The 57,671-nt window shown below is 52.3% G+C and carries 39 protein-coding genes (2 of these 39 running past the window's edge); 13 read left to right on the top strand and 26 right to left on the bottom strand.

The features are described from left to right. The 6 genes from ACJJIK_RS02945 to ACJJIK_RS02920 form a co-directional block, all read right to left on the bottom strand. Positions 1-2,617 carry the 5' portion of a TonB-dependent receptor gene (locus ACJJIK_RS02945; protein WP_444944147.1) on the bottom strand. Its footprint begins 23 nt before the window's first position, so the window shows 2,617 of its 2,640 coding nt (coding positions 1-2,617); it begins with the start codon at positions 2,615-2,617; its stop codon lies off the left edge, out of view. A gap of 827 nt (positions 2,618-3,444) precedes the next feature. Then, positions 3,445-4,623 (bottom strand): 2-methylaconitate cis-trans isomerase PrpF, encoded by a 1,179-nt coding sequence (prpF, locus tag ACJJIK_RS02940; RefSeq protein ID WP_444944146.1) that lies wholly within the window; start codon positions 4,621-4,623, stop codon positions 3,445-3,447. Positions 4,624-4,626: 3 nt separating this feature from the next. Beyond that, the gene (acnD, locus tag ACJJIK_RS02935; RefSeq protein ID WP_444931253.1) at positions 4,627-7,224 is read right to left on the bottom strand and encodes a Fe/S-dependent 2-methylisocitrate dehydratase AcnD; all 2,598 of its coding nucleotides are present in this window, start codon (positions 7,222-7,224) and stop codon (positions 4,627-4,629) included. A gap of 126 nt (positions 7,225-7,350) precedes the next feature. Then, positions 7,351-8,478: a bifunctional 2-methylcitrate synthase/citrate synthase gene (prpC, locus tag ACJJIK_RS02930; RefSeq protein WP_444931254.1), complete on the bottom strand. Its 1,128-nt coding sequence runs from the start codon at positions 8,476-8,478 to the stop codon at positions 7,351-7,353. Positions 8,479-8,565: 87 nt separating this feature from the next. Then, positions 8,566-9,444 carry a methylisocitrate lyase gene (prpB, locus tag ACJJIK_RS02925; protein ID WP_444944145.1) on the bottom strand — a complete coding sequence of 293 codons (879 nt, stop codon included), beginning with the start codon at positions 9,442-9,444 and terminating at the stop codon, positions 8,566-8,568. Positions 9,445-9,447: 3 nt separating this feature from the next. Continuing rightward, complete coding sequence (locus ACJJIK_RS02920; RefSeq protein ID WP_444931256.1) at positions 9,448-10,128, bottom strand: GntR family transcriptional regulator; 681 nt, start codon at positions 10,126-10,128, stop codon at positions 9,448-9,450. A 316-nt stretch (positions 10,129-10,444) separates the two neighbouring features. Between ACJJIK_RS02920 and ACJJIK_RS02915 the strand changes: the two genes are divergently transcribed. After that, a complete protein-coding gene (locus tag ACJJIK_RS02915; RefSeq protein WP_444931257.1) occupies positions 10,445-10,969 on the top strand; it encodes a DUF2062 domain-containing protein in 525 nt (174 codons plus the stop codon). 198 nt (positions 10,970-11,167) lie between these two features. On the opposite strand, the gene ACJJIK_RS02910 is transcribed toward ACJJIK_RS02915, so the two are convergent. The 3 genes from ACJJIK_RS02910 to ACJJIK_RS02900 form a co-directional block, all read right to left on the bottom strand. After that, a complete protein-coding gene (locus ACJJIK_RS02910; protein ID WP_444944144.1) occupies positions 11,168-12,427 on the bottom strand; it encodes a lipoprotein-releasing ABC transporter permease subunit in 1,260 nt (419 codons plus the stop codon). Next, entirely contained in the window at positions 12,420-13,172 is a 753-nt protein-coding gene (gene lolD / locus ACJJIK_RS02905; RefSeq protein ID WP_444931259.1) for a lipoprotein-releasing ABC transporter ATP-binding protein LolD, read from the bottom strand. Before lolD ends, ACJJIK_RS02910 begins: the two co-directional genes overlap by 8 nt. 72 nt (positions 13,173-13,244) lie before the next feature. Next, positions 13,245-14,486, bottom strand: a complete 1,242-nt coding sequence (locus tag ACJJIK_RS02900) for a lipoprotein-releasing ABC transporter permease subunit (protein WP_444944143.1) — start codon at positions 14,484-14,486, stop codon at positions 13,245-13,247. A gap of 469 nt (positions 14,487-14,955) precedes the next feature. Here ACJJIK_RS02900 and ACJJIK_RS02895 point away from each other — a divergent pair, with 469 nt between their 5' ends. The 4 genes from ACJJIK_RS02895 (at position 14,956) to asnS (ending at position 18,592) form a co-directional block, all read left to right on the top strand. After that, positions 14,956-15,252: a hypothetical protein gene (locus tag ACJJIK_RS02895; protein ID WP_444931261.1), complete on the top strand. Its 297-nt coding sequence runs from the start codon at positions 14,956-14,958 to the stop codon at positions 15,250-15,252. Between the two features lie 138 nt (positions 15,253-15,390). Continuing rightward, positions 15,391-16,560 carry a sterol desaturase family protein gene (locus ACJJIK_RS02890; RefSeq protein WP_444944142.1) on the top strand — a complete coding sequence of 390 codons (1,170 nt, stop codon included), beginning with the start codon at positions 15,391-15,393 and terminating at the stop codon, positions 16,558-16,560. A 6-nt stretch (positions 16,561-16,566) separates the two neighbouring features. Then, positions 16,567-17,040 (top strand): L,D-transpeptidase family protein, encoded by a 474-nt coding sequence (locus tag ACJJIK_RS02885; protein ID WP_444931263.1) that lies wholly within the window; start codon positions 16,567-16,569, stop codon positions 17,038-17,040. Positions 17,041-17,185: 145 nt separating this feature from the next. After that, on the top strand, positions 17,186-18,592 hold the full coding sequence (asnS, locus tag ACJJIK_RS02880) for an asparagine--tRNA ligase (RefSeq protein ID WP_444944141.1): 1,407 nt from the start codon (positions 17,186-17,188) through the stop codon (positions 18,590-18,592). 75 nt (positions 18,593-18,667) lie between these two features. On the opposite strand, the gene ACJJIK_RS02875 is transcribed toward asnS, so the two are convergent. From ACJJIK_RS02875 to ACJJIK_RS02855, 5 genes are all read right to left on the bottom strand, one after another. Then, the gene (locus ACJJIK_RS02875) at positions 18,668-20,629 is read right to left on the bottom strand and encodes a GMC family oxidoreductase (RefSeq protein ID WP_444944140.1); all 1,962 of its coding nucleotides are present in this window, start codon (positions 20,627-20,629) and stop codon (positions 18,668-18,670) included. A gap of 887 nt (positions 20,630-21,516) precedes the next feature. Next, entirely contained in the window at positions 21,517-23,025 is a 1,509-nt protein-coding gene (locus tag ACJJIK_RS02870; protein WP_444931266.1) for a hypothetical protein, read from the bottom strand. 338 nt (positions 23,026-23,363) lie between these two features. Then, positions 23,364-23,930: a hypothetical protein gene (locus ACJJIK_RS02865; protein WP_444944139.1), complete on the bottom strand. Its 567-nt coding sequence runs from the start codon at positions 23,928-23,930 to the stop codon at positions 23,364-23,366. Between the two features lie 353 nt (positions 23,931-24,283). Further along, positions 24,284-26,458, bottom strand: a complete 2,175-nt coding sequence (locus ACJJIK_RS02860) for a malate synthase G (RefSeq protein ID WP_444944138.1) — start codon at positions 26,456-26,458, stop codon at positions 24,284-24,286. Positions 26,459-26,633: 175 nt separating this feature from the next. Then, positions 26,634-27,569, bottom strand: a complete 936-nt coding sequence (locus ACJJIK_RS02855) for a LysR family transcriptional regulator (RefSeq protein ID WP_444944137.1) — start codon at positions 27,567-27,569, stop codon at positions 26,634-26,636. A gap of 114 nt (positions 27,570-27,683) precedes the next feature. Between ACJJIK_RS02855 and ACJJIK_RS02850 the strand changes: the two genes are divergently transcribed. After that, positions 27,684-29,282: an isocitrate lyase gene (locus ACJJIK_RS02850; RefSeq protein WP_444941554.1), complete on the top strand. Its 1,599-nt coding sequence runs from the start codon at positions 27,684-27,686 to the stop codon at positions 29,280-29,282. A gap of 340 nt (positions 29,283-29,622) precedes the next feature. Here ACJJIK_RS02850 and ACJJIK_RS02845 read toward each other — a convergent pair whose 3' ends face one another. Both ACJJIK_RS02845 and ACJJIK_RS02840 read right to left on the bottom strand, forming a co-directional pair. Further along, positions 29,623-31,830: an acetyl-CoA hydrolase/transferase C-terminal domain-containing protein gene (locus ACJJIK_RS02845; RefSeq protein WP_444944136.1), complete on the bottom strand. Its 2,208-nt coding sequence runs from the start codon at positions 31,828-31,830 to the stop codon at positions 29,623-29,625. Positions 31,831-31,852: 22 nt separating this feature from the next. Further along, positions 31,853-34,087 (bottom strand): acyl-CoA dehydrogenase, encoded by a 2,235-nt coding sequence (locus ACJJIK_RS02840; RefSeq protein ID WP_444931272.1) that lies wholly within the window; start codon positions 34,085-34,087, stop codon positions 31,853-31,855. 338 nt (positions 34,088-34,425) lie between these two features. On the opposite strand from ACJJIK_RS02840, the gene ACJJIK_RS02835 reads away from it, so the two are divergent. After that, positions 34,426-35,868, top strand: a complete 1,443-nt coding sequence (locus ACJJIK_RS02835) for a di-heme oxidoredictase family protein (protein WP_444931273.1) — start codon at positions 34,426-34,428, stop codon at positions 35,866-35,868. 133 nt (positions 35,869-36,001) lie between these two features. On the opposite strand, the gene rraA is transcribed toward ACJJIK_RS02835, so the two are convergent. From rraA to ppsA, 3 genes are all read right to left on the bottom strand, one after another. After that, positions 36,002-36,481, bottom strand: a complete 480-nt coding sequence (rraA, locus tag ACJJIK_RS02830; protein WP_444931274.1) for a ribonuclease E activity regulator RraA — start codon at positions 36,479-36,481, stop codon at positions 36,002-36,004. Between the two features lie 134 nt (positions 36,482-36,615). After that, on the bottom strand, positions 36,616-37,179 hold the full coding sequence (locus ACJJIK_RS02825; RefSeq protein WP_444931275.1) for a L,D-transpeptidase: 564 nt from the start codon (positions 37,177-37,179) through the stop codon (positions 36,616-36,618). 436 nt (positions 37,180-37,615) lie between these two features. Continuing rightward, the gene (gene ppsA, locus ACJJIK_RS02820; protein WP_444931276.1) at positions 37,616-39,979 is read right to left on the bottom strand and encodes a phosphoenolpyruvate synthase; all 2,364 of its coding nucleotides are present in this window, start codon (positions 39,977-39,979) and stop codon (positions 37,616-37,618) included. Between the two features lie 190 nt (positions 39,980-40,169). On the opposite strand from ppsA, the gene ppsR reads away from it, so the two are divergent. From ppsR to ACJJIK_RS02805, 3 genes are all read left to right on the top strand, one after another. Further along, positions 40,170-40,997, top strand: a complete 828-nt coding sequence (gene ppsR, locus ACJJIK_RS02815; RefSeq protein ID WP_444931277.1) for a posphoenolpyruvate synthetase regulatory kinase/phosphorylase PpsR — start codon at positions 40,170-40,172, stop codon at positions 40,995-40,997. Between the two features lie 73 nt (positions 40,998-41,070). Further along, positions 41,071-42,429 (top strand): aminodeoxychorismate synthase component I, encoded by a 1,359-nt coding sequence (pabB, locus tag ACJJIK_RS02810; RefSeq protein WP_444931278.1) that lies wholly within the window; start codon positions 41,071-41,073, stop codon positions 42,427-42,429. Positions 42,430-42,578: 149 nt separating this feature from the next. Continuing rightward, a complete protein-coding gene (locus ACJJIK_RS02805) occupies positions 42,579-42,869 on the top strand; it encodes a hypothetical protein (protein WP_444931279.1) in 291 nt (96 codons plus the stop codon). 46 nt (positions 42,870-42,915) lie between these two features. On the opposite strand, the gene cysB is transcribed toward ACJJIK_RS02805, so the two are convergent. Together cysB and ACJJIK_RS02795 are read right to left on the bottom strand one after the other, a co-directional pair. Beyond that, on the bottom strand, positions 42,916-43,887 hold the full coding sequence (gene cysB, locus ACJJIK_RS02800) for an HTH-type transcriptional regulator CysB (protein WP_444931280.1): 972 nt from the start codon (positions 43,885-43,887) through the stop codon (positions 42,916-42,918). Between the two features lie 294 nt (positions 43,888-44,181). Beyond that, positions 44,182-45,084 (bottom strand): 5'-nucleotidase, encoded by a 903-nt coding sequence (locus ACJJIK_RS02795; RefSeq protein WP_444931281.1) that lies wholly within the window; start codon positions 45,082-45,084, stop codon positions 44,182-44,184. Positions 45,085-46,147: 1,063 nt separating this feature from the next. Between ACJJIK_RS02795 and ACJJIK_RS02790 the strand changes: the two genes are divergently transcribed. Then, positions 46,148-47,953 (top strand): M4 family metallopeptidase, encoded by a 1,806-nt coding sequence (locus tag ACJJIK_RS02790; RefSeq protein ID WP_444944135.1) that lies wholly within the window; start codon positions 46,148-46,150, stop codon positions 47,951-47,953. A gap of 56 nt (positions 47,954-48,009) precedes the next feature. Here ACJJIK_RS02790 and ACJJIK_RS02785 read toward each other — a convergent pair whose 3' ends face one another. Beyond that, positions 48,010-49,299: an NAD(P)/FAD-dependent oxidoreductase gene (locus tag ACJJIK_RS02785; RefSeq protein ID WP_444944134.1), complete on the bottom strand. Its 1,290-nt coding sequence runs from the start codon at positions 49,297-49,299 to the stop codon at positions 48,010-48,012. Positions 49,300-49,486: 187 nt separating this feature from the next. Here ACJJIK_RS02785 and ACJJIK_RS02780 point away from each other — a divergent pair, with 187 nt between their 5' ends. Together ACJJIK_RS02780 and ACJJIK_RS02775 are read left to right on the top strand one after the other, a co-directional pair. Then, a complete protein-coding gene (locus ACJJIK_RS02780; protein WP_444931284.1) occupies positions 49,487-50,821 on the top strand; it encodes a glutamine synthetase family protein in 1,335 nt (444 codons plus the stop codon). 420 nt (positions 50,822-51,241) lie between these two features. Beyond that, a complete protein-coding gene (locus tag ACJJIK_RS02775) occupies positions 51,242-53,377 on the top strand; it encodes a M4 family metallopeptidase (RefSeq protein ID WP_444944133.1) in 2,136 nt (711 codons plus the stop codon). A 530-nt stretch (positions 53,378-53,907) separates the two neighbouring features. Here the strand turns inward: ACJJIK_RS02775 and ACJJIK_RS02770 are convergent. The 4 genes from ACJJIK_RS02770 to ACJJIK_RS02755 form a co-directional block, all read right to left on the bottom strand. Next, positions 53,908-55,566 (bottom strand): alanine/glycine:cation symporter family protein, encoded by a 1,659-nt coding sequence (locus tag ACJJIK_RS02770; protein ID WP_444931286.1) that lies wholly within the window; start codon positions 55,564-55,566, stop codon positions 53,908-53,910. A gap of 108 nt (positions 55,567-55,674) precedes the next feature. Next, positions 55,675-56,700, bottom strand: a complete 1,026-nt coding sequence (locus tag ACJJIK_RS02765) for a D-cysteine desulfhydrase family protein (protein ID WP_444931287.1) — start codon at positions 56,698-56,700, stop codon at positions 55,675-55,677. Between the two features lie 393 nt (positions 56,701-57,093). Next, positions 57,094-57,426, bottom strand: a complete 333-nt coding sequence (gene yajC, locus ACJJIK_RS02760; protein WP_020415218.1) for a preprotein translocase subunit YajC — start codon at positions 57,424-57,426, stop codon at positions 57,094-57,096. Between the two features lie 111 nt (positions 57,427-57,537). After that, a protein-coding gene (locus ACJJIK_RS02755; protein ID WP_444931288.1) for a helix-turn-helix domain-containing protein crosses the window boundary here: on the bottom strand, positions 57,538-57,671 show its final stretch. Its footprint extends 313 nt past the window's final position; 134 of the gene's 447 nt are visible here — the last part of the coding sequence; its start codon lies beyond the right edge, outside the window — the gene reads right to left on this strand; it ends in the stop codon at positions 57,538-57,540.

Raw genomic sequence — 57,671 nt, 5'->3', positions numbered from 1 at the left:
CGCCGTAGCTCATTGGAGTGGAGAATGGGCCAGACACCAGGCCATCACTTCCATCTGCATAGTAGGGAACAACTTCGTCAGTCAAATTGTTACCATAGGCTTCAACATTCCACTGATCGTCCGGGCTGATGTACTTCACAGAAGCATTTACCATCCAAAAAGAATCACGGCTGTCGTCGTAAGCAGAGGTATCCCCTACTGGGAAGTCATGCTTATCGACATTCCAGTAGGTCAGGTAAGATTCATCTTCCCAGTGAATACCGATAAACGGAATGATTGCACCACCATGCGCCAGCTCAAAGGTGTGGTCATAATTGATGGTGAAGCTGAACTCAGGTGACGCAGGCAGCTCATTACCCTTCAAGTTACGGTATAGCTCGTCGTTACTATTGTCGTGAGCTGCACCCCAGTCATCAATTTCAAAGAGTGACTGGTTGTTGAAGTTCCAGCGGTTCACAAAGTCAGAAGTGATTTCCGTCTGCATCCAGGTGGCGAAACCGCTAATTCGACCATTCGGATAGGGAGCCCAGTCGAACTCAAACTCCATACCCATAATTTCTGCTCTAGCGGCATTCTTTGTTAGGTAAATTACATAAGGCTCTGTAGTAATTTCGCCGGTCAAGTTACCTTCATCGTCTCGCTCTTCAACGTAGTAAGTATACGCAGTGTCCGGTGCGGCCAGCTGCATATCTTTGTACCTAGAGAAAAAGAAAGTATTGGCCAGATTTAAACGGCCATCCAGGAAAGTTCCTTTAGCACCAAATTCCCAAGTAACAACCTTTTCTTCATCATAGTTGGTGTCAAAAGTGGCCACTACGATACGATTGCCATCCTCATCAAGGATATCTTGGGCGGTATCAGGGTCTTGTGCGAACTGGCTAATAACATCACCCAAACCACCAGATTTAAATCCAGTTGCGACGTAGGCATAGAGCATTACATCGTCAGTCAGGTCGTAATCAAGACCGATTCGGTAATCGCCGTTGTCCCAATCGTCACTGATATCATTGTACGTATCGATAGTGTAGATAGAGTCATTAGCAAAGTAGTCAGTGGACAACTCACCAAAGAGTGACTGGCTGTATGCGGGGAAACACCCATACTCACCCGTTTCATCCGTATCCTGTGACCAGTCACGAGTACAGCTTAGGTTATTACCGCCCTTATCGCTTTTCTCATCGTAGGTATAGCGGCCACCCAGTGTCAGGTGCAGAGTATCGGTGAGACTATAGGTTGCCTGGGCAAATGCCCCAAGTGCATCAACACTTCTCTCTGGCTGACGCCAGAAAACGGCATTATCCAGCGAAGCCAGGAAGTAACCATTTAAGTCCGTAGATTCATGGAAATAGAATAGGCCCGTAATCCATTGCAGAGGAGCATCATCGGTCGATTGGAGCTGTAACTCATGGGAGTATGAGATATTTTCGGCATCAGTGATGCTCATGCTCATATCCCAGGTATTTCGACCCGCATCAATATCGATCAGGTTACTGCGATTCTGTACTGCATAGCCGGTGTTGTACACAAACGCCATGCTATCGCTAAAGTCCCAGCGGAAATTAGAGCGGAATGAGGTCATGGTGAGATCAAGTTCACCAGGAACATTAACCGCTACAGTGTACTCATCGGCACCGGAACCGTAATAAGTTTCGCAATTTACGCCATCATCGCGCTCATCAGCCTTATCACAATCAATGGTATTAATACCACCGGCACTTTTGTCCTCATAATGCTCAGCTACGGCATACCAGGAAATGTCTTCAGTTGGTTCCCACAGGGCACCAATACGCACTGCTTGCTGGTCAACATTTCCGTAGAAGTCATCCGCATCAGCCCTTACCAGGGAAACATCCTCAGATGCCCACCAGTTGCCATCCTGAGTAAATGTGCGCGCTGCATCATCAGAAAGCGCGGTAGCCCCAAGAGTATCCGCGTCGATATAACGGTTATCATACTGGTTAGCGTCGTAGTAACCAGTCAGATAAGAGTCTCTCGTTTCATCCATAAAGGATGCGCGAAGAGCAAAGGTATCAGAAACCGGGATATTAATAACACCCTTTACCATTTCCTGATTCCAGCGGCCAAATTCAACGCCCACGGAACCTTCAAATTCGTTGATTACCGGTCTCTTTGAGATAACATTGATGGCGCCTACTGTAGAGTTACGGCCATAAAGAGTGCCTTGAGGTCCACGCATGGCTTCAACCCTTTCAGAGTCAAACATCATTGCCATAGCAGATTGGGGACGTGATGAGTAAATACCATCAAAGTGCAAGCCGACCGCCGGATCGCCAAGTTCGCTGGTATTGGTAGAACGCACGCCGCGCATGGAAATTACTGGGGAGGACTGGGAGGCGTCGTAGCCAATATCCACATTGGGGATAGTATTGCCCAGATCTTTTACATTTTTGATACCCTGGCGATCCAGCTCTTCCTGCGTAAACGCACTGATCGCTACCGGTGTATCCATCAAGTTAGTTTCACGCTTCGTTGCGGTAACTGTCACCTCTTCCAGCGCCCAATCGTCATCCTGCTGGCTATCTTCCTGAGCCCAAGCCGACCCTACCGCGACATTTGCCATTGCAATTGCAAAGGTAAGTGGTTTTCTAATTCTCATTGATGTCTCTCCAATCTGCTGCAAAAGGAAAGCCACATTTATTTTTTAATGCATGGCCATCCCATAGGGCCGTCGGCAGTACGGCGGCTAGGGTAAAATCTCAAAAAGAAGGGAGGTAAGAAACTCAGATACGATAGAGCGGATCGCGACTAGGACAAGCAGGACTAGTTCACTATTTATTACTGCCATGCTCGACTGGCAAGTCAGGTGGACATTGGAACCTTAGAATTTATGGGTTGAATTTTTATGAATATTAGGAATTTGTTTTAAAAAATCTCTACCTGTATCTCCGGCACACTCCCAACAGCAGAGCTTAAATATACGTCCTCTAAACTATAAAGACCATATTAAAAGCAATTTGAATGTGACCATTAAGACAACAGATACCTAACAAAAATAGGTAACACCTATTAGCCCTAAATAAAAGGCTTGTTTAAATCTCACAAATAAACCGCAAAAACATTTACCAACATTGTCCAACACCATCTATTAGCTATAAAAACAAAAAAAGAGAACAATATTCCTAAAATGAGATAAATATATGGGAAATATTCCACCCTTATCCCAAAACCAATCTATCAGTGGCACATATAAAAGATAGCGAAGCAACGGAGTGGAAAAATAAAAAGGGAGGCAAAAGACCCTAGCCCTTTGCAAGAGCTGCAACGCAGCAGCTGTGGCCTTCAAGGCCCGCCCTTCGGGGCTTGCAGAGCGATTCACACTCCGCATTGCGACTTCTCGAAAGGTCTAGACATTCCTGCGAAGCCGCGCCTTGATTGTGAACCGCTCTGTAAGCCAGAGGCATCACAGAGCTGTTCAGAGGCTCCCTAAAAGCTATCCCCCGGCACTCGCACCCGCCCTTCCATCAGGATTCGGGCACTACGGCTCATAATGGCCTTGGTGGCAGTCCACTGCCCTTTGACCTCTTTGGCTTCAGCACCCACACGCAAGGTGCCCGATGGGTGACCAAAACAAACGGAGTTGCGCTCACCCCCACCGGCGGCAAGGTTAACCAAAGTCCCGGGGATCGCTGCGGCGGTGCCAATGGCTACCGCTGCCGTACCCATCATGGCGTGATGCAACTTGCCCATAGATAAGGCCCGCACAAGGAGATCGACCTCGGAAGATGCCACTGCTTTGCCACTGGATGCAGTGTAATCCTGCGGTTTAGCGACAAAAGCAATCTTAGGGGTGTGATGGCGATTGGCAGCTTCTTCAATGCTAGAGACCAACCCCATCTTTACTGCACCGTGAACGCGAATGCTCTCAAACATCGCCAGTGCTTTGCTGTCACCGTTGATGGCCTCCTGCAATTCAGTACCGGTATAACCAATAGCTTCTGCATTGACGAAAATCGTCGGAATGCCAGCATTGATCATGGTGGCCTTGAGCACACCTACATCGGGCACTTCCAGATCATCGACCAGATTACCGGTAGGAAACATGGCACCCTCACCATCGGCGGGGTCCATAAATTCCACTTCCACTTCAGCCGCCGGAAAAGTCACTCCGTCCAGCTCAAAGCCACCGGTTTCCTGAACTTCGCCATTGGTCATAGGTACATGGGCAATAATGGTTTTGCCAATATTGGCCTGCCAGATGCGCACGGTGCAGATGCCATTTTCCGGCACTCTGGTGGGCTCTACAAAACCGCTATTGATCGCAAAGGCACCCACGGCGGCGGTGAGGTTGCCGCAGTTACCACTCCAATCAACAAACGGCTTATCGATGGAAACCTGACCAAACAGGTAGTTCACATCGTGATCGGCTTTATCGCTGGGCGACAAGATTACCGTTTTGCTAGTGCTTGAAGTAGCGCCACCCATACCATCGGTTTGCTTACCGTAGGGGTCTGGGCTGCCAATCACACGCAACAGCAGGTTGTCACGGGCCTGCCCCGGCACCTGGGCAACTTCGGGCAGATCTTGCAAGCGGAAGAAAACACCCTTGCTGGTTCCCCCGCGCATATAAGTCGCGGGGATTTTAACTTGAGGAGCAAACTTCATAACTCAGGCCGTCGCTTCTGCTTCGAGGAAGTCTTTGGCAAAGCGCTGCAAAACACCCCCAGCCTCGTAAATGGAAACTTCTTCTGCGGTATCCAGGCGGCAGGTAACCAGAGCCTCAATCGTCTCACCATTAGCGCGGTGGATAAGCAGGGTCAACGTGGCATGGGGAGTGCGCTCACCGATTACGTCAAAACTTTCGGTACCGTCGATACCCAAAGTTTCACGGGTAGTGCCCGACTTAAACTCCAACGGCAATACACCCATACCGATCAGGTTAGTGCGATGAATTCGCTCGAAGCCTTCGGCCACAATCGCTTCCACACCGGCAAGGCGTACACCTTTCGCAGCCCAGTCACGGGAGGAGCCCTGCCCGTAATCGGCACCTGCAATGATAATCAGAGGCTGCTTACGATCCATATAGGTCTCGATGGCTTCCCACATACGGGTAACCTGCCCTTCCGGCTCGACACGAGCCAGGGAGCCCTGGCGAATCTCGCCGTTATCATCGCGCACCATTTCGTTGAGTAGCTTCGGATTGGCGAAAGTTGCACGCTGGGCAGTGAGGTGGTCGCCGCGGTGGGTCGCGTAGGAGTTAAAGTCCTCCTCCGGCAATCCCATTTTCGCCAGGTATTCACCGGCAGCACTGCTGGCCAGAATGGCATTGGACGGAGACAAGTGGTCGGTAGTGATATTGTCACCCAGCACCGCCAGCGGGCGCATACCCTTCAAACTGCGCTCGCCTGCCAGGGCACCTTCCCAATAAGGTGGGCGGCGGATATAGGTGCTCATCGGGCGCCAGTGGTAGAGTGCGTGGCCCTGCTCTTCTGCGGCATCCCGCTCTTCAAACATGGGAATATACACATCGCGGAACTGCTGTGGCTTCACGCTCTGACGTACGATCGCATCGATCTCTTCATCGCTGGGCCAGATATCTTTCAGGGTAATCGGGTTGCCATCGGCATCGTATCCCAGCGCATCCTTTTCAATATCGAACCGGATGGTGCCGGCAATAGCGTAGGCAACGACCAGCGGCGGTGAAGCCAGGAAAGCCTGCTTGGCATAGGGGTGGATACGACCGTCGAAGTTGCGGTTGCCGGACAGGACCGCAGTAGCATACAGATCGCGATCGATCACTTCCTGCTGAATTTTCGGGTCCAGGGCACCGCTCATGCCGTTACAGGTGGTGCAGGCGAAAGCCACTACGCCGAAGCCCATCTGCTCCAGATCCGGTAGCAGGTCGGCCTCTTCCAAATACATTTTTACCGTTTTGGAGCCTGGAGCCAGGGAGGACTTGACCCAGGGCTTGCGGGTCAGGCCGAGCTTGTTCGCATTGCGGGCAATCAGACCTGCGGCAATCATATTGCGCGGGTTGCTGGTATTGGTGCAGCTGGTAATCGCGGCAATAATCACAGCACCATCGGGCATCTCACCGGCTTTCTCTTCCCAGGCCTTGGCGATACCGCGATTGGCCAGTTCCGAGGCCGGCAGCAGCGCGTGGGGGTTGGAGGGGCCCGCAAGGTTGCGGCCGACTGTATCCAGATCGAACTTCAGTACGCGCTCGTATTCGGCATCCTTCAAAGTATCGGACCAGAGGCCCGTTTCCCTGGCAAACTTCTCTACCAAAGCTACCTGCTCATCATCGCGGCCGGTGAGTTTGAGATAGTCGATGGTTTGCTCATCGATAGAGAACATGGCCGCAGTAGCGCCATACTCCGGAGTCATATTGGAAATAGTGGCGCGATCGCCCAGGGTCAGGTTGGAAGCCCCTTCACCGTAAAACTCCAGGTAGGCTCCAACCACGCGCTCGCGGCGCAGGAATTCAGTGAGGGCCAATACCAAGTCGGTACCGGTTATACCGGGCTGCAACTTTCCGCTGAGTTCCACCCCAACAATATGCGGCAGACGCATATAAGAGGCGCGGCCAAGCATCACGCTCTCAGCTTCCAGGCCGCCAACACCCACAGAAATCACACCCAGAGCATCTACCATCGGCGTGTGGCTGTCGGTACCGACACAGGTATCCGGGAAGGCCACGCCCTCGCGCACCTGCACCACCGGAGACATTTTCTCCAGATTGATCTGGTGCATGATGCCGTTCCCGGGGGGAATCACATCGACGTTTTCAAATGCGGTTTTGGTCCAGTTGATAAAGTGGAAGCGGTCTTCGTTACGACGCTCCTCTACCGCACGATTTTTTTCAAAAGCATCCTTCTCAAATCCGGGGTGCTCTACCGCGAGGGAGTGATCCACAATCAACTGGGTGGGAACCACTGGATTTACCTTGGCGGGATCACCGCCTTTATCGGCAATGGCATCGCGCAGACCGGCCAGGTCTACCAACGCAGTTTGACCGAGAATGTCGTGGCACACCACTCGGGCTGGAAACCAAGGGAAGTCCAACTCGCGCTTGCGCTCAATAATCTGTTTCAGGGAGTCGGTCAGTTTTGCCGGCTCGCAGCGACGCACCAGGTTTTCCGCCAGAATACGTGAGGTATACGGCAGTTTGGCATAGGCTCCGGGCTGGATCGCGTCAACAGCGGCTCGGGTATCGAAATAATCGAGGTCTGTTCCGGGCAGTGATTTGCGGTAATCAGTATTCATAGCAGGTAAATCAGTCGAATCTTTTTTTAAAATCGTGTCTCTTCTGAGGGTGGCTCCAGGCCACTCACCAAAGGCGACCTGGAGCCGGCACACTGGGTGTGCCTCATTTCAAAAGTGAAATGAAAATTAACCGCGCTCGGCGATTGGAGTTACTGTACGGGGCTCAACACCCACATACTCTGCACTCGGGCGAATAATGCGGTTGTCAGCGCGCTGCTCAAATACATGTGCAGCCCAGCCGGTAACGCGGGACATTACAAAAATTGGGGTGAATAACTTTGTCGGAATACCCATAAAGTGATACGCGGAAGCGTGGAAAAAGTCTGCATTACAGAACAATTTTTTCTCGCGCCACATAACTTCTTCACAGCGAACGGATACCGGGTACAGCACGGTATCACCCACATCCTCAGCCAACTTTTCAGACCAGCCTTTGATGATCTCATTGCGCGGATCGGACTCGCGGTAAACCGCATGGCCAAAGCCCATAATCTTCTCTTTGCGCTCCAGCATACCCAGCAGTTCTTTCTCTGCTTCGTCCGGATTAGAGAAACGCTCAATCAGCTCCATTGCCGCCTCGTTGGCACCACCATGCAGAGGACCACGCAGAGTGCCGATGGCACCGGTGATACAGCTGAACAGGTCGGACAAAGTGGAGGCACAAACACGCGCGCTAAAAGTCGATGCGTTAAATTCGTGCTCTGCGTACAGGATCAGGGAAACGTTCATAACCTGCTCGTGCAGCGCATTGGGCTTCTCATCGCGCAACATATGCAGGAAGTGACCGCCGATGCTGTCGTCATCAGTTTCAGTTTCGATGCGCACATTGTCGTGGGTGAAACGGTACCAATAACAGATGATGGAGGGGAATGCGGCCAACAGGCGGTTGGCTTTTTCCAGCTGCTGGGCGAAGGAGTCTTCACCTTCCAGGTTGCCCAACATGGAGCAGCCGGTGCGCATTACGTCCATCGGGTGAGCATCAGCCGGGATGCGCTCAAGCACTTCTTTTAATGCCTGCGGCAGGCCGCGCTTGGTTTTCAGTAGCGCTTTGTACTCTGTCAGCTCTTCCGCAGTGGGTAGTTCTCCATAGAAAATTAGGTAGGCAACTTCTTCAAACTCACAGTGTTGGGCCAGATCTTTAATATCGTAACCGCGATAGGTAAGGCCGGAACCGGATTTACCCACGGTGGAAAGTGCAGTTTTACCCGCTACCTGGCCGCGCAGACCAGCACCACCCAATGCTTTATCTACCATCTTCTTATCTCCCCTGTTTTATACACACCTAGTGTGTTCATCCAATTGAAAGCGCAGCGCCCAGCCTTGCCGCCGGGCGGATTATCCCTACTTATTGAAAAGTTCGTCCAGCTTCTGCTCAAACTCGTGATAATTCAGGTAATCGTACAGCTCCTCACGGGTCTGCATGGTATTGACAACCGCTTGTTGATCGCCATTTTGCAGGATGCTGGTATAAACATTTTCCGCAGCACGGTTCATCGAACGAAACGCCGACAGTGGATACAGTACGATATCTGCACCCGCTTCACCCAGTTCTTTAACGTTATACAGTTTAGTTTTACCAAACTCGGTGATATTCGCCAAAATCGGCACATTTAACGCGTCTTTAAATGCACGATAGTGCTCCAGTTCAGTAACCGCTTCCGCGAAAATACCGTCGGCGCCAGCCTCGATACAGGCCTGGGCGCGTTCAATAGCCGCATCGAGCCCTTCCTGTGCAAAAGCATCGGTACGAGCCATTACAAAGAAATCGTCATCGGTACGAGCATCTACAGCTGCTTTGATGCGGTCGACCATCTCCTGCTTGGAAACAATTTCTTTATTTGGGCGATGGCCGCAACGCTTCTGTGCAACCTGATCTTCGATATGCACCGCAGCAGCACCAGCGCGGATCATCTCCTTAATGGTGCGGGAGATATTGAAAGCACCGCCCCAACCCGTGTCGATATCCACCAATAGCGGCAGCTCACTGGCTGCGGTTATACGACGCACATCCTCCAGCACATTGTCGAGACTGGTCATTCCCAAATCTGGCAGGCCGTAGGAGGCGTTGGCAACACCGGCACCGGACAAGTAAATCGCCTTGTGACCAATACGCTCGGCCATAATGGCGGAGTAGGCGTTGATGGTACCAACCACTTGCAGCGGTTGATTCTCGGTGAGTGCCGCGCGGAAACGCGCGCCAGCGGAAGGCTTTTGGCTCATGCTCTACCTCAGTTTCTTTTCAATGTTTATTCTCGAGGCGCGGATATGCCGGCGCATCAACAGCTCCGCCAGCTCACCATCCCCGGCCTCAATGGCCTCAATGATATGGTTGTGCTCGCGGAGTGCCCGCTGGGCCCTGGGACTGGCCATGCCCAGCTGGTAGCGGTACATACGAACACGGTAATAAAGTCGGTTGCACAGGGTATCGATCAAAAGATCATTTTTTGATGCCTGCACGATACGGAAATGAAAGTCGAAATCCCCCTCCGGCTGGAAGTACGCTTTACCGGCCTGCAACTCTTCCTGCTGCTCATGGTGATAGAGCATTTGACGCAGCTCAATTAAGTCCTCTTCGCTGCGCTGCTCTGCGGCCAGGCGACAGGCCATCCCCTCCAGAGCTTCGCGAACTTCATAGAGTTCCAGCAAACCGCGCTCAGTCAACTCTACAACCCGGGCGCCAACATTCACTCTGCGCTCCAGTAGGCCCAGAGACTCCAAGCGCATCACAGCTTCGCGCAGGCTGCCGCGACTGGCATTAAAACGACGCGCCAGTTCCGGCTCACTAATTTTGCTACCGGAGGCAATTTGCCCCTCCACAATTTCCGCGCGCAAAGTTAGGAATAAGCGTTCGGCCAGGCTCTGGCGCTCTTCCGAAACTGAATCGCGAGTACCACCTACAGTCATGCAAACCCTGGATTGTCGACAATCTTTAAGGGATAAAACATTAAATCAGCGACAGTTTCTCGTCAACTGCGGGTATAGAGAGACAAATATTAAAGATTGTTGACAATAAGGCAAAATAGGTGACTTTAAACAGAGCGGTAGTCTTGCCATGCTTAAGTGGGCATAATAGCGCCCGCGCCAAATGAGACGTGTTCGACTGACGAATGTGAGCACTCTATGCTTGTTTGGGGCTTAGGGGAAATCCCGCAGAAAGAATATCCAGGCCTCGGAACAGCGCTTGTTTTAGGCTGCCACCACCCAGGTTACAGACAGAGTTATGCCGAAGAGTATTATCAGGCGATGGCTGCCAAGCCCCGAAGAAGTTAGAGCCAACAATGGCCTCAAATTTCTGGGGACTCTTCTCCACGACCCCAACCTTTTCCATTTGAACCGACACTCGGTCTCGGTCGCATTTGCAGCAGGTGTATTTACCAGCTTCCTACCCCTGCCAGGCCAGATGATTATTGCCGCGTTACTGGCCCTTTGGCTACGCTGCAATCTCCCCCTATCCATTATTCTGGTATGGATTAGCAATCCGATCACCATGCCCGCCATTTTCTTTAGCACCTACAAACTCGGTGCCTGGGTCCTCGGAGCGCCACCGGTAGACTTCAGTATAGAGCTGTCGTGGGAATGGCTGACGACTGAGGTCGGGAAAATCTGGTTGCCGCTATTTACCGGCTCACTGCTCGCCGGGGTATTCTTTGCAGCAGCTGCCTACTTCACTATGCGCGCCCTTTGGCGCTGGCATGTGGTGAAGAAATGGAAAATGCGCATCCAAAAGCGCTCAGCGGCCGGTTAACTCCCCCTACCGCATTTCAATGCGCGCTTCACAGGGCTACCCCCCAGATTACTTTAGTGCGCTGATGCATAACTCTAGATATTGCCCCGGGAGAAACAACCCCGGGCAAAGCTCCGGAGCCGCCTCAGCACACAGAAAATCCGCAGGTACGGTCAACACTGTCTAGAGCTGGAGTCTTGAGCAAATCCCGCCTGCCGACTATTCATTGCGCAAAGCAGCGGCCGGCTGCACCCGGCTGGCCTTCAAGGCGGGATAGAGGGTTGCCAGGAGGCTGAGTGCAAACCCTACAGATACCACCAGGACTACGTCCTGCCACATCAGCTGAGACGGCAAATAATCCACCGGGTAGACATCGGACTTCAAAAATTGAATCCCCAACAAGGTCTCCAGCCCAGCGACCAATTTAGTCACTGTTAGAGAGCCCAACACCCCCAAAACACCACCAATTAGGGCACCGACCAATCCCACCAGGGCCCCCTGACTCACAAAGGTCAGTAAGATCTGCCGAGTGCTGGCCCCCAAAGTGCGAAGAATGGCGATATCGCTGTGTTTATCGATAACCACCATCACCAGAGTGGAAACCACATTAAAGGCGGCAATTGCAATAATCAGGAACACCAGCAGCCCCACCAGATTGCGGGACATCTGGATAGCTTGGTAGAGATTTCCGTGAGTGCGACTCCAGTCGGTGCCGTAGAAATTCCCCCGAGGCAAGTCTTGCAAGAGGCGCCGCATAATCCAGTTGGCCTCAAGCATCTCATTGACCCGCAGCTGAACCCCTGCCCCGCCGCTGCCCCCAGCTAGAGCCTTGGCCTGCTGCCAGGATGCCAGGGCGAGGGATTGATCCAGCACTGTACCCGAGTGGAAAACCTGCGCCACTTTAAATCCGGCAACCCGGGCAGCCCTGCGTACACCGGTGGCACTGTCGTTATTGGGCACAATCAGAGAGAGGTAATCGCCAGCCTCAACCCCGAGTTTTTTCGCAAGACCTTTACCCAGAACCACACCCGGTTCAGAGGGGTTCATTAGGGCATCGAAGGATGCGGGTTTAACGAAGTCCCCAATATTGGAGACCGCGCTAATGGTCTCGGGATTGACTCCCTGCACCAGCAGTGGCGTCACCTCAGCCCCGCGCCTGGCCAACGCGTTGACCTGCCACACCTCCGCCGCAGAGAGAACCGCAGGGTCGGAAACCAGCTGTTGGCGCAACTGAGACCAATCCACATCCGGACTGCTATTGTAAATAGTGACATGGGGCATAATTCCCAGAATCCGCTCGCGCAATTCCCGGTCAAAACCATTCATCACCGACATCACCACAATCATCAGGGCGACACCGAGAATCAGGCCAATCATCGATAAACCAGAAATAAACGAGACCAGGGCGGCCGAGTCATCGTTTCGACGCTGGGCTCCGGCGTAACGCAATCCAATAAAGGCGGGAAGTGGCTTAAACATGATCACCCTGGTGCCAATCGGCGGTCAGCTGCCCATCGATCAAATGCAGGCAGCGATCCAAGGCCGCAGCGAGATCCGGGTCGTGAGTAACAATCACAAAACTGATGCCCATCTCCCGGTTCAATCGATCCATCAACTTGTGGATCTCCGCAGCCGTGGCCCGATCCAGGTTACCGGTGGGCTCATCCATCAACACACAGGCGGGCCTTGTCACCAGCGACCGGGCAATAGCCACACGCTGCCGCTCCCCTCCAGACAACTGTGATGGCTTGTGCCCCATGCGCTCACCCAGCCCTACCGCTCTGAGCATCTCCTCCGCCTCTTTGCGGGCATCGGCTACAGAGCGCTTGCCAATCAGCAGCGGCATTGCGACATTTTCCAGGGCGGAAAACTCATTGAGCAAGTGGTGAAACTGATAGACAAAACCGAGGCTACTGTTACGCAGCCAGCCGCGCTCATTGGCATTGAGGTCGGCGAGATTCTTTCCCGCCACCCAGACCTCACCGGAGCTGGGGGTATCGAGGCCACCGAGCAGATTGAGCAGCGTCGACTTGCCGGAACCAGATGCCCCGACAATGGCCAGTTTCTCGCCCCGCTTAACCTCCAGCTCGGCACCACTCAACACCTCCAGGTCCCTACCGCCCTGGCGATAATGCTTGCGCAATTGCCGACACACTAAAACGGCATCACCGGGAGCCGGTGCAGGCCGCGCTTTTTCAGTATCTATTTCCACTCGACTGTTCATCAAACTATTCGCTGTCTCTTAACGCCTATAAATCGCACCGACAAAACAGATCGGCGATGGATTTATACAAAATTATTCGTAACGCAAAGCTTCCGCAGGCTCGATCTGCGCCGCCCGCCAGGCGGGGAATATGGTTGCCAATAAGCTCATGCCTATTGCCGCTGACACCACCACTACGGCATCGCCAACGCGAAACTCAGAAGGCAGGTAGCTCACAAAGAAAACCCTAGGGTCAAAAAGTTGGGCCCCTACCGCCGATTCAATCCAGGTCACCATTTCTGTCAGATTCATCGCAATCAGAATACCCAGTACAGCACCGACAAAGGCGCCGATAATACCGATCGCGCTGCCCTGAATAACAAACACCGCCATAATCTGGCGCGACGTGAGCCCCAGGGTTCTCAATACAGCAATATCGGAACGCTTATCGGCAACCATCAGCACCAGCGCAGAGACGATATTAAAGGCCGCCACGGCCACAATAATCATCAGCATCAGTGTGACGACGGTTTTCTCCATTTTCACCGCCTGGAACAAGCTGCCCTGAGAGTCTCCCCAGTCCTCCCCCCGGAAGCCCTCCCCCAGCGCATTTGCATAGGCAGCAACACGCCCCAGAGCATTGTCCATATCGTCAAAGCGCAGCTGTAGCCCTTGGACCTTACCGCTCATCCGGGTGAGCCGCGCGGCATCTTCAATGTTAATCAGCGCCACATTCTGATCCACCTGCGCGCCTACCGAGAAGACACCGGCCACGGTAAAGCGCTTGGTGCGCGGGAAAATTCCTGCCGGGGTGACACTGACTTCTGGCAGGGTCAGGATCACCGAGTCCCCGGGAATCACATTGAGCTGATGGGCAAGGATTCGCCCCAGAACCACCCGATAGCTGCGCGGTTCCAGCAGATCCAGGCTGCCCATCACCATATGCTCGCCAACTGTCGACACCTTGCGCAGCGCTTGCGGATCTACGCCTTGGAACTGGGCGCCGTGACTGCTGCCATGGGCGCTCAACAGAGCGTAGCCATTGACGAAAGGACTGGTAGCCTCGACGTGGGGCTGGGCCTCCAGCTGCCGTGCGGGTGCCTGCCAGTCCACAAGGCCGCCCTCCCGCTCCACAAAACCGTGAGGTACAACACTCAATATTCGGGTTTTAAGCTCACGATCGAAGCCGTTCATCACAGAAGTAACAACAATCAGAGCAAGAACACCAAGGGCCATCCCCAGCAGAGAGAAGCCGTTGATAAAGGAAATAAATTGCTGCCTGCGGCGGGCCGCCACATAGCGCAAGCCAATATAAAGGGGAACAGGTTTTAACATAGGGTCGATTTAAACGGAAAAATGCCAGGAAATCCAAAGATTTAGGCAAGATTACCAAATGTTGCGGGTCTTGGGTGTCGCCCCGGGAACTCTAGAGCCTCCCCCGCCAAACGCCAGGCCTGTCGGGGCGCTCCCCTGCGGGGCCAGTCAGTGATTAGGACAACCCCGGATGGAAACCGGTCAGTAACTCATACAGAGGCGCTCGTAAGTCGAAGGCTGAAAAAGTCTCAATCCGCCTCCCCAGCCCGACACGGGTTCCCAGGTCGTCACCCCAATCCCCCTACCTTTCGCCAATACCAACCAGGCACAAGAACTCTAAAAACCCAAACGCTAAAAAGTGGCACTAAACAGCCTAAATAGGCACCATTTACTCTACTTATGACGTAAAAACGTGAAGAACAACAGGAGCTTTGACTGAAATTCTGTTTTAATGGGACGGCTAATGGAACACTAATTCGGGGGACAAAAAATGTTCAGCAGACTCCGCAGCGGATTGCACTATCTCGCTGGTTCAATGGTACTACTTCTCACCTTGGGCGCCCAGGCGACAACAATAGAAGTACCGGTAGGCACCCAGGGGGGGGAGCTCGCCATTGAAGAAGTCCGTGGGCTCAAAAAACACGACGTCACCTCGCGCCTGGGAGAACCTCTCAGTATCCAGGGGCCGATTGGCGAACCCGCCATCACCCGCTGGGAATACAACGACTTTTACGTCTTCTTTGAGCTGGACACCGTCCTGCACACCGTGAAAAAGCCCAGCGGCTGACTTATCGTTTTTCGGGCAGGGGCTCAGCAGAGCTCCCCCTCCCCACTGAATAACACACTCTGTTACAACCTCTCGATTTTTTCCCTACCTTCGGTAAAACTCGCAACCCCAATACTACAGCCGGGGTAAATAGATTCCATGTCAGAGTATCAGTATCAAGAACGGCAGGTCCCCCGTGACCGGCACAGCGAGTTCCGCTTAGGGGAAGGAAAAATCAGTGGCTACGCCTCTGTATTTCTGGGGGGCATGAGCCTTCTGGCCGTTCTTGCCTATTTATACCCCTCCTATCTGACCACCACAGAGTTACGGCAACTCTACGATGCGGAATACCTACAGAATATTCTCAAATACGGGATGTACTTCGCCCTGTTTTTTGGTGCGGTCACTTTTTACTTGAAGAAATTCCGTATGATGGGCTTTTCGGGCATGGCCCTCACCGGTACTGCCTTTCTCTTGGGGGGCTACACCATCCCTGTCGGACCGGTTGAGGCGAAACGCTTATCTTTAGGGGTTGACTGGATGATCTTGGCCTTCCTGGGTTCAGTTGCCCTATTTGTCACCCTGGAAAAGCTAATCCCCAAATACAAGAACCAAGTTATCCTGCGTAAAGAGTGGGGCCTGGACCTCTTCTATTTCTGCTTCAATCATTTGGCCATCTCAGCCATTTTGATCTTCGCCAATTATCATATCGGCCACTTTGACTGGGCGATCAGCGAGCGAGCCCAGGACTCCATAAGCAATATCCCAATTTTCATACAATTTGCCCTGATAATTGTCTGTGCAGATTTTGTTCTTTACTGGGAGCACCGCCTCTACCACGAGGTGCAATTCCTGTGGCCGATTCATGCGGTTCACCATTCCGTTGAGACTATGGACTGGCTGGCGGGATCACGGGGCCATTTCCTCCAGGTTTTTTCCGAGCGCGCCATGGTAATGGTGCCCTTGTACCTACTTGGAGTGGAAGAATCAGCCCTGAATCTCTATGTTGCCTTTGCCGCATTGCAGGCAGTATTAGTTCACTGCAATACCAAACTGCCGTTTGGCCCCCTGAAATATATCTTTGTCACCCCCCAGTTTCACCACTGGCATCACAGCTCAGAAAAGCCCGCTATTGACACCAATTATTCAGCACACACTTTACTGTTCGACTGGCTGTTTAGGACCCTACATTTTCCCAAAGGACACTGGCCTGCGGCCTACGGAACGACAAAAAAACTGCCACAAAGCTATTTGGGGCAAATGTTCTACCCAATAACTGCACTCCTGGACCAGCGTAAAACAACCTCCAGCCGCTCAGAGAATCCCTAAGCCCCTATGCGCTATCTCACTATTCTTCTGCTAACTTTCGCCAGCGCAGCTAATGCCAATATCACACTGGTGCAAGTCATCAAATCTGAAAATCTGATGCGCCTTCTGGACGGCAGTAAAATTGTAAGGAGCTATCACGTGGCACTGGGTGGGCAGCCCCAGGGGCACAAACAGCAGGAAGGCGATGAGAGAACCCCCGAGGGCCTATATACCCTGGACTACAAAAAAGAGGACTCATCCTACTACCGAGCCATGCATATCTCCTACCCCAACGCCGAAGATCGCAGCCGCGCCGAGGCGCGGGGCGTGTCACCGGGGGGCTTTATTATGGTTCACGGCCAGCGCAATCGACTCGGCTGGCTCGCACCACTGAGCCAGCGCTTTAACTGGACCGATGGATGTATTGCCTTGACCAATGATGAAATGGATGAGTTTATGTCGCTGGTACAAACCGGCACCCCCATCGAAATCCGCTGGTAGGGTAGCCGCATATATCTCCAAGGGACTGGATTTCCCCTCTACAACCAGTCAATATGCCCGCCGTAACTTCACCTTGGTGGAGTGGTCAACTTTTAGGCAAGCTGACAGAACACCACCTTCCGGACTAATGAGAAACCGATAGAAAATGACAGTAAAAGTCGAATCCGTAGATAGCCTATTGAAATCCACTGGTCGCGAGGGCGAAGAAGTCCGCGTTCAGGGCTGGATCAGAACCCGCCGCGACTCCAAAGCGGGCCTCTCTTTCCTGGCCGTACACGACGGCAGCTGCTTTGATCCGATCCAGGCCGTTGCAGAAAATCACCTGCACAATTACCAATCAGAAGTGCAGCGCCTAACTACCGGCTGCGCGGTAGAAATCCTCGGCACCATCAAGCCTTCCGAGGGCAAGGGACAGTCTATCGAACTGCTCGCTACCGAAGTTCAGGTGGTGGGCTGGGTGGAAGACCCGGATACTTACCCCATGTCCCCCAAGCGCCACACGATGGAGCACTTGCGTGAACACGCGCACCTGCGCCCGCGCACCAACGTCAGCGGCGCCGTAGCCCGCGTGCGCAACTGTATCGCCCAGGCAATCCACCGCTTTTACCACGAGAGCGGCTTCCTCTACGTACACACCCCGATCCTCACCGCTTCCGACTGTGAAGGCGCCGGTGAGATGTTCCGCGTAAGCACCCTGGATATGGAAAACTTACCGCGCACCGACAAAGGTGGCGTGGATTACAGCAAGGATTTCTTCGGCGAGGAGAGCTTTCTCACCGTATCCGGCCAGCTAAACGTAGAGAGCTACTGCCTGGCCATGTCCAAGGTATACACCTTTGGCCCCACTTTCCGCGCGGAAAACTCCAACACCACCCGCCACCTGGCGGAGTTCTGGATGGTTGAGCCGGAAGTCGCCTTTGCCGACCTGGCAGATATTGCCGATCTCTCCGAGCAAATGCTGAAGTACGTTTCCAAAGCGGTACTGGAAGAGCGCGCCGACGATATGGCCTTCTTCGCCCAGCGTATCGACAAGGAAGCTATCAGCCGCCTGGAGAATATTGTCGATAACGACTTCGCCCGCATCAACTACTCAGAAGCCATCGAAATCCTGGAGAGCTGCAAAGAGAAGTTCGAATTCCCCGTATCCTGGGGTATCGACCTGGCCTCTGAGCACGAGCGCTACCTGGCAGAGAAACACTTCGAGAAGCCGGTTATTGTGATGAACTACCCGAAGGACATCAAAGCCTTCTATATGCGTATGAACGACGACGGCAAAACCGTTGCTGCGATGGACGTTTTGGCACCGGGAATCGGCGAAATTATCGGCGGTGCCCAGCGCGAAGAGCGCCTGGAGAAGCTCGACGAGCGCATGGATGAGATGAATGTACCCAAGGAGCACCTAGACTGGTACCGCGACCTGCGCCGCTACGGCACAGTACCTCACGCGGGCTTCGGTCTCGGCTTCGATCGCATCGTGTCCTACGTGACCGGCATGGGCAACATCCGCGATGTTATCCCCTTCCCGCGCACACCGAAGAACATCTCGTTCTAATAAAAAAGCGCCGCACTGCGACAACAAAGCCCCGCCAACCACGCGGGGCTTTTTTTGAGTCAAAGCAAAACCGGCTCAAACACTTCCCCCGGTTGCCGCCGCAATAATGTCATCGCTCGCCTTTTCACTGATCATATAAACCGGCACCACAATAAAGAAGCCCGGAATTCGCGGAAAGACCGAGGCATCCACTACCCGCAAATTATGAGTGCCATGCACTCGAAACTTACTATCCACTACCGCCATAGGATCGCTGGCTGGACCCATTTTGTTAGAGCAGGAGGCGTGGTGCCCCCACGCCTGATTTTTCACAAAATCGCCAATCTGCGGGTCGGATTGAACCTCGCTACCCGGCAGAAGCTCCCTGGAGACCCTGCTGCTCACAATAGGGCCGGACATAATATCTCTGGATATTTTCACCCCCTCAATCACCGCCTGGAGATCTTCTCCCAAAGCATCATTGCCCTCGGCAAAATAATGAAAGTTGATCTCCGGTGTATCTCTCGGGTCGGCAGAGCGAAGGGTGACACGACCAGCCGTGTTGTTGGTATGGCCCTTAAGTACAACCCAGGAAAAGCGATCCTTGTAGTCTCTCAGCGCCTGCGAATACCCGGGGAAATAACCGTGAAAGTCGGTCGGCACCCCAAAAATAAATAGATCCGGGTCCTCCAGATCCGGCCTGGAGCGCTTGACCAGTGACAATACCGGTCCATTTCCACTGTAAGGGCCCTGGTTTAACCAGCCGTAACGATAGCGATTCAAGCAGGGGTCATCCCCCTCACCCCAAGTACAATCTTTCAGCAGCGAAAGGTCTTCGCTCATCTCACTGACGACACCGACCTCATAGCGATCCTGAAGGTTCTCTCCCACCCCGGGTAAATCGACCAGGGGTTCTATGCCGTGATCGCGAAGTTCATGTGCAGGGCCGATACCCGATAGCTTCAATAGCTGCGGACTGTTAAATGCTCCCCCAGACAGAATAACTTCCCGGCTTGCACGCACTTGCCGCAATACTCCAGGCGATCCATTTTCTTCGTAATAAGGATCGGCCTTGTATAAACTCGCCCCCTCTAGAAACTCGACACCAATAACGGTTTTCTCTTCAAACAGCACACGAGTAGCCAGTGAATTGGTGCGGATATGAAGTAAGTTTGGGTAAATAGCCTGAGCAGCAAGCAGGTGCTCGCGCACACTGGTGCGCTGGCTTCGGCTATCTGCGGCCATAGGGGCAACAAAAGGCCCCTCTTGGCCTGCAGCCACATCCCAGTGATTAATATCCAGGCGAAGATTGCCATTCACAATTTGCTCCAACGCCCCCTCGAGCCCGTACTTTGCCAGTGCCGCCTGCACGATCTTCAGGAGAGTTGGATCTTCCAGCAGTAAGGCGGGGTTACCGCGATTGGTTGGCAGCCACCCATCAAAACCATGGCGAGAGGGGTTGGAAAAGATTGGCCGAGGCACATACTCACAGCGCTCTAAACGCTCAAAGTATTGCCGCATATTGGCGCTATCCCAGGAAATATCTCCTGTGTCTCGGGCTATACGGTCAAAATCACTATTGTGAGGATAAACAGTGATCAGTGCATGGTGCGTGGTACAACCTCCGATCGTACTCGCCCGGGGGTAGAGAATCCCCTTGCCGGCAACATATTTATCATCCAGTTGTTGCTGATTAATGTCTGCATAGTGCTTGACATAAAAGTCCCAGCTCAATTTCCGATCTTCAGATGCAAAAGGGTGCCACGCTGGAATATTGTGAGTATCATCACTAGGGTCATTGGCACCGGCTTCCAGCACCAAAACAGAAAACCCAGCCTTCGCTAAATTAACCGCCAGCGGCCCACCTCCCGCTCCCGACCCAACAATTACATAGTCGTACAGATCGTAAAAGCCCCCCTCTAACATTGAGAGCGCGGAGACCAGCCCTGTTGAGGCCGCACTGGCAGCAATACCTAATTGAACTGCACGCTTAGTGAAACTTCTGCGACTAATTTTCCTGTCCGACGATTTCTTTTCAACCTTATCCTTCTCTTCCATAGTGCTTTATCCGTTTTTATAGGGCTCTCCTCGAAAAAGCATTATGCATACCAAATTTATCAACTCCCTCTCTCATAGATAAATTCAGTTAAAAACTGGAGCTAATTAGCAGCATAAGGAAGTATTACATGCCAATAAATGCAGAATAGAAGCCTCTCTCAGAGGACTGGAAGTTGAGCCATAATCTTAGAGATCAACAATGAATACACTGTGGAGAGGCCAATTGCCCCTCAAGCACCTAAAGACCGAGATGGCCATTGCCGGCACAGGAGTTCACCCCCACTGCCAATATAATCAAAAATATACGTCAGATTTCCACTGAGAGACTGAATACCAAGCACCCAGACGATACAGCAAGCCTTGGTGCCACAATAACCTCCATTTAAATCATTCACTTTAAACTTTAATCTTGGCCAGCAGACCAAGTATTGGAAGCCTCACCCTCTAACTAATGGCTCACCTCTCCGCAAGCTATAAACAGCTTGTCTGTATTACTGCGACATGGAGAGCCAAGAAGGCATCACTTCAAATTCAGGAGCAGTATTGATATCTAGATTCAGGTATTCACCATGTAGCTGCACTTTTTCATCCTTGATAACTTTAAACTGATGCGGCCAAATCATACCGGAATCGAGTTTTTTATAACTATCATTTTCCAGAAATAGAGAAATTTCCCATTGAAGTTTTATACAGATATGGAAAAATCTAGCGCTTAACTTTTATACCCGCCTTTATAACCAAAACTCTTTATGGAGCTGAAGCTCAAGATCCCGGGCGCTACCGCGTATAAAAAGAAAGGCGCAAGCAGTTTGAGTAAAAACAAGGCTTTTTTACCTACAGTGACCCCATACAAATCTATGGGGCCTTATACCTATCAGCGAATGAGGTTAGCGCCCCGATATGGAGGGTTTCAGGCGCACGACACCTCCGAAAGTCCCCGAGAGCATTTCCTTCCCCGCACCAATTTGAGTAGCCGAGTAAATACTATTATATTTCTCCAGATAGCCTAGGGGGATATGAAATGCACTTTCACCGGTATCCCAGTTTATGGCCTCTAATGCCCAAACCCCCTCGCGCTGCCCCCAGCAATACGCCAAATTGGAAGGCTCACTCATAGTGGGTATACCATTTGGGCAGCTTATTTCCGCATTTGCCCAGTTGCTATACAGACTTCTGCTACTAGAATCCCATTCAAATTGCTCTACACCATAGGGGGCGTATGCCGGCAAATTCGAAAACAGTACTTTTAGCCATGATGGTATCTCTAGCTCCTGACCAGAATCACCGCTGTAATCATTGTTAACGACAAATGCACGACTCCCTCGAACCAATACGGATTGCTCAGATATACTCCTTACTGCCTGCGGATTGCCAAAAGTGATCGGTACTTCTGCTGCTATCCTTCTGTCTTTGCCCTCAGAGAGCCCCTGCCAATCCGACGGTATTTGATCCCGCCACATAACAACAAGGTTCATCAATTCCTGACCATCAGTGAAGACAATCAACTTATCCCTCCCCGCATTCATCAGGGAGGGAGTAGAGCCAGAACCGGTGCCTAAACGACCGACCCAAGGCGTGTCTGGCCCAGATTCATAAGCGGCTTTCCAGCCCCCCTCTTTTTCACTGGAGCTTACGCTATCTCCATTCCATTGAAATCGATACATTTTCTTACTAGAGGCCACATAGATACCGCCATCCTCATCAATCGAAATTGAGTTGGAGACCTCCTCGCCTTCATCAACCTCAGCATAGTAGTACTCGTCTAATTCCCTGCTAACAATGACGACCAAACCCGTAGAAGTTACCAGACAGAGATACCCGTCATAGGTCATATTGAGCCCCACGATCACCTCTTCCTCATCCGACAAGAGCGCTGGGGGGATATCAAATTGCTTATAAAGAGCTATTCCTGAGCCGGGCTCTCCTTTAACGGTATCTTCATAAACCATTAAACTCGTATCATTGGGTACGTAGAACCTATAATCCTTATCGACGAGTACATAAGCACCAGAAATACCGCTTTTAAACTCCCCTTTTGACAGGGTGTCAATTTTATCAATCTGCTCACCATTTAGATCCATTTTAATAATGCTGCCAAATGTACTCCCCCAGACAACCCCCTCCCCGGTGGATTCATAGGCTGAGGAGTAAGCAAGAACAATGGACACCGGTAGTGTTTTATAAAGCTCTTTATTAACACTAGCTACATCGGCCGACTCAATACCAGGTAAGCTGGTAGAACCCTGACTGTAAGGATTTGCATGGCTCATGGGCCAGGGCGAATCGGCGAGAAAGGGGTTCTTGGGCGGATCACTACTCAATTCTGCACTTGCAGTACCAGAAAGAAAAATTAATACCATCAAAAACACAAAGTGCTTAACTTGAAAAAACACCATCGCAAAGCCTTCCTTTTCTTATAAAGATAGATTTATCTAAGTTCTCATAGACTGAAAAACAAAAACCCTAAATAACACATAAAAATTAGAGACCATCGTACTCCCAGAATCCATCGAGAATACAACCGGGCAGATACAGACAAAAAACTAACGAAACCATACGAAAACTACGCAAGTAATAATCTATATCAAGCATTTTTAGTGGCTGTAGGATTTCATTTTCAGGTTAAAATAGAGCACTGTTGATTTCAACGGAACACTTTATAGGTTTAGAGCTTAAATCGTATCTCCTTAACCTCAATTAAGATATCAGTACCTAAATCCCGCAGGCGTTCTTTCTACCATCGTTGCGTGTATATCCAATGATCATTACGGGGCTTTGAGCGGAGACGCAAGGTGTTATCATCCTTCCAGTAATAATCTTTAATTGATTCCAGATTCTCCAGGTTTGCTTCTTTCGAGGAATTAACCTCCCGAATAAACCTTCCGGAATAATCCCAGAACCCCATATGGCAGGGATCAAACAGCCCTTGTAGTGGCACATTACTTTTGAACCCGACATATTCTTTTGACTCGTAGAGATAGCAGCCTCTATATGTACTTTGCAGGTAATAGATAAAAAAAGGAGGAACAGTCCCCTCCTTATAAAAGGGACCGTTTGTCAGTTTATTATTAGCAATGAGTTCTTTTACATACTGCTCGCTGGACCGGTAGACCGCCACTGGCCTTCCCGCATAGTCAAATACACGCAGGGTTCCCCTGGGAATCTCACCTAGATTAATTTCCAAAGGTTCTTCAGTGACAGCAGATGGCCCCAAGCTTTCAACAAAGGAATACAGAGAAAATAGTAAGCCAATACAAACCAGCCCCCCAACACACCAAGCAAGAACTTTCCTTTTGTTCATAGCAACACTGTTAAAATGTACCAACTATATACTCCTTAAAAGTAACCATACCCTGTCCAGACAACGCACCTATTGACAAATATCAGGGGTGGTAAATTCTGCGGGGGAAAAATGACATGCTGAAAGATCGGAAAGGAAGAATATACTACGCTCAGGACCGCATAAAGCATGGGCGCCGATTATGAGCTGGCAGGAATAGATTCACAGCGAGTCTCTGCTGCACCTTTATTCACCGCTTAAGGCGAGGGGTAAATTAGTATCAGGCAGTAAACCACATGCCCTCAAGGGGCTTTAAGGCTTAGCCAATAACGAAAAAGGCCCCTTGCGGGGCCTTTCAAACTCAAGTTCAACTATCAAGCATTCAGAGCCTTAAACTCGCGTCTGCGGCGGTGCAAAACTGGCTCGGTGTACCCATTCGGCTGGGCGCAGCCTTCAAATACCAGCTCACAGGCGGCCTGGAAGGCGACGCTCTTATCGAAGTTCGGGGCCATATCGTTGTAGTTAGAGTCTCCGGCATTCTGACGGTCCACCACAGCAGCCATACGCTCCATGGTTTCACGCACTTGCTCTTCACTAACAATGCCGTGCTTGAGCCAGTTGGCAATATGCTGGGAGGAGATACGCAGAGTTGCGCGATCTTCCATCAGACCCACATCATTGATATCCGGCACCTTGGAGCAGCCCACGCCCTGCTCTACCCAGCGCACTACGTAGCCGAGGATACCTTGGGCGTTGTTGTCCAGCTCCAGCTGGATATCTTTTGCACTCCAGTTGGTCTCTGTAGCCACAGGCACCGTCAGAATATCTTCCAGCTTGGCGTGATGGCGATCTTGAATCTCTTCCTGGCGACGATTTACATCCACCTTGTGGTAGTGCAGTGCGTGAAGTGTTGCCGCAGTGGGGGATGGCACCCATGCCGTGTTGGCACCGGCCATTGGGTGCGCCAGCTTAGCCTGCATCATCGCGGCCATCTGGTCCGGAATCGGCCACATACCTTTACCAATTTGCGCTCTGCCTTTAAGACCGCTGTTCAGGCCAACATCCACATTCCACTCTTCGTAAGCGCCAATCCAGGTGGACTGCTTCATGTCGCCCTTGCGAATCATCGCACCTGCAAGCATTGAGGTGTGAATTTCGTCACCGGTGCGATCCAGGAAGCCAGTATTAATAAAGACTACGCGCTCTTTCGCTTCGGCAATACAGGCTTTCAGGTTTACCGTGGTGCGGCGCTCTTCATCCATAATGCCCATTTTTACCGTATTGCGGGGCAGATCCAGCGCATCTTCAATACGATTGAACAGGGTGTTGGCAAAAGCCACTTCTTCCGGGCCGTGCATCTTCGGTTTTACGATGTAGATGCTGCCTTCACGGGAGTTCTTGATCGGACTCTCGCCACGGAGATCGTGCAAAGCGATCAGGCTGGTGATCATGCCATCGAGAATCCCCTCGGGGATTTCCTTGCCATCACCAAACAGCACTGCATCGTTGGTCATCAGGTGGCCAACATTGCGCACAAACATCAAGCTGCGCCCCGACAGGGTGAGCTGGTTGCCATTCGGCGTAGTATATTCACGGTCTGCATTGAGCTTGCGCTCAAAAGTCTTACCACCTTTGTGGATAGCCTCCTTCAGATCACCCTTCATCAGGCCGAGCCAATTGCGGTAAACCACCACCTTGTCTTCGGCATCAACAGCCGCCACCGAGTCTTCACAGTCCATAATGGTGGTCAGTGCAGACTCCATCAGCACATCCTTTACACCGGCCTCGTCGGTTTTGCCGATAGGACTTTCCCGGTCAACCTGGATCTCAAAGTGCAGACCGTGCTGTTTCAGCAGGATGCTGGAGGGCTCTTCGCTGTCGCCGAGGTAGCCAACGAACTGCTTGGCATCTTTCAGGGTGGCGATATCGCCATTGGCCTGGACCACTTCCAGCAGTGAGCCATTAATGCGGTACTGCACGGATTCGGCATGGCTACCACAAGTGAGCGGGGCCGACTGATCGAGGAAGTTACGTGCATATTCGATCACTTTAGCGCCGCGAACCGGGTTGTACTCACTGCCCTTTTCAGCGCCGCCCTCTTCACCGATAACGTCGGTGCCGTAAAGGGCATCGTAGAGGCTGCCCCAACGCGCATTTGCGGCGTTGAGTGCGTAGCGGGCATTCATTACCGGCACTACCAACTGAGGGCCTGCCAGCACGGCGATCTCTTCGTCGACATTTTCAGTGGTCGCACTGAATTCAGCGGGCTCGTCGGCAAGGTAGCCGATCTCCCGCAGAAAGGCCTGATAGCCTTCCTGATCGCGGAAACCGTTGGGGTTGTCGGTGTGCCAGCGATCGAGGGTTTCCTGTAACTCATCGCGCTTTTCCAGCAGGGCGCGATTTACCGGTGCCAGGTCGTGAACAATAGATTCCAATTTGGCCCAGAAAGCTTCGGCGCTAACTCCAGTTCCTGGAACCACCTCCTCGCAAACCAGGTTGTAAAGTGCTGGTGCGATTTGTAGATCGCCGATTTGGACTCGTTCCGTCATACCCAGGGCCTCTCATCAGATTGTTGGAATAGCGGCATTCTAAACAGCCAATTCCACATACCGCTAATTTATAGACACAATTCCCACTATTCACAGATCAAATTTTTATGACAAAGCCGCCGATGCGCGATTGCCTGGGCGGAACCGGGCAGACACACCTCCGCCGGCAAGCAGCTTACAAAGCGCGGCCAATATCGAGAATTAAACGGCGCAGCCAGCGGTGCGGGGCGCTCTGTTGTAAAAGCGGGCTCCAGGCCATTTTTAGCTCTAGATTGGGAATATCCAGGGGCGGGTCGCGCCTCACCACGCGGGGGTTATCACTGGCCAGCTGAGCCAGGCGGGTCGGCACAGTGACAATAAGGTCACTCTGCTCCGCCAATAGCATCGCCACTTGGTAGTGGCGAGTAAAAACGGAGATATCGCGCTTTTCCCCCAGGCGACCTATGGCCTCATCCACCCAGCCCAAACGCTGCACATCCTCCGGGTTGACCCCGACCCCCACCCCCATACCGGTTTTACTCACCCAGATATGCTGAGCTTCCAGGTAGCTCTGCAAGTTGTAGCCCCTGAGAATGGGGTTATCGGCGCGCATAACGCAGGAGAAGCTATCGCGCCAGACGGTGGCCTGATGGAAACTCTGCGGCATGCTGTCAAAGCGGTTGATCACCATATCCACCTTGCCCTGTTCCACATCCACAAAACTCACATCACTGGGGGTCATGATATCCAGACTGATGCCCGGGGCATCGTCCCGCAACTGCTTCAGCAGTGGCGGTATCAGGGTGGACTCGGCGTAGTCGCTAGCCATGATGCGGAAGGTGCGGCGGGTGTTGGCGGGGTCAAAATCCCGATTTGGCTGAATAACCCGATCAATGGAGGAAAGTGCCTCGCGCACCATCGGCTGCAACTCCAGAGCCCGCTCTGTGGGCATCATGCCCTCGCGGGTGCGCACCAGTAGCGGATCGTCAAACAACTCCCGCAGGCGCTTCAGGCCATTACTCATGGCCGGCTGGGACAAACCCAGGTAATTCGCCGCACGGGTCACATTGCGTTCGCGCAGTAGCACATCGAGGTAAACCAGCAGGTTCAGGTCAGCTCTTTCCAGTTGCATACATCTATTCGCCAAATCGATAGTGAAAATAAAATCAATAAATTAGGCAAATTATGCCACTCCCCCTAAGATACTCAACACCTAATCGCAGTCACCGTTTAAGGATTTTCAGTCATGTCCACTTACACTCAAGACATCGACGCGGTAGCAAAGCTCCGTGAAAGCCATGGCAGCTCCTGGGACGCCATTGATCCCGAATCCGTTGCCCGTATGCGTGCCCAGAACAAATTCAAGCACGGCCTGGATATTGCCAAGTACACCGCCGATATCATGCGCGCCGACATGGAAAACTACGACAAGGACACGTCCAAGTACACCCAGTCCCTGGGTTGCTGGCACGGTTTCATCGGTCAGCAGAAGATGATTTCTATTAAGAAGCACTTCGAAGGCAACACCGACCGTCGCTACCTGTACCTGTCCGGCTGGATGGTCGCCGCTCTGCGCAGCGAATTCGGTCCTCTGCCCGACCAGTCCATGCACGAAAAAACTTCCGTAGCTGCTCTGATCGAAGAGCTCTACACCTTCCTACGCCAGGCTGATGCCCGCGAACTGAACGACCTGTTCCGCGAAGTGGACGCCGCTCGCGAAGCTGGCGATAAAGAAGCTGAGAAAGCTGCCCAGGACAAGATCGACAACCACAAGACTCATATTGTACCGATCATCGCCGACATCGACGCAGGTTTCGGTAACGCCGAAGCAACTTACCTGCTGGCCAAGAAAATGATCGAAGCGGGTGCTTGCTGTATCCAAATCGAAAACCAGGTTTCCGACGAGAAGCAGTGTGGTCACCAGGACGGTAAAGTAACCGTTCCTCACGAAGACTTCCTGGCCAAGATCCGCGCAGTTCGCTACGCATTCCTGGAGCTGGGCGTAGACAACGGTGTTATCGTTGCCCGTACTGACTCCCTGGGCGCTGGCCTGACCAAGCAAATCGCTGTAACCAATAAGCCGGGTGACCTGGGCGACCAGTACAACGCCTTCCTGGATTGCGAAGAAATCGATGCTTCCGAGCTGGCTAACGGCGACGTAATCATCAACCGTGAAGGCAAGCTGCTGCGTCCTAAGCGCCTGGCTTCCAACCTGTTCCAGTTCCGCAAGGGCACTGGCGAAGCGCGCTGCATCCTGGACAGCATCACCTCTTTGCAAAACGGTGCAGACCTGATCTGGATCGAAACCGAGAAGCCTCACGTTCGCCAGATCGGCGGCATGATGGACGAAATCCGCAAAGTCGTTCCCGATGCGAAGCTGGTTTACAACAACAGCCCGTCCTTCAACTGGACCCTGAACTTCCGCCAGCAGGTATTCGATGCCTGGTCTGAAGAAGGCAAAGACGTATCCGCTTACGACCGCGCCAACCTGATGAGCGCCGAGTACGACGACTCTGAGCTGTCTGCAGCTGCCGACGAGAAGATCCGTACCTTCCAGGCCGACGCGGCTCGCGAAGCAGGTATCTTCCACCACCTGATTACCCTGCCGACTTACCACACTGCGGCCCTGTCTACCGACAACCTGGCCAAAGAGTACTTCGGTGAGCAAGGTATGCTGGGCTACGTGAAAGGCGTACAGCGCAAAGAGATCCGTCAGAGCATCGCCTGCGTTAAGCACCAGAACATGGCCGGTTCCGACATCGGCGACGACCACAAAGAGTACTTCGCTGGTGATGCAGCCCTGAAGGCCGGTGGTAAAGACAACACCATGAACCAGTTCGGTTAATCGACCGATACAGTTTCAGTAGATTTGAGGCGGCACCTGTCGCCTCTTTTTTTGAACCCAGTTGGTTCTCCCAAAGCACGGCGAATTTAGCCGCGCTTTGATCTCTGCACTTGCTATTACTTGGGCCGCTTGCGGCCCCTTTTTATTTCAGGTTAACGCCCCTCTACAATCGACAAGGCCACCAGGTTGCCTGGTGACACAGAAAGAGATGTATTCGCAGCCTGTCGCGAATGCCGTGTACACTTTTCTTCTGACCCAGTAGCAAATACTGGCAGCCCCCCCTATAAAGCCATTCAGCCCGGATCCGATCGGCGTCACTCTCATGCCGGACAAACCCCAGTCACTCCCGCCGCAAGGGCCTGCGCGGGTCTATAGACTCCTCTAGTGCCGCCGCAACAATATAGGCCTCCAGCCTGTGTTCATAGGTTTCGGTATGGTCGTATCCCATGCGCTGTAAGCAGCGCTGGATATAGTCGGCATCCGGGGATTTATCGTGCCAAACCCGGCGCCCCTTAAAGATAGAAGTCAGTTTTTTCCAGCCGCTCTTATCAGCAGCGCGCAAATGCTGTAGCGCCACTGCCAGTAGAGCCTCCTCATCCGTAAAATCCGTACCCAGGGGATAGTGGGGCAACTCCGCGAGGTATTTTTCACTATCAAAGACACCGGCAAGATACTCAGGGGTATTTTTGTTAAAGCGCTCGGGAATCGAAAAGCTTTTTTCTATTTTCCCCGCACGCTTGGCCCGCTCCAGTAACCCAGCCTGAAAGCGGGCATCGCAGATGCTGAGCATAGCCACCATCACATCCCGATCGGTTTTACCACGCAGGTCCACCGCGCCATATTCCGTCACCACAATATCGCGCAAATGTCGGGGGATTGTTGCGTGAGAGTACTCCCACACAATATTGCTTTCACAGACTCCATCGCGCATGCTCACGCTGGGCAGCGCAATAATTGAGCGGGCTCCCGGTAAATCCCAAGCCTGGGCAACAAAGTTATACTGCCCGCCCACGCCACTCACGACGCGATTATCCGCCAGGGCATCGGAGACAACGGCGCCCCCGAGTGTCACCATCATGGCGGAATTAATAAAGCGTGCATGCTGGCGCTGCGCCACCTTGAGCGCCCTCTGGCAGCGAAGGTCATTGGTAAAATAAATATCAATCATATCGAGCCCATCTCGCTCTTGGAGATCGAGCTCACGCAACTCCCGGTACATTAGCTCTGGGCCCAAATAGAAACCGCCATGCAACCAGGTGCCGCCAACTATTTTGTTATTCAGGCAGGAGCCGATTAAGCGGCGACGTCCATGCTCGCTGTGCAGATCGCACTCTTCCTCCTCCCCATCCGGAGTCAGTAATTTATGGCCCCGCCAACTGTAACTGGGATCGATAATGCCAAAGCGCTGTAAAAACTCCGTATCCGCCATCGTTAAGGGACAGTGGATGCGACCGGCATTCTTCAGTGCCAGCAGGGTCTCCTCTTGCACTGTGTCAGTGATCTGATCGCTATCCAGCAGGTGCTGAAGTGTCGCATCGGCGTAAACTTTGCGAGTGAGAACTCCCATTCTGCGCAGGTGTAAAAAACCGTGAGGCACCATTTCACTGGCGGCATATAGCCCCCGCCGAAAAGGCTCGGTGCGCGGGGGCAAACCCTCTCGGTAGCACTCACCACCCCCTTCAACCAGGTCATCCAGCAGCCGCTCAAAAAGGCTGCCTTGCTGGTGTCGCAGACGCAGGGCATGGCAAACCGCATCCCCAATAGCACCTATGCCCAACTGTAGGGTACCCCCATCCTCGATCAGGCTGGCAATATGGAATGCGATACCGTATTCCGTATAAGTCACCGGCAGAGCCGGAAGCGCAAACAGCGGCGTGTTAAACGCCTCGCCGGCAAGTAAAAAATCAAAGGCATTTGCCGGCAGCTCACTGCTGCCGTCGATATAGGGGAGCTGAGTATTTACCTCACCCAATAAGTAGATCGGGTAATTTTTATGCTGGGCTGCCAGCTCAAGTACAGGTCGGGTCAGATCTGGATTACAACTCAAACTGTATTTGTCCCCCTGCTCTGATGGCGCCACCATCTGCGCAATAACATTCACCCCCCGATTGATCAACTCCCCGGGCACCTGGGTGTAATTTGCACTCACATGATGTTGCTGAGCATAGCTATTTCCGAGCAATGAGCCGGGCTGCATAAAGAATTCAATCACCCGAATATTACTCGGCAGGTACCCTTTGCGCCTGGCGGGCACATAGGCAAGGTCCTGATATTGGCTGTAAATAGAATCCAGTAACGGCTGGATAAAGCGCCGGGAAATATCCCCTTTCGCCCGGGGCCGCTCTAGCGTCAAGGCCGTAAATATTGTCAGTGAAATTGAAGGGTCTTGTGCGGCGCGGGCGTACAAGGTATTGACAAAGTGATTGGCCTTGCCCAAACCCAGCGGCAATCCCAGCACGATTTGCTTGCCGACGACCTGTAAGAGCTTATCGATGCACGCCTCTACATTGGAAAAAGTTTCCGGGGGGCCTTTGTGCGAAAATTCCATCAAACGTCAATTCCCTTGCATTTTATTGGACTGCCCCCGCACGCCCACCCAAGTGTTCAAAGTGATCCACTTGAATCGCCCTCTCCACGGCATCCGCCGTATCGTAGAGTGCTTCAGCCTCCTCAGCACTGATAAGGTTTTTCTCCAATCCCTCCGTCACAGAATCCCTACTGAGCGTGCGAATTCCCCCCTGCTTTAACTTTTCACGAGCGCGCTCGGAGGCGCACACCCGATCAAACGCCTGCTCAATAATATCGACTCCATCACCGGGCACACCGAGAAAAACCCCCTTGGTCAAGCGGTCGCGGGTCTCTGAGGGGGTCAGCAATAACTCCGCACACGCTTTCGCCTGTCGATCTGAAGCCGTGTGAACACTGTGCCCCCAGGGCATAGTCAGGAACTGCATTAACTGGCCAATAAATGGGCGGGGGAAGTTTTGAAATACCTCAAGTAAATTCACTTCAATCTTGTGCAGCCCGTCACGCATAGCAAATTCCAACAGCGGCAGATCATCTTTGGGGTTGCCGTCATCATAGAAGCGCTTCAAGGTGCAACTGAGAAGATACAGTTGACTCAATACATCCCCCAGGCGGGAAGAAATCAACTCCTTGCGCTTGAGCTCTCCCCCCAAGCTCATCAGGGAGAACTCTGTAACCAGCGACAGCACCGCCGAGTAGCGATTCAACTGCCGGTAATACTTGGCCGCATAGCTCACGTTGCGAGGGCTGTTGGCAAATAAGCCCACCGTCCAGCCGTGAAAAACACCCCGACAAAGTGCTTTAAACTGGAACCACAGGTGCTTGGGCAGCAACTTGTCCAACGCCTCCAGCCCCACTTCAGAGTCCGGGTTTTCCGCCGCCAACATCTCCTGCAAGATATAAGGGTGGCAGCGAATTGCGCCTTGACCAAAGATCATCAAGCTGCGTGTGAGAAGGTTGGCGCCCTCTACAGTAATTGCCACCGGTATGGCCCGATAGACATTGCCCAGGTAATTCAGCGGACCATCCATAATGGCCTTGCCCGCATGGATATCCATTGCATCAATAATGGCCTGGCGCAGGCCGCAGGTAGCATTGGCCTTCATAATCGCAGTGATCACCGCCGGCTTTCGCCCCTCATCCAGGGCTCGGGTAGTGGTTTTATGGGCGCTATCCAATACAAATGCGATAGAGGCAATTTCAGCCAAGCGACGCTGTACACCCTCGAAACGGCCCACAGGAACATTAAACTGCTCGCGCACACGGGCGTATGCTCCGGTCAGGCGCGCGGCCATTTTTGCTCCCCCCGTAGACAGTGAGGGCAGCGAAATACCACGACCGGCAGCCAGAGCACTCATCAGCATCTCCCAGCCCTTACCTACATTTTCCTCGCCGCCAATAATCCAATCCATGGGCATAAAAACATCTTTTCCCCAGTTGGGCCCATTCTGAAAAGCCTGCATAGCCGGAAGGTGCCTCTGCCCAATCGTAACCCCCGGTGTATCTGTGGGCACCAGAGCGACCGTAATACCCAGCGCCTCTTCATTACCGAGAATGTGATCTGGATCATAGAGCTTAAATGCCAGACCGAGCACGGTGGCAATTGGCCCCAGGGTGATATAGCGCTTATGCCAATTCACCCGCATACCCAGTACTTTTTCTCCCTGGTACTCACCGTAGCAGACAACCCCATAATCAATCATGGAGGCAGCATCAGAACCGGCCTCTGGGCTGGTCAGTGCAAAACAGGGAATATCACTGCCATTCGCCAGGCGCGGCAGGTAGTAGTCCTTCTGCGCCTGTGTACCATGGGCCAGCAATAGCTCTCCGGGACCCAGAGAATTGGGCACCATCACGGTGACACCGACACAAGTACTGCGGGTGGTAATTTTTGTCACTATCTCCGCATGTGCTGTGGGAGAAAACCCGAGACCACCATATTTTTTCGGAATAATAATACCCAAGAAGCGATTTTTTCGCAGAAAGTCCCAAACATGCTCCGGGATATCATGATCCACATAGCTAATTTGCCAATCGTTGATCATTTGGCACAGCTCTTCGACCGGCCCAGCTAAAAAAGCCTGCTCCTCCTCGTTGAGTTCAGGCGACCCCATCTCCAACAACTGATCCCAGTCTGGCTTACCGGACAACAACTCGGCATCCCACCAGACCTCACCGGCCTCCATTGCCTCCCGCTCTGTTGCGGAAATTGGCGGAAGTACCCGCTTGATAATTTTTAGCAGGGGCGCGGTAAATAGTTTTTTGCGCAACTCGCTCATTTTCACCTTCCATAGCGGCAGCCAGCACAACAAATGCTGCCAACACCCTCAGAGTCGAGAGGGCCAGCAACACACAATAATAGGAGATTTTTGATCGCAAAAAGAAATTCACAGAGGGAATTCATGACGCCATCCTGACAGACTTTTTATTTTTTGAAAAAAACGGCGCTATTTTTCTTGACCCCATTGAAAATCATTTGAGATTAGCTTTTTCTCACCCCGTCTACACAGATTAACTCTGTGAGACCCGCACTCCTTTCAATTAAATAACCATTTTACTGAGAGGTCAGCTTTATAACTTTTTTGAAAGGAGGGTAAAAATAAACAAGGACTTTGATATGAAAAGACTAATAGCTATATCCTTCAGCAGCATCGGATTGATGTTCCCTTCATTAATTTATGCCGGCCTTATCGGCGAGGAACCACGCTTAGACCCAAAAGATAGAATCAGCCAGCATGAAATAACCCAAAACGAACTACACCTCGACGAAATACGTGAGGCGGGTTTAATTATTTTCAGCACCCCATTTAATCGCTACGATGGCTACGGTGACGGCCCCCATGAGCTGTCCGAACCGGACAACAACACCCCCGAGGGCGGCAACAGACCAACCCTCCAGGGCAACGGCACATTTTTGCGAGCCAATGGGCTCGATGCGCAGAACTGTCTGGAATGCCACACCATTATCAGCAATAGAACCGTCCCCGCCACACTGGGGATTGGCGGGGGCGGCGGTTTCTCTACCAGTGTATTATTCCGCCCCGCCAATATTGATATTATCGATGAAAATTTTGATGGTGTTGCCGAATTCAATGGGCGCCTAATCAACCCGGTATTTTTATTTGGCGCTGGCGGCATTGAATTGGTGGGCCGGGAAATGACTTATGAATTACAGGGACTCAAACAATACGCTCTCAACAATCCCGGCACTATCGTTGAGTTGGAAACGAAGTCCGTTAATTTTGGACATATTGTCGCCGACCAATATGGCAACCTGGATACCACTAATGTCGAAGGTATCGATCACGATCTGGTAGTCAGGCCCTTCGGACGAAAAGGTGACAATGCCTCAGTCAGGGAGTTTGATGTGATAGCCCTGGCATTTCACATGGGTATGCAGGCTGTGGAAGAATTTGGCGGGGAGACCGCAGATGCTGACAACGACGGGGTGGTCAATGAGATTTCTGTTGGCGACCTATCTGCACTCAGTATTTTTATTACCACTCTGGAGCGTCCATTTGACATTGACGAAAGGGAACACCGCGAAGGACGCCAGCTATTTTCAGATATTGGCTGCGCCGACTGCCATCGCCCGAACATGGTCACAGAGAGGAAAACCCTACCCTATAAGTTAACCGGCTCTCCAGAGGCGCCCTTTGAAGATATTTTCTACGAGGTGGATCTGACTAAACACCCCACTAAATTTCGTCAGGCACGCAGTGGCGGTATAGAGGTTGAGATGTTCTCCGATCTCAAGCGCCACGATATGGGCGAGGGACTGGCCGAAAGCGCCTTCTTCCAGACGGAGCAGCAAAATCGTGAATTTATCACTGCCCGACTTTGGGGGGTTGCGGATACCGCACCCTATTTGCACGATGGACGGGCAACTACCCTGGCCGAAGCAATTTTCCTTCACGACAGCCCCGGAAGCGAAGCCAGTAGTGCGGCGCAGAACTTCAAATACTTGAGCAAAAGCGAACAAAATAAAGTCTTAGCTTTCTTGATGTCCCTAAGAATGCCGGAAGATCCAGTGGATGATTTAATCAATCCTCGCCGCTAAGCACATTGCTGGCAACCGGCGGCACCTTTAGTTTAGGGCTGCCAGTTGCCAGTTGCCAGTTGCCAGTTGCCAGTTGCCAGTTGCCAGTTGCCAGTTGCCAGTTGCCAGTTGCCAGTTGCCAGTGTTGAAAGGCTTAACTCAACGCCTTGTTCGCTATAATAACGCCATTGTTGTCCGCATACAGGTATTCCCCCGGACGAAAATCCACCCCACCAAAACTTACCACCAAGTCCCTTTCACCAACCCCTTTTTTTTCTGTTTTCATCGGATGGCTGCCCAATGCCTGCACCCCCAGATCCAATTGCGCAATTTCATCTACATCGCGTATACATCCGTACATCAAGATACCCTCCCAGCCATTGGCAACCGCTTTTTCAGCCAGCATATCCCCGAGACAGGCGCGGCGCATCGAGGCCCCGGCATCCACCACCAACACCTTGCCCTGGCCGGGTTCAGCCACCAGCTCGCGCACCAGGGAGTTATCTTCAAAACATTTGATAGTCACAATTTGCCCACCAAAACGTTCGCGCGCGCCATAGTTGATAAACATAGGGTCGACGACACGCACATCATCGGGATAGGCATCACATAAATCGGGGGTTGACTTGAGCATCAATATTCTCGCTGCAATTGATCAAAAAAATGATAATAACGAGAAAAAAGCGGGAGGGCTAAGAAGTAGATAAATACCGGGTATCACCTCAATGGATAATACCCGGCCAAGCCTTCGCTGCCACGAATTCGATACTAATGCGTAACTCGAACCGGAGTACCTATACGCACATGTTGATAGAATTTTTTTGCCATATCCGGGGGCATACGCACACAGCCGTGTGACGCCGGATAGGAGGGAACATGGCCAGAGGCATGCAGACCAACACCGCCATTAAAACGAATATAATTATTCATCTTCGCACCTCGATACACAGTCCCCAGCGGGGGGCGATGCTTGCGAGTATTGACATCCGCTTTTACCACCCGACCCGTACGCCTATCGACAAAACTACCGTAAATAGATGAGCGGTGATAAGGGTGTTTGGAAAGTACACGGAAATGGCCGGGGCGCGTTCTATAGCCCTCTTTTCCAGAGGAAATACGAGAGACACCCACCAGCTTTCCGCCTTTATACAAATAGGCGCGCTGCTCACTCAAATCAACCCGGATTGATGCACTTCCCCCCTTAGCTGCGGCCCGATCATCAAACCAGTTTGCCGCGCGGGGGGCAGCACCTGCCGGCGGCGCCGCCATCAACGCCAGCAGGCACACCATTAAAAAGAGATGCAATATGGGGATTGGTAACTGTCTACTCACTTGCATAGATCACCTCACCGAGTCTGGCCCCTCCCTGCACGCCAGCAGACAAACAGCCTGGCGGCAACTTCTAATTGTGTGACTGCGGGGCAAATACCCACAGCGAGCATTGCTCTGAAGTACATTCGTGCAACCTGTCTTTTCGGGTTACACGAAGTCTTATAACTCTTTCGATTCTATTGAGGCACGCGGCAATATTTAGAATGAATTCTTCTTTGTGCGCAGACTGATAGAGACTTATATTTTTTGGATAATGTAGCCGACAAAAATTTCAAACAAAATTTGCAGAACAAAATAAGAAATTTCTAGGCTTTACCGCAACAGGGGACTCAAATTTTATTGCGACAGGCACAGCCACAATTAAAAAAAACAGCGGGGTAAGATAAGGGGAAATATTGGAAAAGCGGCCCGCAAAGGGGCCGCTTGCAAAGGAAGATTAAGCTTCCTCGTTAGCCAGGAATAGCCAAGTATCGACGGCGGTATCCGGGTTCAGGGAAACGCTGTCGATTCCCTCATCCATCAACCAGCGGGCAAAATCTTTATGGTCAGATGGACCCTGCCCACAGATACCCACATACTTGCCTGCCTTCTTACAGGCCTGGATCGCCCTGGACAGCAGCGCCTTGACCGCCGGGTTGCGCTCGTCGAACAGATCGGCAACCAGACCGGAGTCCCGATCCAGCCCCAGAGTCAGCTGGGTCAGGTCATTGGAACCAATGGAGAAGCCATCGAAGTGCTGCAGGAACTCTTCAGCCAACAGCGCGTTGGATGGCAGTTCACACATCATAATGACCTTGAGGCCATCTTCACCGCGACGCAAGCCGTTTGCAGCCAGCAGGCCGACTACTTCTTCAGCCTCTTCCGGAGTGCGCACGAAGGGCACCATAATTTCAACATTGGTCAGCCCCATTTCATCGCGAACTTTCTTCAGCGCGCGACACTCCAGGGCAAAACACTGGCGGAAATCTTCGGAGCGGTAGCGAGCCGCGCCACGGAAGCCGAGCATCGGATTTTCTTCGCTGGGCTCGTACAACTGACCGCCCACAAGGTGTGCGTATTCATTGGACTTGAAGTCGGACAGGCGCACGATAACGCGATTCGGCGCAAAAGCCGCCGCCAGGGTCGCGATACCCTCTACCAGTTTTTCGACGATGAAATCTTCTGGAGAATCGTATCCACCGATACGCTCACGAATATTCTGCTGCAGATCTTCCGGCAGGCTATCCAGTTCAAGCAGTGCTTTCGGGTGAATACCGATCATGCGGTTGAGAATAAACTCAAGGCGCGCAAGACCGACACCCTGGTTTGGCAGGTGGCTAAACGCAAATGCGCGATCCGGATTGCCCACGTTCAGCATAATCTTGAACGGCAGCTCCGGCATTTCCGCAACTTCAGTTTCCTCGCGCTGGAATTCCAGCTCGCCGGCCATCACAAAACCGGTATCGCCCTCGGCGCAGGAAACCGTCACCGGGGTACCGGTTTCCAGTAACTCAGTGGCGTTGCCACAGCCCACCACTGCGGGAATCCCCAGTTCACGGGCAATAATTGCCGCGTGACAAGTACGGCCGCCGCGATTGGTGACAATAGCGCTGGCCTTTTTCAACACCGGTTCCCAATCCGGGTCGGTCATATCGGTCACCAGGACTTCACCGTCCTGCATCAGTGCCATATCTTCTACGGATTCGAGCTTGCGCACCGGACCTGCGCCAATACGCTGGCCGATAGCGCGGCCTTCGCACAGCACATCGCTGCGCTCTTGCAGGCTGTAGCGCTCGATGCTGGTTCCCTGATCGCGGGAACGCACTGTCTCCGGGCGCGCCTGTACGATAAACAGCTTGCCGCTATCGCCATCTTTGGCCCACTCGATATCCATCGGGCGACCGTAGTGCTCTTCAATTTTGCGGGCCTGGATCGCCAGGTCTGTCAGTTCCGCATCGTTGAGGGCAAAGCGCTGACGATCTTCATCCGCCACCGGGACAGTCTTCACGGAACGACCACACTCGCCGCTCTTATCGTAAATCATCTTGATCGCTTTACTGCCGCGATTGCGGCGCAGGATCGCTGGGCGGCCCGCGTCCAGGGCGGGCTTGTAGAGGTAGAACTCGTCCGGGTTTACCGCACCTTGAACAACGGTCTCACCCAGACCGAATGCGGCGGTGATAAAGATCACATCGCGGAAGCCGCTCTCGGTGTCCAGGGTAAACATCACCCCCGCTGCACCGGTCTCACTGCGCACCATGTGCTGAATACCCGCAGACAGGGCAACACCCACATCGGCATAGCCGGTGTGTACGCGGTAGGCGATAGCGCGGTCATTGTAGAGGGAGGCAAAAACTTCTTTTACCGCTTTCAGTACCGCATCGATACCGCGAATATTCAGGAAAGTTTCCTGCTGACCAGCGAAGGACGCATCCGGCAAATCTTCGGCAGTGGCGGAGGAACGCACTGCAACAGCGGTCTCGGCGCCACCCAGAGCCTCGTAGCCCGCGCGAATTTCTTGCTCCAGCTGCTCTGGGAACGGGGTCTGTAGAATCCAGTTGCGGATCTCATCACCCGCCTGGGCCAGCTCGGTGACATTGCCGACATCCAATCCCTGCAAACGCTCGGCAATACGCTGTTCCAGCTGCTCGTGGGCCAGAAAAGCCCTAAAGGCTTCTGCGGTGGTGGCAAAGCCACCCGGTACGCTCACGCCGGCACCGGCGAGAGAAGAGATCATCTCGCCCAGCGATGCATTCTTGCCGCCGACTTTGTCGACATCGGCCATGCCCAGTTTTGCGAAGTCGATCGTGAAGTTCGTCAAGTGAAGGCCCTCTAAAATTCAGGTTGAGTGGCGGCAGATTATAAGGATGCGTTTTGTAAAAAATAGCCCGTAAAAATCGGCCAAAATGTTGTAAATTTTCTACAAAATTCGCAAGGTGCCAGAACAAAAGACCTTTGACCCAATCCTCTCTTACAATATCCCCCCTCACGCCAACAAACAGAGCACAAACATGGCAAAAGACAAACGCACCGCTTTCTTTATCTCTGACGGTACCGGTCTCACTGTGGAGGCGATTGGCCACAGCCTTCTCGCACAGTTTCGCGACCAACATGTTGAACAGGTCACACTCCCCTATATCGACTCCACCGAAAAAGTAAAGCAGGCCCTGCAACGCATCGAGAAAGCGGCCGATGAGTCCGGTTTAAAGCCCATCATTATTACCAGTATCGTCTCCGACCAAATCCGGGGGCAGCTACACCAAAGCTCTGCGCTGATGCTCGATATCTTCGAGAACTATCTCACCCCATTGGCCAACCTGTTTAACCGCGACCCCGCACAGATGGTCAATATTTCCCACGGCATCGACAACAATCGCCGCTATACCGACCGCATAGACGCAGTCCACTTTGCCATGGACAACGACGATGGCCGCAGGGTTAGCGAATTCCAGCAGGCCGACGTTATTCTTCTCGGGGTCTCCCGCTCCGGCAAAACGCCAACTTGCCTGTACCTGGCGCTCCAATTTGGCCTCCGCGCGGCAAACTATCCCATCACTGAAGAGGATATGGACTCCACCACCCTGCCAAAGATCCTCCGCCCATTTCGCAACAAACTGTTTGGTCTGACAATCGAGCCGGAGCGCTTGATGCAGATTAGACAGGAAAGACGCGCCAACAGCCGCTACGCTTCTAAGGCCCAGTGTGAATTCGAGGTGCGCCAGGTTGAGCAGATGCTGAGGCGGGCCCAGGTGCCCTTCCTCGACGCAACCCAACTTTCGGTGGAGGAGCTCGCCACCCGCCTGATGTCCCAGGCCGGTATTGAGCGCAGGATTGACTAAAGAGCCACACACACTTTAATTGCCGCCGCAAAATGTGTAGTGTGCGCCGTCTTCCAGACTGCTGTAGCTTGATATGCAAATTGTCCCCCTACCCTATTCGTTAAACACACCTGCCGCTTTTGCGGCAATAGCGGATTTACCTGTTCCCGTATGGCTGGACAGCGGCCGGCCACTGGCAGAGGGGGGGCGCTATGACATCATCAGCGCCGACCCGATAAACACTCTGGAGTTGAACGCCGACACCCCGGAGCCATTTGCCCAGCTGGATGATCTGGTGTGCGAGCTCTGCCCCCAGGACAGGGATTCACAGCTGCCTTTTTGCGGTGGCGTTATTGGCTACGCCGGCTACGAGCTCGGTGTAGAGGGAAATTACCTGCCCGCAGATATGCGCCCCACAGATCTGCCCGCCGGCTTTTTCGGGCTCTATACCTGGGCCTTTATTGCCGATCACCAACTGGGCAGCAGCCACCTGGTCTTCCACCCCGCCTGCCCGCCCCAGCAGGTTCACGAGTTAAAACAGCGGTTTGCCGCTATCCGCTGGGAGAGCCCCCCCAGCACCGGCAATTTCCAGCTCCTGACACCGTTTGAGCACGAATTGAGTGCGGAGGCTTACCGGGCCCGAATCGAGCAGATACTGGAATATATCGCCGCCGGCGATATCTATCAGGCAAACTTTACCCAGCGCTTTCAGGCGCCCTATAACGGCGATTTGCTGGCGGCCTACCTAGCTTTGCGCACTCGGGCAGCGGGCCCCTTTTCCGCCTATATGGCCCTGCCTCAGGGCAGTCTGCTCAGCATGTCCCCAGAGCGCTTTATTCAAGCCGATGGTGCCAGCCTGCGCACGGAGCCGATCAAGGGCACAGCGGCAAGGCTGGTCGACAAGCTGGCGGATCAGCGCGCGGCCTTCTCTTTACAGAGAAGCCCCAAGGACCGCGCCGAAAATCTGATGATCGTAGATTTGCTGCGCAATGATTTCAGTAAATTATGTCGCAGCGGCACAGTGCGCGTTCCCGAGCTATTCCAGTTGGCGAGCTTCGCCAATGTTCACCATCTGGTCAGCGTGGTCACTGGCGAACTGCCGGAGGAGGCCGTCTACAGCGAGCTACTGGAAGCCTGCTTTCCCGGCGGTTCTATCACCGGCGCTCCAAAGCGGCGCTCAATGGAAGTGATACGAGAGCTGGAGTCCAGCCCCAGGGGCATTTACTGTGGCAGTATCGGCTATATCAGCAGCTGCGGCCGCGCCGATACCAATATCGCCATCCGAACTTTCAGTGCCAACAGTAGCCATTTAACCTGTGCCGCAGGCGGCGGCATCGTTGCAGACTCGGACCCCACGTCAGAACACCAGGAGTGCCTGACCAAAGTGCGCCTACTACTGGAAACCGCCGAACAATTTCTGCAGCAGCCGTCAAACTCACTAAAAAATGTCTAATTTTTAGTCTAAATCGGTGCATTTTGTAGCATCACTACAAATTTCAGTTATAAAGATATCGGCGATTGATATTTCAAAGTTATTAGGTGTTCTGATAGATTCGGTCCATCTTGCCTCTAATGGCATCGCACAGGATCAAGGAAATTATCGTGAAGATCACACTGGTCAAGAAAATTCTCGCCGACGGCTCTCCCTGCGCCAAGTGCCGCGACGTTGAAGAGAAGCTGGAAGAAAATGGCCAAATGCAATTTATCAACCAGACCCTTATCGCCGACGTGCGCGACCCGCAAAGCTCAGGGCTGCAACTGGCGCAACAGCACAAAGTAGAGCGCGCCCCGTTCTTTGTTGTAGAGCGCGAGGGCCAGGAGGCAGAGATCTACACGGTTTACTTTAAGTTTGCCAAAGAAGTTCTGCGCCCCCTCATTAACGTGGAGGCTTAATCACCTCCACCACAGGCCTCTCAGCTCACCGGCTTTTGCCCTCTTCTTAATAGACCGGCAACTCCATATCGGCAAACAGCGCATCCACCTCGGATCGAGATGTCGCTTGTGCCGCCTGATCGATCAGCTCTCGGGTGAGATGGGGGGCAAATTGCTGAATAAACTCATACATAAAGCCGCGCAGGAATATCCCCTTGCGGAAACCAATTTTAGTGACGCTCGATTCGAACAGGTCGCTCGCATCCAGAGCCACCAAGTCTTCATCTCCGCCATCGACCGCCATATCTGCCACAATGCCAATCCCCAGCCCCAGGCGCACATAGGTTTTGATAACATCCGCATCAGCAGCGGTAAAGACCACTTTGGGCGACAACCCTTTTTCCAGGAAAGCTTCATCCAGCTTGGAGCGACCGGTAAAGCCGAACACGTACGTAACGATCGGGTATTTCGCCACATCCTCAAGGGATAGCTTACTCACCTGGCAGAGGGGGTGGCCTTTCGGCACCAGAATGCAGCGATTCCAGCGGTAGACTGGCATCATGACCAGATCACTAAAAAGCTCTAGGGCTTCAGTGGCGATAGCAAAATCAGCGGTGCCATCTGCGGCCATCTCAGAGATTTGCATAGGCGTTCCCTGATGCATATGCAGGGAGACTTCCGGGTAGCGTCCAATAAACAGCTTTATGATTGACGGCAGAGCATAGCGCGCCTGAGTGTGGGTAGTGGCGACTGCGAGACTGCCTTTTTTATCGTTACTGAACTCTTGCGCAACCTGTTTAATATTCTCCACCTTGCGCATAATTTCGCCGGCGGTTTTTAGAATTGCCTCACCTGCCGGGGTCACCCTGGTAAGGTGCTTGCCACTGCGGGCAAAGATTTCCACACCGAGCTCATCTTCCAATAAGCGGATTTGCTTGCTAATTCCCGGCTGGGAGGTATAGAGACTCTGCGCCGTAGCAGAAACATTGAGGTCGTGATGGGCCACTTCCCAGATATATCGCAACTGCTGCAGCTTCATAAGTCCTCCCTTTCGTTCAGTGCGCTCCTGGCCAAGAGCGAATAATTCATTTTTTGGTTGATAGTTATAAAAACTATCTTGAGTTATACGAGAAAAGAATAGCAGTGAATCAGAGCCAGGGCCAATAGACGGTTGAATATCCGTGGTAGAGACGGAAGTGTCAATCTACTTTGGATGATGCCAGCCTTTCTGTCGGCATTATTTTCCAGTGCCCAGTCGCCTTGCTCGAAGTGGCGCGAGACACCGCATAAAATACGCCCAACAGAAACACCCCTCGCTCAATGATTGAAATACCTAGGCCTTAATATTGGCGATTCCATGGGGAACGTGGCCCGTCGCCACATGCTCAGCGGCAGAGGCACAGTGGCTGGGCTGATCATCAAAGAAGACATCGGCACCAAACGCCTGCAAAAACTCCCCCTTCGGCAACCCCCCCAGAAAAACGGACTCATCCACTCGAATATCCCAGGCCCGCAGGGTTCTGATAACCCGCTCATGAGCCGGCGCGGAGCGAGCAGTGACCAGGGCCGTGCGAATCGGACAAGTATCCATTTCAAACTCCGCCTGCAACCGGTGCAGAGCTTCGAGAAACCCCTTGAAGGGCCCACCGCCCAACGGTTTTTGTGCCGATACGCGCTCGGCCTCAGCAAAGGCCGCCAATCCCTCTCTTTTGTAAATTTGCTCAGCCTCATCGGAAAAAATGACTGCATCACCATCGAAAGCAAAGCGCAAAATATCATTCCGACTCTCGCGACTCGCCCCTGCAACCAGGGTTGCGGCTGCAACTCCCTGCTCCAATGCCCGGCGAACATCGACACCATCGGCGGAAAGAAACAAGTTGCACCCAAACGGAGCAATATAGCGGTACGGGCTTTCGCCATTACAAAAGGCTGCCCGTGAAATATCCAATCCGTAGTGCTCTATGGAGTTGAACACCCGCAACCCGGTATCCGCACTGTTTCTCGATAGCAGGATCACTTCGACCCTAGGCTCCCCCTCTAGAAGGTTATTAATCTTCAACAGCTTTTCTACCAGGGGGAAAGCATCCCCCCTGTTCAGGATGTCATTTTCCCGCTCAACCTGATAGTGGGAAAAGGCGTGCAGGCCCTGCTCCTCAAAGACCCTGTGGCTGTCACCGAGGTCGAATAGAGCGCGAGAGGAAATAGCAATTACCAACTTGTCAGGACGTACAGCCATTGAGACATCTCCAGGTCTTTAATCAACTAAAGTAACCTATCCCCACCACTCAGCGATAGTGCAGCGATACCAACGGCGATTCACAGCCCCAAAACACACTGATAGACGGGGTTGAAGAGTCCCCACCCAGAGAAAGGTTAGCGCCCAAGGTAAACGACAAGCCTATATTCTACAAATATGAGGATATAGGCAATCACACCCGCTCAGTTTTCACACCGACCCTGGGCACCTCTGAGCAATTCTGCGATACCTGTGCAAACTCCGCAGGATGGATCTTAAGGATCACAGCTGCGGTAAAGGGCTATATCCATGCGCGACAACACCTGTAACCGCCAAGGGCCACAGAGATATTGCGGGTTTATTTAAAGCCCCCTTTACACCCGCGCCATAGCATTGAGCGGGTTAAGACAATTTAGGCTTTAAGGTAAGGAATGGTACAAAATGCAATCTTATCGCCCCCAATTACCTCTGCAATATTTCCATACCCCCATCAAGGAAAATCAAAACAATAATAAAGTTTAAACTTTAAGTTAACCCAGCTACCAAATTCACACTTCATCAGATATAAAAATAGCAAAGCACAGCTTATGTGCACCTCAAATAAAATCCGTGAATTCCGCACCAAAAATTGGCAAGCAAATTGCGACCCCCAACCAATTTAAAAACCGAGGAAAATTATAAAAAAGCAACCCGCTATATCTAGCAATAAGTGACTAAACTACCCGTCAGACCTTCCTTAATTAACCGAACATATAAACAGAAAAAAATGTGACACACGCAACAAAATAAAAACATAAAGATTAAAACAATAATTTTAACGACACAGACATATTGCCATAAATAATAGTAGCGGATATCGTTATTCCGCCTTGTAATGGCAACAAAGCACCTCAGGAACTTCCGTGCAACCACATCCATACGGATTCCAACCGGTAGCGCGCGACAATTTCAACGGTGAAATTCGACGGGTCAATCTATCCCAGATCGCACTTTAAGCTGAGCTTTTCTAAAAGCTCCTGGTTTACCCTGGCCCATCGATAATAATCATAAAGAGAAAGCTAAAATGAAATATTTATTAGGAGCAGCAAGCACGCTCGCATTAGCCATTAGCGCCCAGGCCGCAGAGCGCATTCCTGTCACAGCAGATCTGCTTTCCAATCAGTCGCTGGCCTCCATTGCCGGCTCTGATATGAAATTGGAAATGGTACGCGAACGTACACTTCCCAATGGGAAAACAGTCGCTCGATATCAACAGACTCACAAGGGCATTCCTGTTTGGGGGAAAACAGTTGCCAGCACCAAGCATGGTTTATCGCAAAAAGTCAGAGGGCATGTACTTTCAGGCCTTGAGCTTGAGGTTCCCACCGCTCGCGCCTCTATTGATGCCGACAATGCAATTGAACGGGCCATGACCCATCAGTTGGATTTGCGCGCACAAAAAGGGACAACTAAGCGGGCATTGTCTATGCCCGCACTAAAGCTAAACGCCCAAAACCAAAAGAAAGAACTGTATGTCTACGTCGACGAAAATGACCAAGCTCGCCTAGCCTACCTGGTCAACTGGGTGGAGTACGGCGAAGAGCCAACCAGACCCTTCTATTTTATTGACGCCCTCACCGGTGAAGTTATTCAACAGTGGGATGGACTGGCCTTCCGGAACGCTACAGGCCCCGGCGGCAATGAAAAAACTGGGCGCTACGAGTATGGAAGCGACTATCCCAGCCTTGAGGTCGATAGCAGCTGCGCCATGAGCACCGACAACGTTGAAACGGTGGATATGGACCACGGTACCAGTGGGGGCAGCGTTTTCTCCTTCACCTGCCCGGAGAATGATCACAAAGAAATCAACGGGGCCTACTCCCCCCTGAATGACGCCCACTTCTTTGGCAACGTAGTTTTCAACCTGTACAGCGACTGGTATGGCTCATCACCACTCACGCAAAAATTAAAAATGCGTGTGCACTATAGCAGCAACTACGAGAATGCGTTCTGGGACGGTAGCCAGATGACTTTTGGCGATGGTTACACAACTTTCCATCCGCTGGTCAGCCTGGACGTATCCGCCCACGAAGTCAGCCACGGCTTTACTGAGCAAAACTCAAACCTGACCTATTCCGGCCAATCAGGCGGTATCAACGAAGCCTTTTCCGATATGGCCGGTGAAGCCGCCGAATACTATATGAAAGGCACTAACGACTGGATGGTGGGAGCCGATATTTACAAAGCCGATGGCGCCCTCCGCTACATGGATGACCCCACCCAGGACGGCCGCTCAATTGGCCATGCCGATGATTACTACAACGGCATGGATGTGCACTACAGCTCCGGCGTATTTAATCGGGCCTTCTATCTGATAGCGACATCAAATGGCTGGGATACCCAGAGCGCCTTCGACATTTTCGTACTGGCAAACCAGACCTACTGGAATTCAAGCACAGATTTTGTCGAGGGTGCCTGTGGAGCCCTGTCTGCGGCTGAAGATCTCGGCTATAACACAGCAACCGTCACATCGGCATTTAACACTGTCGGCGTATCTACCAGTAGCTGTAGTGACGATGGAGGCTCCGGCTCTGAGGGCTGGGAGGAGACCAATTTATCAGGTCGCCGCAATAGCTGGCAGCACTTCACCCTGGACGTACCCTCCGGCGCCTCCTCTTTAACCGTAGAGATGTCCGGCAGCAATGGCGATGCCGACCTCTATGTTCGCTACGGTGCCACACCCACATCCAGCAACTGGGACTGCCGCCCCTATTTGTCGGGCAATGAAGAAACTTGCACCTTTAGCAATCCCAGTGCCGGCACTTGGTATATCAGTGTACTCGGCTACACCTCATACCGAGGCGTAACACTGTCTGCTCAGAGCGAGTAACAGCCATGGCGGGTGCCGATACACTTGCGTATCGGCACCCTCTGCCAGCACTTGTATTAATTTCCAATCTTGTCCAATAAACTGTGGTAGAGCATTCCCAGCACCAGGCCCGGCCATCTCAGTAAAGTACCGCCGGGAAAGGTTGTTTGCGGAAGGGAGGAAAATACCTGGTAACCTTCACTCTCCCCGTAAATAGCATCTGCCAGGAGCTTTCCGGCAAAAGTTGCCGTGGATATACCGTGCCCAGAATAGCCCTGACTGTAATATAGGCCGGGCTGCAACTGCCCCATGCAGGGCATACGGTTCACCGTAATAGCCAGCGTCCCTCCCCAGCCAAATTCAACCCCAATATTTTCCAACTGCGGATAAACTCTCAACAGATACCTGCGCACAAAGCTGCGAATATCTTTTGGGAAACGCTTGGTGTAATTTTCTCCACCGCCAAAAATTAATCGGTTATCACCAGACAACCTCCAATAATTGATCACAAACAAGCTATCTTGCAGGGCAAAATCATTGGCGATGACCTCTTTGGCAAGACCTATCGGCAAAGGCTCTGTGGCCAGAACAAAGTTATTAATAGGCATAATACGTCCAGCCAGGCGCGGCTCCAGATTTTTCAGGTAACCGTTACAAGCTAAAACCAGCTTTTCCGCCCTCACCTGCCCTCGCGCAGTACTAATGCTGAAGGGGGAAGCCCCTGAATACCCCAGTACGCGACTGCCCTCAAAAAAGCTGACTCCCGCCGAAGCCCCTGCACGGGCCAAACCCAAGGCAAAATTTAGTGGATGGAGGTGCAGCGAACCAAAATCCACCTGGGCCCCAAGGTAGCGTTTACTGCCGACAAGTTGCCGGGCTTCACCTTTCTCCACATACTCTAATTGTCTATACCCATATTTCTTCCTGAGCCTTTCGGCTTCATACCTCAGGTATTTATCGTGACTAGCCTTTGCCGCAAGATGCATAATTCCGCGCTTCAGGTCACATTGAATCTGGTGCCTGACTATAAGGCTCTCTACCAGCTGGACCGCACTGATACTCAAGCTCCAGAGCCGTTTGGCAACCCCAAATCCGAACATAGCCTCCAGATCAGCCTGACTCCGCCTTTGTCCGACACCAACCTGGCCACCATTCCGCCCTGATGCCCCCCAACCAATTCGCTCAGCCTCCAAAAGAACCACGCGATAACCCCGCTCGGCCAAATGCAACGCACTGGAAAGCCCGGTATAACCGCCACCCACAATACAGACATCCGCTTGCACATCCCCTTCCAGACAGGGGTATTCGCAAGAATCATTGGCCGTAGCGGCATAATAGGATTTAACATGCCCATCCAACTCCTTCACGCTAAACCTGCCGCAATTTGATTCGCCTTCATATTTTTACCTGCCGCCCTCAAATGCCACTTAAATAAACAGCGAAGTTTCAAGCGGCAGTATATAGTTCCTCTAGGGAGATCAGTTTCAGCGCGGGATTCAGGGGCGCCGATTACGAAATTTCATTCAGGGAGGAACGACAACCTACGGCTAACCCATGGATAAAATTATAACCTGGCTGGAAAATCACAATATTACAGAAATCGAGTGCCTGGTTCCCGACATGTCAGGCAATGCCAGAGGCAAATTCACCCCCACCAAAAAGTTCCTAACTCAAGACAGTCGCCTGCCAGAAAGTATTTTGGTGCAAACCGTTACCGGGGACTATGTCGACGAACACAACGAACTTGTTGATCCCGCAGACACGGATATGCGTCTGATCCCAGATCCCAGCTCAATGCGCTTAAATCCTTGGGCCAATGATCCAACAGCACAAATTATTCACGACTGCCACTATCGCGATGGAACCCCCCACCCAATAAGCACCCGTAACATTTTAAAGTTTGTCCTTAAAAAATATGCAAATAAAGGGTGGGAACCCGTTGTTGCCCCGGAAGTAGAGTTTTACCTTATCAAAAGAAACCTGGACCCGGACGAAAAATTATCGGCGCCAGTAGGAAGATCGGGACGCACGGAAAAAACCCGCCAATCCTATAGTATAGACGCTACCAATGAGTACGAATCTATTATTGAGGATATCTATGATTTTTGCGAAACCCAGGGAATTGATATCGATACGCTAACCCATGAATCAGGCACCGCACAAATAGAAGTCAATTTCCGCCACGGGGACCCCCTTCAACTGGCCGATCAAGTTTTCACCTTTAAGCGTACAGTGCGCGAAACCGCCTTGCGCCACGGCATTTATGCCACTTTTATGGCAAAGCCCATGGAGGATGAGCCGGGAAGTGCTCTACATTTACACGAGAGCGTAACAGACAAAAAAACCGGGAAAAATATTTTTGTCGATAGCAAGGGAGAAGAAAGCCATAACTTCTTGTATTTTATTGGCGGAATGCAAAAATACACCCCTGGATTTATTAGTTTTTTCGCCCCGAACGTCAACTCCTACCGCCGTTTCACACCGGAGATGTCTGCACCCACCAGTCTCCACTGGGGTTACGACAACCGAACAACAGGTCTTCGTGTCCCCGATAGCCCCCCACAAAGCAAACGCCTTGAAAACCGCTTCCCCGGGGCAGACTGCAATCCCTATCTCGCTATAGCGGCCTCTCTCGCCTGCGGATATTTGGGCATGATTCACAAAGTGGCAGCGAGCGCACCCTATCAGGGCGACTGCTCCAAAGAGCCGATTACCCTACCCCGCACACAAGAACACGCTCTAGCACTCCTATCGGATTGCGAAGAGGCAAAAGAAATGTTTGGCATAAAATTCGTAAAAGCCTGGAACGCAATTAAGCGAAGTGAATACGAGGAATTTAATCGCGTGATCAGCTCCTGGGAACGAGAATTTCTATTATTAAATGTATAAACAACCACCCCTTCAAACCCCACAAAAACAATAAATCATTATTTGAAATTTTATTTTTCGAAAAAAACCACCCTCCCACGCTCTTTCTCCGGCAGAACATTACCTCCTAATTTGTGACTCCCCATGCAAAAATATCGAAAAAAATTAAAATATATTAGTTTGCCATCATCTTTATATTGCCTACGCGCCGATGCAGGGTAATCTCTGCTTGCCCAATATGTTTGGGCAACCGGTTTGAGAAAGCGAACGCCACTGCCGCAGGTGCGGTCCCTTCCCTGGCGACGGTTATCTTCTGCTGTCTTACCGCAAAAAAAATCCAGCCCGTATCAGCCAGCCAGATTTAATACGGCCCCCACACGGGAAAACCGCTGTACGCAGGCGGATTTATATATAAAAAAGCTATAAAAGGGAAAGCTAGCAATGAAGCATTTTGTAGGACTCAGCTGCACTTTAGCGATAGCTATTAGTGCACATGCCGTTGAGCGTGTCCCCGCCACAGTGGATATGCTCTCACCACAGACGTTAGCAACCGCTGGCGGATCGGATATGGCGCTCGAAAAAGTTCGTGAGCGCACCCTCATCAATGGTAGAACTGTAGCCCGCTACCAACAGACTCATAAAGGTATTCCTGTCTACGGCCAAACGGTCACCAGCTCTGGGCAGGGTCTAATTACCGAGGTTCACGGTGATGTGATTACCGGATTAGAGCTGGAAGTTCCCAATATCAGAGCATTTATCGACGAAGAAAATGCGATTGAACGGGCAATGGACCACCAGATTAACTGGCGTGCGCAACAGGGAATCGCTCAGCGCACGCTGTCACTTCAAGCACTAAAACTGGAAGCGCAAAACCCGAAAAAGAAACTCTATATCTATATCGATGAGCAAAATGATGCTCGCCTGGCCTATTTGGTCAATTGGGTAGAGTATGGCAGTGATCCCACACGCCCCTTCTACTTTATCGATGCGATGACCGGTGAAGTTATCAAGCACTGGGACGGCTTGAATTTTCAGCAGAATGCCACGGGACCAGGGGGCAACACAAAAACCGGGCGCTACGAGTACGGCACTGACTACCCCCACATGATTGTTGATAACAGCTGCGCGATGGATACGGACAACGTCGAAACCGTTGACATGAACCATCGCACTAGTGGCGGCAGCATTCACTCATTTACCTGCCCGGACAATGATTACAAGGAAATTAACGGCGCCTACTCACCACTCAATGATGCCCATTTCTTTGGTGGTGTCGTCTTTGACCTCTATAGCGACTGGTACAATACCTCGCCACTGACACAAAAACTGCGAATGCGGGTGCACTACAGTAACAACTACGAAAATGCCTTCTGGGACGGCAGCCAGATGACATTTGGTGACGGCCAGAGCTATTTCTATCCGCTGGTTAGCCTCGATGTTTCCGCTCACGAAGTCAGCCACGGCTTTACTGAACAAAACTCAGACCTGAATTACTACAACCAGTCCGGTGGTATCAACGAAGCCTTCTCTGATATTGCCGGTGAAGCCGCCGAGTACTATATGCGCGGCAGCAATGACTGGCTTGTCGGCGCTGAAATCTTTAAGTCCAGTGGCGCACTCCGCTACTTTGAAGATCCAACCGATGATGGCAGCTCCATTGGTCATGCCGATGACTACTATAACGGCATGGATGTGCACTACAGCTCCGGTGTCTTTAATCGAGCCTTCTACCTGCTGGCCAACACCAATGGCTGGAACACCCGCACAGCATTCGACACCTTTGTTCTCGCCAACCAAATGTACTGGGGTGCCAATACAGATTTTGATGAAGGTGGCTGCGGTGTTTACTCAGCGGCATCCGATTTGGGCTACGACACCGCCGACGTTGCTGCCGCATTCTCTACAGTAGGCGTCTCCACTAGCGCCTGCGGCGGCGGTGGTAATAACACTGTTGAACTCGAAAATGGTGTCCCCGAGACCGGCCTCGGAGGTAGTTCCGGAGATGATCTTCAATTTAGCCTGGATGTATCCGGAGATGCCACAGACCTCTCCTTTGTCATGTCAGGTGGCAGTGGGGATGCTGACCTCTACGTGCGCTTTGGTTCCCCACCGACAACCAGCACCTATGACTGTCGCCCATATGAATCGGGCAACAACGAGACCTGTGATATCGCTAACGTACAGAACGGAACCTACTACGCCATGGTTTATGGCTACAGCTCCTTCTCCGGGGTCAGTCTGGTAGGCAGCTACACCGGCGGTGGTGGTGGCGGCGGCAGCGACAGCTGGGAGGAAACCGACCTTTCCGGCTCTCGCCGGAGCTGGCAGCACTTCACTATTGAAGTGGATAACGGCGCCTCGACCCTGGATGCTGTAATGGAAGGTGGCAGTGGCGATGCCGACCTCTACGTTCGCTTCGGTCAAGAACCAACGCGCCTGGCTTACGACTGCCGCCCCTACCAGTCAGGCAATGATGAAAGCTGCAGTATTAGCAATCCGGATGCCGGCACCTGGTATATCAGTATCCGCGGCTACTCTGCATACTCTGGCGTTACCCTGAGCGCCAGCACTGAGTGATAGGAGGGCGCCCACCCTAGCAACTTTATGGGCTGGGCGCCGCACTCAATCGATCGAAGCAGCAACAGCGATCGGGAAATCCCCCCGATACGGATCCATTAAGTGCTTTCATTTACCGATCAGACACAAAAAATCCGGGGCCCTTAATAAGGGCTCCGGATTTTTATGTACTTCAAGCCAAATATGGTTGCTCCCCACCCTGTCACAGTAGAGCAACTCCTCTCTCGCCCTGAAGCCTCCCGTCAAAATACTGAAAGCCGTGCCTGCAAACAGCGGGTTCCGCACCTCCCTGGCAAGCGCCCGCCCCCTAAAAAGGACAGCCCGGGGTTGGTAAGACTCTATAAACTGAGCGACAACCAATCAACGCCCTATCTCAGCTGCCAAAACACCATCGCCGGCCTTGGCGCCGAGCAAGAACACAATCCCCCAGGGGCAGCAAAAGATGGGAACTATAAGACCCCTAAAAAAAATGCCAGTCAGCTTCACTGACTGGCATTCAGGTATGACTACCTAATTAAACCCAAGCCAACTTACTTATGACTTGAATCTTTCCAGTAGTCTCTCACCGTATCTTTCATCTCCTTGGCCAACACAGTAATACCAAACAGGTTGGGCAAGGTCATAATCACAATGGCTACCGCAGAGAGGTTCCAGATTACCGTAGTGTCCTCAATCGCTGCCCAGAAGAATGCAATAACATACACAATTCGGTAGGGCATCACCGCTTTGGGGCCAAAGAGGTAAACCATTGAACGGTCACCGTAGTAAGACCAGGCAATCGCTGTTGAGAAAGCAAACAACAGAATACCCAGGGTGACGATTAACCCTCCGTATTCACCAAAGTAACCGCGCTGGAAGGCAAGGTTGGTCAGAGCCACAGAGTGCACCAGGGATTTGCCCCAGATATCCACATCCTCATTGGCAAACTTACCATCTTTTACATCCAGAACACCGCTAAAGCTGTCTTCGCCCACGCGGAAGTTCAATTCTTCGGCAATAGAACGGGCATGAATCAGGGTAAAGTCCTGACTATTTTGAGGGAGGCCATCGGTCACGACAATAGAGCCGTTATAGGCTTTAACATCGCTGGACTGGCCACTCAAATACTTGAATAACTGCTCAACTTCCTGAGTATTCTTCTCATCGTAGCTACCCGCTACAACGTAAGTATCCGCACCTTCAAACAGGTTCTCATGCTTCTCGCTCCAAACACCGGAAGAAAGAATAACAAGCCCGGTCAGAGTACAGATGATAATGGTGTCGATAAAGGGTTCCAGCAGAGAAACCATACCCTCGGAAACCGGCTCATCGGCACGGGCGGCGGCGTGAGCAATGGGTGCAGAGCCCTGACCCGCCTCATTCGAGAAGAGACCACGGTTCACACCACGGTTAAAGGCATAGGCAAAGCTCGCCCCCAGGAATCCACCCACAGCCGCACTGCCAGTAAAGGCATCGCGGAAAACAGCCGCAAAGGACGGCAAAATGTTTTCGTAGTTATAGATAATAACGGCCAGGGCACCAATCACATAGATAACTGCCATGGTGGGGACAATGGTGGAGGTTACCTTAGCGATTCGAGTGATACCGCCAATAATCACCATACCCAACAAAACTGCCAAGACACCGCCAGTCAGCGCCTTCTCAACCCCAAAGGAGTCATGCATTGCCTGGGCAATATTGTTGACCTGGGGCAAGCTGCCGGTACCGAAGGAGCAGATAACCGTCGCAATGGCAAAGAGCACCGCGAGCCACTTCATGTTTAAGCGGCGCTCCATGTAAAACATGGGGCCACCCGCGTAGTAACCATCCGCCGCTTTAATGCGGTATTTATGCGACAGGGTAACTTCCACAAATTTTGTGGTCATCCCCAGGAAAGCGGTCATCCACATCCAAAACAGAGCGGCTGGACCACCGAGGAAGATGGCCAAACCAACACCGCCGATATTACCGGTACCAACGGTACCCGACAGCGCTGTGGCCAGTGCCTGGAAGTGGGAGGTATCACCCGGATCGCCAGGCTTGTCGTACTTGCCCCGCACAATCTTAATCGCATGCCCAAAATAGCGGAGCTGCGGAAAACCGAGATAAATGGTGAAAAAGAAACCGACTCCAAGTAACACCCAGGGGAACCAAGGTGCTGAGCCGAGCATGCCGTCTACTAACAACAGCAGATTGTTAAAGGAATCCAAACTAACCCCCCACTACTCTGACTTATTTCTGTTTGTTTTATGCACAGTTAAACTGCAATTTGTAGCGCAGATTAGCAGCTTACGCAGCACTAGAACAGTAATGTCGCATTATTCAGCCGCCATATGGAAGTGCTCCCGGTATGGGAAAAGGCCAAACTGCCCTCCAGTATGGATAAAAACCAAGTGCTTCGCCCCCTTATATTTTCCCTTTTTTAATTCCTGGAGCAGACCGTAAAATGCCTTACCGGTGTAGACCGGATCGAGAAGAATTCCCTCTAAACGGGCCAGCTCCCGTATAGTCTGATACACCTCGGGCTCCGCTACGCCGTATGCGGGCCCCTTATAGTCATCGTTGACTAAGATTTCGAGAGATTGCAAATCCACAGGGACTTGCGATCGCTGCATCCACTGCGAAATATCCTCGCGCACCTTCTCCCGAAAATAACTGGCGCTGTCGCAAACGGCAAAACCCGTAACCTTGGTTCTCGCCTGCAACAGATGGTGCCCCAAAGTGAGTCCCGCCTGGGTTCCCCCACTGCCACTAGCACAAACGATGTCATCAGGGACAAATCCCCGCTGAGTACAATCTGCCAATAGCTCCTGGGAAGCAACGATATACCCCCAGATACCCAGACCATCGCTAGCACCGGTGGGGATACACAAAGATTTGTGCCCCCGGGACTGATACTCTGCCACCCAGCCATCAAACAGCCCCTGTAAATCCCGGCCGTACTCTTTTGCTGAGTAGACAGCGATCTCGGCACCGGCCAGATGGTCCAGCAGGAGGTTACCATCCGCCTCTAAATCGCTTTCTCCCCGCAGGATCAATTGCACTTTGAACCCCAGGCGAGCGCCCAACAAAGCTGTGGTGCGGCAGTGGTTGGACTGCACTCCACCGCAGGTAATCAAAACCTGTGCCCCCTGGGCTCGGGCTTCAGCGGCAACAAATTCAAGTTTGCGTAACTTATTGCCCGACATACCGAACTCGGTAAGGTCATCCCTCTTCACCCAAATCGTAGGTCCACCATAGGGGCGAGAGTAGCGATCACTGATACGCTCCAGCGGTTGCAGCGGTGTTGGCAGGTTTGCCAGGCGCAACTGCTCAGGCAGCGGTATTGGTAAGCTCTTAAGCACGGAGGATCAAACCTGCACTGGTCGGTTATTGAGCTATGAGACTACCCTATACAAGGATACTGATCACTGAAAAATTACCCTCCCCCTGAGTTCGGATTGCTCGATACAACTCCTCGATACAACTCCTCGATACAACAGCAGAGAGCCAATTTTTCACAGATAGAAAACCTATCTTCTCTACCTGCTCTTCACTTTGTGCCCCGCCGACTATTTTTTGCGCGGTGCAGGAATTTCATCGCCTGCAACACAAGCACCCAGCCCCTATAGCTTTTAAGGCCGACAGGGAGATTGCCGGCTCACTCGGTCAGCAGCCCTATCAGCAGATACAAAAAAGCCCGGCGACAGCCAGGCTTTTTATAAGGTGCGACACTAAAAGATTAACCCGAAAAGGGATTAGATCTTTTTAATCGTACCTTTGGGCAATACTGCATGCACAGCTACTTTCTGGAACTTTAAAGACATATTGTCTGCAACTTCCAGTACGATGTAGTCCTCGTCGACCTTGTCGACGCGACCCAGCATCCCGCTGCTCATCACAACTTCGTCACCCTTTTTCAGAGCGCCAACCAGCTCTTGATGCTCTTTCTGGCGCTTGCGCTGTGGGCGAATAATAAAAAACCACATAAACGCAAACAAACCTGCAAACATCAGCAGGGTTATCATGGGATTACCCTGCGGTGCAGGCGCCGCTTGCTGTGCCATAGCAGAGGGGATAAAAAAGCTCATGCAAAACCTCAAAGAGTCAGCCTATTAAATTGCCGCCAACTCTAACGGGTTTGCCTCGCCGAGGCAACGGATTGGGCCGATCCCATCGAGACCGGCCAAATCCATCCACACTCAGAACCGCTGGCGGACCTGCCGGCGGTAGCCAGTAGGAGACATCCCGGTCCAACGCTTGAAGGCGCTGGTAAAGCTCGTCCTATCTGAAAAGTCGAGAATGCGTGAAATTCCATCAACACTCAGCGCAGTAT

The sequence above is a fragment of the Microbulbifer regidiadema (SeqCode) genome (assembly GCF_052466995.1).
Note: the sequence above shows the minus strand (reverse complement) of the source record. Positions and strands in the feature narration are given on the sequence as shown.

Coding starts and splice junctions, on each gene's coding strand:
- ACJJIK_RS02910 (WP_444944144.1), bottom strand. CDS start 12,427: ATGTTTAAGCCACTTCCCGCCTTTATTGGATTGCGTTACGCCGGAGCC.
- ACJJIK_RS02875 (WP_444944140.1), bottom strand. CDS start 20,629: ATGGAAGAGAAGGATAAGGTTGAAAAGAAATCGTCGGACAGGAAAATT.
- ACJJIK_RS02795 (WP_444931281.1), bottom strand. CDS start 45,084: ATGGCTGTACGTCCTGACAAGTTGGTAATTGCTATTTCCTCTCGCGCT.
- ACJJIK_RS02850 (WP_444941554.1), top strand. CDS start 27,684: ATGTCCACTTACACTCAAGACATCGACGCGGTAGCAAAGCTCCGTGAA.
- ACJJIK_RS02890 (WP_444944142.1), top strand. CDS start 15,391: ATGTCAGAGTATCAGTATCAAGAACGGCAGGTCCCCCGTGACCGGCAC.
- ACJJIK_RS02915 (WP_444931257.1), top strand. CDS start 10,445: ATGCCGAAGAGTATTATCAGGCGATGGCTGCCAAGCCCCGAAGAAGTT.
- pabB (WP_444931278.1), top strand. CDS start 41,071: ATGCAAATTGTCCCCCTACCCTATTCGTTAAACACACCTGCCGCTTTT.
- ACJJIK_RS02865 (WP_444944139.1), bottom strand. CDS start 23,930: ATGAACAAAAGGAAAGTTCTTGCTTGGTGTGTTGGGGGGCTGGTTTGT.
- ACJJIK_RS02775 (WP_444944133.1), top strand. CDS start 51,242: ATGAAGCATTTTGTAGGACTCAGCTGCACTTTAGCGATAGCTATTAGT.
- ACJJIK_RS02835 (WP_444931273.1), top strand. CDS start 34,426: ATGAAAAGACTAATAGCTATATCCTTCAGCAGCATCGGATTGATGTTC.
- yajC (WP_020415218.1), bottom strand. CDS start 57,426: ATGAGCTTTTTTATCCCCTCTGCTATGGCACAGCAAGCGGCGCCTGCA.
- rraA (WP_444931274.1), bottom strand. CDS start 36,481: ATGCTCAAGTCAACCCCCGATTTATGTGATGCCTATCCCGATGATGTG.
- ACJJIK_RS02780 (WP_444931284.1), top strand. CDS start 49,487: ATGGATAAAATTATAACCTGGCTGGAAAATCACAATATTACAGAAATC.
- cysB (WP_444931280.1), bottom strand. CDS start 43,887: ATGAAGCTGCAGCAGTTGCGATATATCTGGGAAGTGGCCCATCACGAC.
- prpB (WP_444944145.1), bottom strand. CDS start 9,444: ATGAGCCAAAAGCCTTCCGCTGGCGCGCGTTTCCGCGCGGCACTCACC.
- ACJJIK_RS02860 (WP_444944138.1), bottom strand. CDS start 26,458: ATGACGGAACGAGTCCAAATCGGCGATCTACAAATCGCACCAGCACTT.
- ACJJIK_RS02920 (WP_444931256.1), bottom strand. CDS start 10,128: ATGACTGTAGGTGGTACTCGCGATTCAGTTTCGGAAGAGCGCCAGAGC.
- ACJJIK_RS02900 (WP_444944143.1), bottom strand. CDS start 14,486: ATGTTAAAACCTGTTCCCCTTTATATTGGCTTGCGCTATGTGGCGGCC.
- ACJJIK_RS02855 (WP_444944137.1), bottom strand. CDS start 27,569: ATGCAACTGGAAAGAGCTGACCTGAACCTGCTGGTTTACCTCGATGTG.
- ACJJIK_RS02845 (WP_444944136.1), bottom strand. CDS start 31,830: ATGGAATTTTCGCACAAAGGCCCCCCGGAAACTTTTTCCAATGTAGAG.
- ACJJIK_RS02790 (WP_444944135.1), top strand. CDS start 46,148: ATGAAATATTTATTAGGAGCAGCAAGCACGCTCGCATTAGCCATTAGC.
- ACJJIK_RS02870 (WP_444931266.1), bottom strand. CDS start 23,025: ATGGTGTTTTTTCAAGTTAAGCACTTTGTGTTTTTGATGGTATTAATT.
- ACJJIK_RS02895 (WP_444931261.1), top strand. CDS start 14,956: ATGTTCAGCAGACTCCGCAGCGGATTGCACTATCTCGCTGGTTCAATG.
- asnS (WP_444944141.1), top strand. CDS start 17,186: ATGACAGTAAAAGTCGAATCCGTAGATAGCCTATTGAAATCCACTGGT.
- ppsR (WP_444931277.1), top strand. CDS start 40,170: ATGGCAAAAGACAAACGCACCGCTTTCTTTATCTCTGACGGTACCGGT.
- ACJJIK_RS02885 (WP_444931263.1), top strand. CDS start 16,567: ATGCGCTATCTCACTATTCTTCTGCTAACTTTCGCCAGCGCAGCTAAT.
- ACJJIK_RS02840 (WP_444931272.1), bottom strand. CDS start 34,087: ATGAGCGAGTTGCGCAAAAAACTATTTACCGCGCCCCTGCTAAAAATT.
- prpC (WP_444931254.1), bottom strand. CDS start 8,478: ATGGTAGATAAAGCATTGGGTGGTGCTGGTCTGCGCGGCCAGGTAGCG.
- lolD (WP_444931259.1), bottom strand. CDS start 13,172: ATGAACAGTCGAGTGGAAATAGATACTGAAAAAGCGCGGCCTGCACCG.
- prpF (WP_444944146.1), bottom strand. CDS start 4,623: ATGAAGTTTGCTCCTCAAGTTAAAATCCCCGCGACTTATATGCGCGGG.
- acnD (WP_444931253.1), bottom strand. CDS start 7,224: ATGAATACTGATTACCGCAAATCACTGCCCGGAACAGACCTCGATTAT.